Here is a 57,671-nt window from a genome sequence, read left to right as displayed (position 1 = left end):
CATGCTGGTGAACGTACTGGGTAAGAAACCACAAGATCTATTTGATGAGTTCGCGGGTAAGCACGATGAAACGTGGGGTACCGGTGACGTTAAATACCACCAAGGTTTCTCTGCAGACTTCGCAACTCCTGGTGGCGATGTTCACTTAGCGCTTGCGTTTAACCCATCTCACTTAGAAATCGTAAACCCAGTGGTTATCGGTTCAGTGCGTGCACGTCAAGACCGTTTGGGTGACAACCACGGCAGCAAAGTTCTTCCTATCACTATTCATGGTGACTCTGCGATTGCTGGCCAAGGTGTAGTGGCTGAAACGTTCAACATGTCTCTTGCTCGTGGTTTCTGCGTTGGCGGTACGGTTCGTATTGTTGTAAACAACCAGGTTGGCTTTACAACGTCTAACCCGCGTGACACTCGATCAACCATGTATTGTACTGACATCGCTAAGATGGTTCAGGCGCCGATTTTCCACGTTAACGCCGATGATCCAGAAGCGGTTGCTTTTGTTACTCGCATTGCATTGGATTACCGCAACGAGTTCAAACGTGATGTCGTGATTGATTTGGTTTGTTACCGTCGTCATGGTCACAACGAAGCGGATGAACCGAACGCGACTCAGCCGTTGATGTACCAAAAAATCAAAAAGCACCCAACTCCTCGTAAACTGTACGCCGATGTTCTGATTGATAAGAATGAGTCGGATATTGAAACTGCAACGCAGTTGGTGAACGAGTATCGTGATGCACTTGACCGCGGTGAAGTCGTGGTGAAAGAGTGGCGTCCGATGGCATTGCATTCTGTAGACTGGTCTCCTTACTTGGGACACGAGTGGGATATGCAATGGGAATCGACCTACGATAAGCAACGCCTTGTCGAGCTAGGTAATCGTTTATGTCAGTACCCGGAAAGCCACAAGCTGCAAAGCCGAGTAAACAAGCTGTACAACGATCGCTTAGCAATGATGACAGGTGAGAAGGCTATTGACTGGGGGATGGCTGAAACATTGGCTTACGCGACATTGGTAGACGATGGTAAGCGTATCCGTATTTCTGGTCAGGACTCAGGTCGTGGTACTTTCTTCCATCGTCACTCAGTTCTTCACAACCAATCAGATGCAAGCACTTACATCCCGCTAGCGAATATCCATGACAAGCAGGGGCCTTTCCAAGTTTTTGACTCTGTGTTGTCGGAAGAAGCTGTTCTTGCATTTGAGTACGGTTATGCAACAGCTGAACCTGGCGGTTTGACCATTTGGGAAGCGCAGTTTGGTGACTTCGCTAACGGCGCACAAGTGGTTATTGACCAATTCATTTCGTCTGGTGAGCAAAAGTGGGGACGTTTGTGCGGCCTGACGATGCTTCTGCCTCATGGTTACGAAGGCCAAGGTCCGGAGCACTCATCTGCTCGTCTAGAGCGTTACCTTCAATTGTGTGCTGAGCAAAACATGCAGGTCGTTGTTCCGTCAACGCCAGCTCAGGTGTACCACATGATTCGTCGTCAAGTAGTACGCCCAATGCGTCGACCATTGATTGTAATGTCTCCTAAATCATTGCTTCGTCATCCTCTTTGTACTTCGACTCTAGAAGACCTTGCAGAAGGTACGTTCCAAGCAGCGATCCCTGAAGTGGATAACTTGGAGCCAAGCAAAGTAAAACGCGTCGTGTTCTGTTCGGGTAAGGTGTATTTCGACCTTCTTGAGCAGCGTCGCAACAACGAGCAAGAAGACGTAGCAATCGTGCGTATTGAGCAGCTTTACCCATTCCCAATGGAAGAAGTACAAGCGGCTATTGCTCAATACACTAACGTTGAAGACTTCGTGTGGTGTCAGGAAGAGCCTCAGAACCAAGGTGCTTGGTACTGTAGTCAACATAACTTCCGTGCCGCTATTCCTGCAGGTGCAGATCTTAAATACGCAGGTCGCCCAGCTTCTGCTTCGCCAGCAGTTGGCTACATGTCGGTGCACTTGAAACAACAAAAAGCGTTGGTTGAAGACGCTCTGAACGTGAACTCAAAAACTTCGGACTAAGAACTAGAAGTTAAAGGAAGAAACAGATATGACAATTGAAATTCTGGTTCCAGATTTACCTGAATCAGTTGCTGATGCAACCGTGGCGACATGGCACAAACAACCAGGCGACACCGTAGAGCGTGATGAAGTTCTGGTTGATATTGAAACTGACAAAGTTGTACTAGAAGTGCCAGCTCCGGAAGCCGGTGTTTTAGAAGCCATTCTTGAAGTAGAAGGTGCAACGGTACTTTCAAAGCAACTTCTTGCTAAATTGAAAGCCGGCGCTGTTGCGGGCGAGCCAACCGCAGACAAAACAGAAGCAACGGAAGCTTCTCCAGATAAGCGTCACAAAGCGACACTGACTGAAGAAAGCAATGATGCACTTAGCCCTGCCGTTCGTCGTTTACTTGCGGAACATGGTCTAGAAGCACACCAAGTTAAAGGTACTGGTGTTGGCGGTCGTATTACTCGTGAAGATATCGAAGCGCATCTAGCAAACGCTAAAGCGGCTCCAAAAGCTGATGCTCCAGCAGTTGAAGCTCCAGCAACCGCTCGTAGTGAGAAGCGTGTGCCAATGACTCGCCTACGTAAGACGGTTGCAAACCGCCTGTTGGAAGCGAAAAATAGCACCGCAATGCTAACGACGTTTAACGAAGTGAACATGAAGCCAATCATGGATCTTCGTAAGCAATACAAAGACCAGTTCGAAGAGCGTCACGGTATTCGTCTTGGCTTCATGTCTTTCTATGTGAAAGCAGTGACTGAAGCACTAAAACGTTACCCAGAAGTAAATGCATCAATCGATGGTGATGACATCGTTTACCACAACTACTTTGACATTAGCATGGCGGTATCAACGCCACGAGGTCTAGTAACTCCAGTGCTAAAAGACTGCGACAAGCTTGGCTTTGCAGATGTTGAAAAAGGCATCAAAGAGCTAGCGATCAAAGGTCGTGATGGCAAGTTAACAGTAGATGAGTTGATGGGTGGTAACTTCACTATCACTAACGGTGGTGTGTTCGGTTCTCTAATGTCTACGCCTATCATCAACCCACCGCAATCGGCAATCCTTGGTATGCATAAAATCCAAGAACGCCCGATGGCTGTGAACGGTAAAGTTGAAATCCTACCGATGATGTACCTAGCGCTATCTTACGACCACCGTTTGATCGATGGCCGTGAGTCAGTTGGCTTCCTAGTAACGATTAAAGAGCTACTAGAAGATCCAGCGCGTCTCCTATTAGACGTTTAATATCGCTAAAACGTCTAGTTACCTAGGGTGGCTAGACGTTGAAAATTTCAATGGCTAGACTAGCTCAACGTCTGGCCTTCATTTGAATCACTCAGTGATTTACTTGAGAAGACCCTACAGACGTACAAGCAGCCAAGACTGCAGCGTTATGGAAATAATAAATCCCTCAAGGGAAAAACAAACGGAATATCGAAATGAATTTGCATGAATACCAAGCCAAACAGCTGTTTGCAGAATTCGGTTTGCCTGTGCCAGAAGGCTACGCATGTGATACACCACAAGAAGCGTTTGAAGCAGCAGGCCGTATCAGCACAGCAAAGAAAGTAGTCAAGTGTCAGGTTCACGCTGGTGGTCGCGGTAAAGCGGGTGGCGTAGAGCTTCACGACACTAAAGAAGGTGTAAAAGAGTTTGCGCAAAAGTGGCTAGGTAAAAATCTAGTAACTTACCAAACAGATGCAAATGGTCAGCCAGTTACAAAAATCCTTGTTGAAGAAGCGTCAAACATTGCCAACGAACTTTACTTAGGTGCGGTAGTTGACCGTGCTAGCCGTAAGATCGTTTTCATGGCTTCTACAGAAGGCGGTGTGGAAATCGAAAAAGTTGCGGAAGAAACTCCGGAGCTAATCCACAAAGCAGCCATCGATCCACTAGTCGGCCCTCAAGCTTACCAAGGTCGTGAGCTTGCGTTCAAACTTGGTCTTGAAGGTGACCAAATCAAACAATTCGTTAAGATCTTTATGGGTCTTGGCACTATGTTCTCTCAGTACGACCTTGCTCTACTAGAGATCAACCCGCTTGTGATTACTGCTGAAGGCAACCTGCTATGTCTTGACGGTAAGATCAACATCGACTCAAACGCACTTTACCGTCAGCCTAAGCTACGTGAAATGCACGATCCATCACAAGAAGATGAGCGTGAAGCGCACGCAGCTCAGTGGGAACTGAACTACGTAGCACTAGATGGCAACGTTGGCTGTATGGTTAACGGTGCTGGCCTAGCAATGGGTACGATGGATATCGTAAACCTACATGGCGGCAAACCAGCGAATTTCCTAGACGTAGGTGGCGGCGCAACTAAAGAACGCGTTGCTGAAGCATTCAAGATCATCCTATCTGATGACAATGTGAAAGCGGTACTCGTAAACATCTTCGGTGGTATCGTTCGTTGTGACATGATCGCAGAAGGTATTATCGGTGCAGTTAAAGAGGTAGGTGTAAACGTACCTGTTGTTGTTCGTCTAGAAGGTACTAACGCAGACCTAGGTCGCGAAGTGCTTGCTAATTCTGATGTTGATATCATTGCTGCTGAGTCGCTAACGGATGCTGCTCAGAAAGTTGTTGCTGCTGCGGAGGCTAAATAATGTCTGTATTAATTAACAAAGACACTAAAGTAATCTGTCAGGGTTTCACTGGTGGTCAAGGTACTTTCCACTCAGAGCAAGCTATCGCATACGGTACGCAAATGGTTGGTGGTGTGTCTCCAGGTAAAGGTGGCCAAACTCACCTAGGTCTACCTGTATTCAACACAGTACGCGAAGCAGTAGAAGCGACTGGTGCAACTGCAACAGTAATTTACGTTCCAGCACCTTTCTGTAAAGATGCAATCCTAGAAGCGATTGATGCGGGTATCGAGCTAATCGTAACCATCACTGAAGGTATTCCTACAACAGATATGATCGACGTGAAAGTGAAGCTAGAAGAAACTGGCGTTCGCATGATCGGTCCTAACTGTCCGGGTGTTATTACTCCAGATGAGTGTAAGATCGGTATCATGCCTGGTCACATCCACAAGAAAGGTAAAGTAGGTATCGTATCTCGCTCTGGTACTTTAACTTACGAAGCTGTTAAACAAACTACAGATGAAGGCTTCGGTCAGTCTACGTGTGTTGGTATCGGTGGTGACCCAATCCCAGGTTCAAACTTCATTGATATCCTAAAACTGTTCCAAGAAGACCCAGAAACTGAAGCGATCGTAATGATCGGTGAAATCGGTGGCACAGCAGAAGAAGAAGCGGCGGAGTTCATTAAAGAAAACGTAACTAAGCCAGTTGTTTCTTACATCGCTGGTGTAACTGCACCTCCAGGTAAACGTATGGGCCACGCTGGTGCGATTATCTCAGGTGGTAAAGGTACTGCAGAAGACAAATTTGCTGCACTAGAAGCGGCAGGCGTTAAGACAGTTAAGTCTCTAGCAGACATCGGTCAAGGTCTACGTGAAGTAACTGGTTGGTAATTTCTGACTCGTAAAATAAAAAAGCCTGGCATTGCCGGGCTTTTTTGTATCTGATCTTGTATTGATTTTGTATGTAACCAGCAATAGCACTGAGAATTCTTAATCACCAGATCCGTTTGCTTAACTTGTGCTTATAACTAAGCTTTCCGCTGAATCAGTTGGCTCAGCATAAACAAAGAAGTCGCACTGATCACCACTGACGGGCCTGCTGGTGTGTCGAAGTGCCAAGACAGACTCAGTCCCATTAGAACTGAAATCGCACCTATGATGGATGCGAAGAATGCCATTTGTTCTGGTGTAGAAGACAACTTACGCGCTGTTGCTGCTGGGATGATCAGTAGTGAAGTCATGATAAGGGCACCGACAAACTTCATACCTACCGCAATCACTACGCCCACCATCAGCATCAAGACCAGACGAATTAAATCTGTGTTCACACCTTCTACAGCGGCTAGCTCTTCGCTGACGGTACTTGATAATAACGGTCGCCAGAATATGTACAAACATGCACTAACGGCAATTACGCCGGCATAAATAAACATCAAATCTTCTGGTGATACAGCTAATAAATCACCAAATAGGTAACTCATTAGATCGACACGAACATTGTCCAAAAAGCTTACTGACACCAAACCGATAGACAAAGAGCTGTGAGCCAGAATTCCGAGTAGGGTATCTGTGGCCACCAGTTGCTGCCTTTGCAGTGTTACAAGGAGTACCGCTAATGCTAAACAGCAGACTAGCAGCGCAAGATAGAGGTTAACGTTCAGTAAGAACCCGAGAGCGAGCCCCATTAACGATGCATGGGCAAGAGTGTCACCGAAGTAGGCCATTTTGCGCCATACAACGAAAGACCCAAGTGGACCTGCGATGATTGCAATACCAATACCAGCGAGAATAGAAGGTAGAAGAAACTCAATCATGGTGATGATGTCCGTGGCTATGGTTAGAGCACGAGGTAGCGTCGCCCGATACTGGAGAGCCAGACAAATCGTGATGGTGATGCTCGTGGTCGTGATGATAAAACGCGAGTGATTCTCTCGCTGCGTTACCAAACAATGCTATGTAAGAAGGATGCTGAGTGATCGTTGCTGGTGATCCCGAACAACAAACGTGGTGGTGCAAACAAATTACATCGTCTGTTTTTGCCATGACCAAATGCAAATCATGAGATACCATAAACACAGCGCAATCGAAGCGGTGACGGATGCTTTCAATCAAATCGTATAGATCGATTTGTCCCTGAACATCAACACCTTGAGCTGGTTCATCAAGAACCAACAAGTCAGGGCGTTGTAGCAGCGCGCGGGCAAGTAGGACGCGTTGGTTTTCACCACCGGAAAGGCGGTGCATGTTGCTCTGAATTAAGTGCTCTGCACCAACTAGTCTTAATGCATCAAGGCATTCTTGTTTGCTGTACTTTCCTGCTAAATTTAAGAAACGGATAACGTTTAGCGGCAAAGAGTCGTTGAGTTTCAGTTTCTGAGGCACATAACCAATTTTTAGCTTTTTAGCTTTAACCAATTTTCCGCTAGTCGGCTTTTGAAGCCCTAAAATGACTTTAACTAACGTGGATTTTCCCGCTCCGTTGGGACCGATTAGGGTTGTGATTTTGCCCTTTTCTAATTCCATGCTGATGTTATCGAGAACTCTGCGATCATCGAACTCGACGCACAATCGTTCAAGACTGACTAATGAAGACATGAATGAAACTCATTTGCAAAACTATAATGTTATAATGTAACATTATCGCACTTTCTACGCCATATCCCAAGTAAAACTATGAAAAGAGCTTTAATTCTTGCTGTTTCAGCCATGTTAACCTTGCCAGCGCAGGCGATAACAGTACTTACAAGCATTAAACCGATCCAACTGATGGTGACTGAACTGACGGAAGGCGTCACTACTCCTGAAGTGCTAGTTCAGTCAAACGCATCACCACACGATTATTCGCTGCGACCTTCTGATGTAAAAAAAGTCGCGTCTGCGGATTTGGTGATTTGGTATGGTCATGATTTGGAACCGTTTCTTGAAAAAGTCGTATCAAATAGATCTAGTACACTGACGCTAAGCGAAATACCAAATCTAGCGCTTCGTGAGTTTGATAGAGAGCATTCGCATGATCACGACGGTCATAACCACGGTAGCCACGACCCGCACTTTTGGTTGGGTATTAAACCGGTTAAACAGGTCGCCCAAGCTGTTGTGAACAAATTGGCGGAAATCGATCCAGCTAATGCGAAAACGTACAGCAACAATCTTGTTCAATTTGAAGAACAGCTTGCGGCTAAAGATAAGGAAATAGAGCAGCAGTTAGCACCAGTGAAGAACCAAGGATACTTCGTTTTCCATGATGCGTACGGTTATTTTGAAGAGCGTTACCAGTTAAATAATCTAGGACACTTTACGGTGACTCCCGACCGAAAGCCGGGAGCCAAGACGCTAATTCAGATCAGAAAAAACCTAGGCTCAGGTAACGTGGCTTGTGTGTTTTCTGAGCCTCAATTTACACCAGCCGTTGTCGAGAGTGTGATGCGTGGCAGCGATGTCGACAAAGGCGAGCTTGACCCATTAGGCAGTACGATCAAGGTGGAGCCAGGCAGTTACTTTAACTTGTTAGGCAACATGGCTGACAGCTTTGAGCAATGTTTGGCTAAATAAGGGTAATTAGTTGTAGTTTTGCGGATGAAATGTCTCTTTTACGTGATCTAGCAGTAAGAATTACAACCTTTGGCAAGACGAACCTTTTCTATAAAAGGAATTGAGATATCATTATCAATAATTAGCGGCTCAAAATAACCCTACTCACAAGAGCTACGGAAGGCCTATAGGGAGTTGAGTTGATATAAATTGATATATAAGGTTTTCGTCTTGCTTCGCCAACTTGTCCTGATTTTCTGGGGACTCTTCATATCATCTCAAGCATTTGCGCTGAACAACGCAAATGCCATCTTTTACCCTTTGCCTACTCAGGTTAAGGGCACTTTTATTGCTGCGAAAAAATTGTTCTTGGGCGAGCAAGGTGGGCTATGGATTCATGATGTACATGGCCGCGTTCTTTTTTATGACGGCCAGAATGTTCTGCCAAAATCAGGCAGTTTTTTGCAAACGACTGCAAAGCAGCTTGCGTATCATCAAGGGTCATTCTGGACCTTTGTCGAAAATGAGGTTTATCAGACCTACCCAAACAAAGAAAGGCAGTTGGTCTTTAGCCTTAACCCCGGGGCGCAAATTAGAAAAATAGGTTCATCAGGTGATTATATTTGGGTCAGTGATGGCGCACATTTTTATACCTACAACATCAAAACCAATGAACTTGATTCATTTTCACTGCTTCAACTTTATCAACATAGCAATAATAGTTATGTGTACATCAATGATGCGATTCTGATCGAAACCAAATGGGCGTTGGCTACAACATCTGGTGTCTATCTCTCTGAAGGTAATAAATTTGATCATGTGATTTCGTCGGGCCAAAACTACATTGAAAAAGTGTACTACTCGCATACGAGACGCGAGATATTGGTCGGCACCTTAAAAGGCGCGTTGATCTTCAATATTTACGAGCCGAACAAAGAGATCGTCAAAATTGGCGGCTCCCACGTACTGACGTTTTCAGAGACCAATCAAGAGTATTGGGTTGGTACTGAGCACGGTTTGTATCTCTACTCGTTTTTAACTGGTGAAGTTACTGAAGTTGAGCCTGCGAGCTTCTTAGAGTTAGAGCTCGATAGCACTAAAATTTATTCCTTACTTAGCGACAACATGGGCGGAATGTGGATTGCGACCAACCAAGGTATTCGTTATTACTCTTTGTTCAGCAAAAAATTTGAGCGAGTCACTTTTAGTAGCTATGACTCGCAAACCTTATCTGGTCGCATCAGACAAACGGTAACAGGGCCAGATGGTGTGCTTTGGTTTGCCGATGACCGCAAACTGTATCGTTCTGGCGCGGAAGGGATTGTAAAAGTCTTAGAATTAGATTCTCAGATTAACGAATTTGCGTTCCAACGAGGCATGTTATGGCTTGCCACTTCAAAAGGCTTGGAGATATTCCAATTGGAGGGGCTGAAAAAGGTTAGCTTCCCTTATTTACAAGTGATGGCTGGGCATGCTGTTGAACATATTGCTCTCGACGACACAAACCGTTTGTGGGTATCCAGCGGTTACCAACTTTACAACGTTGATATCGACAAGCAATCCGTCAGAAACTTTGGTAGTGAATGGATCGTGAGTCAGTATTTACCAGCTAAAGTGACGCGCTTATATGATACCGAAGATAAGCTTTTTATTGGTACGGACCACGGCATTTATGAATACGATGATGAACGTATTCGTTTCAATCGTTTCTCGGAAAAATATGGCGAGTCGCTAGATATAGTGACAGCGGCGGATGGCTCTCAGTGGTTTGCCTCTTCCTATGGGTTGTTTAAAACAGTGGCTGGTGGCGAAGCCAAGCAAGTCTTGGAGATGAGTGTTGCGAATGCTCGTCCGGCGTGTTTGATTAGTGATGCGAAAGGTGTGTGGCTCGCATCTTCTGTTGGGGTGAGTTACTACCGATTGTCCGGTGAGTTAGTTAAACACTATTCATCTGCATCGGGCTTGATTAATAATGAGTTTATTCCTGGGATATGTAGCGTAGTGAAACGCACAGAAGATGGTGAACGTGAACTTGTTTTAGGCTCAAAATATGGATTAGTTAAAGCGGAGGCTTCAAAACTATTGGTGTCAAACCCGCCAGAATCCCGCTTTATTGTTAGCCAAGTGATGCTTGAAAACGATGTAATCCAAGTGGGGAGTTCCGACCTTGATGGGATTAAGCTGCCTTATGGTTCTTCGCTGAGTTTTCTCTTTGGCATCATGCCTAAACCGGATAGCCAGAACCTGTACTACCGCTTAAACGAAGACGATCGATGGCAGACCTTAGAAGGGGGACAGTTAACCTTAGAGCACCTTAACTCTGGGGAATATCACCTTCAAGTGAGTAACGAGTCACAGGTAACGGCGGGCGTTGTTGGCTTAGAGTCTCGTTTTGAAGTGCTCAAACCATGGTATCTATCCCAGCTTGCGATATTAGGCTTTTTCGTCTCAATTTCTACGCTTATCGGTCTTATCATGTACTGGCGATCACGATATGTTATGCAAGCAAACCGAGAGCTTGCTGCTCAGGTCACTCTAAAGACCAACCAGCTAAGGCATCAAAGCCGCGTATTATTGACGAGTAACCAACAGTTAAGAAAGCAAATTCAGGTTAGAAATCTATTAGTTGACCATGTTGCTCAGTCTATAAAAACCAGCGTCGATTATATCTCGTCAAAATTGCCAGTGGAGAGAGATTCCATCACACAGGATCACGTATCAAAAACTTACTGGCAGCTGAATGAGCTTAAAAGTGCTCCAGGTGATGCGAGTAACGGCAGTCAAAACTACAACCTAAGCCAAATTACGCAATCTGTGGTGGATGTGTGGCGAGACGATTTTGCCAAAGCGGGGATCTCTGTGGAGTTAGAGGATGAGAACAAGTCTAGCCGTATTGCTCTAGAGAGTTTCAATCTGGATGTTATCTTTAACAATATCTTTGCCAACATCATCAAGCGCTCTTTCCGAGGTCAAGCCGTTAAAGTGATGCTAGAAGAGGGACGGGACATTGTCTCACTCAGCTTTTTGGATTACGGAACGCAATTGCCAAATAAACTTTCTCTAAGTCGCCCTGCGAATAACAATGTGGACTTGAGTATCGACAATCTTTCGCAACTGGTTACGGTGAGTGGAGGGCACTTAGCGGTGTTCACTTCTGATGCGCAGAATAAAATTGAGATTACTTGGCCGATGGCAAAAGAGTTGAGCCATGTTGAGGAAGTTTTACCAGAATTTGTGCCAGAAAACATCGCCGAAGAAAAAGCCAGTCCAGAGAATGAGTGGCTACAAAAGGTTTATCAGTTAGTTGCTGAGCATTACCATGACCCTGATTTTGGTACTGCGACAGCGGCTAAGATGTTATTTATGTCTGAACGTAGTTTACAACGCCGCTTTAAGTCGGCCTCGTCAAGAACGTTAAAAGATTATTTAACGGAGGTACGGTTAGAAACTGCTTGTGAACAGTTACTCGCAGGTGAAAAAATCAGTGAAGTGGCTTTCAATTGCGGTTTCAATGATCCCTCTTACTTCAGCCAGAAGTTCAAGTTGCACTTTGGTTTACCTCCATCAAAGTTCGCGCTGGAACAAGACAGTCACGCAAATTAGCCTTCAATCTTTCGAACATCGTTAGTAGTTACAACACGGATGTTATCTAAGTCACCTCCTCTCGTTTAACGGCGTGATTCGTTCTGATACCGCAACTAAACCATTCTAGTCGCCTCGGGCTACGCAGCGTTCTGTTTTTTTGAGTTGTTCTGAGTAAGTAAAGCATCTGTACTTTCTTATGTAGTTCGCAGCAATAAAGAGCTGCAATGCCTTTGTGTGTTGTTAGGCAAGAGTTTTTTGCCTAATTTATGCGTTGTGATAGGTAAGTGAAACAGCAATGTACAACGTTGTAGCAATTTGTTTTCGCCAAACAGCACATATAAATAGGATATAGAAAGCTTAACTAAAGTGCTTCTAGTTACAGGAGGTTGGTTGTTAAAGGTTTAAATCGGGAGTAGAAAAGAAGTGAAAAAAAATATCGTGGTATAGCCGGGGGGACTATACCACGGGTGTCAATGACACCTTCGCTTGCTGCCGGAGTGACATGTTGCCATGCCACCTCTGGAATTCTTTTAAGAGGTTGCCCTCTCGATGGAATAACTATACGAGACCTCACTTATTTTTCTTATAAAAATAACGACAGGTTGATATGAGAAAAGCGACAATGTTGATTTTTTATTTTAAGTCATTAATTTTAAATCAGAATATTTATTCTGCTTAGGCGGTGTTAAGCTTTTGTTTCTTTTTTATGGTTTTCAAAATGTCGATTTTGACGAAAATGACGAGGTGAAACTTAACGGAGTTAACGTTCAAAACATGAAAGGCAATTATGGAATCTTTGATTTCACACAATGAATGGAAGGGTATAGAGGAGTATTATCGCAGCCTAAATACTCTTAAATAATAATATTTATCATTAGCAATACTCTTAAGGGCCACTATGAAATTATCAGAAATTAAACCTGGCGATACGGTGACAATTCGTTTGTTAGATGGTCTTTCATCAGATATTAGAAAAAAGCTTATGGTAATGGGGCTACTTCCGAACACAGAAGTTAAGGTGATCAGACGCGCGCCGATGGGAGACCCGCTACAAGTTGAGGTACGCGGTGTATCTGTTGCGTTAAGAGAAACCATTGCTCAAAAAATTGAAGTGGAGCGAGTGTAATGCAGTATCAAGTTCTTACTGTAGGTAACCCAAACAGCGGTAAAACTACTCTTTTTAATGGTTTGACTGGTGCCAAACAGCAAGTCGGTAACTGGGCTGGCGTGACTGTTGAGAAAAAAACGGGTCAATTTAAGCACGCGGGTGATGAGTTTTTACTGACGGACTTGCCGGGCATTTACTCTCTGGATAGCGGTAACGATAGTAACAGTATCGATGAATCCATCGCTTCTCGTGCGGTGTTGACGCACCCAGCTGATTTGATCATCAACGTGATTGATGCCACCAGCTTAGAGCGCAGTCTATATATGACGCTGCAACTTCGTGAGCTTGGTCGTCCGATGGTTGTTGTTCTCAACAAAATGGATGCGTTAAAGCGTGAACGTCAGATGATCAACATTGCTGAGTTAGAAAAGACGCTAGGTTGCCCAGTGATCAGTTTGTCTGCCACTAATAAAGCACAAGTTGCTGAGTTTAAAGAAAAACTCCACAAAGCCATAGTTCAGGGTGTTGCGCTAAAAGACCGCTCTTTGAATTACGGCGATAAGATGGAAGCAGCGATCGAGCATATTTCTTCTCTATTTAACGATCAAACCGTTTCTCATCGTGCATTAGCGATCCGTGCTCTAGAAAAAGACACGATGGTTCTCAATAGCCTGTCCGATCTTGATAGAAGCAAAGTACTGGAAGCGATTGCGACTTTAGATTTGGATATTGATTTACACGTTGCGGATACCAAATACACACATCTGCACGAACAATGTAAAAAAGTTCGCCGCAGTGAAGGCAAACTCAGCCGCAGTGTTACCGAAAAACTTGATCAGTTTATTTTGAACAAGTGGGTGGGGATTCCATTCTTCTTTGTTGTGATGTACCTAATGTTTATGTTCTCGATTAACATTGGTAGTGCATTTATCGATTTCTTTGATATCGGCGTTGGCGCACTTTTGGTTGATGGCGGTCATCACCTATTGGATGGTCATTTGCCAGTTTGGCTTGTGACGGTTATTGCCGATGGTATTGGTGGCGGTATCCAAACGGTAGCGACCTTTATTCCTGTCATTGCGTGTTTGTATTTGTTCCTCGCTGTGCTTGAGAGTTCGGGTTACATGGCTCGCGCTGCGTTTGTACTCGATAAAGTGATGCAGAAAATCGGCTTGCCGGGTAAAGCGTTTGTGCCGTTGGTTCTTGGTTTTGGTTGTAACGTGCCGTCAATCATGGCAACACGCACTCTAGACCAAGAACGTGAGCGTAAGTTAGCGGCATCGATGGCGCCATTTATGTCATGTGGTGCTCGTTTACCTGTATATGCACTGTTTGCGGCGGCGTTCTTTCCTGGTTCTGGTCAAAACATTGTCTTTGCACTTTATCTATTAGGTATTGTGGCTGCGATCTTCACCGGTCTTTTCTTAAAGCACACTCTTTACCCTGGCAGCAGCGATAGCTTAGTCATGGAAATGCCAGACTACGAATTGCCAACATTGCAAAACGTCGTGATCAAAACTTGGCAAAAGCTTAAGCGCTTCGTACTGGGTGCAGGTAAAACCATCGTTGTGGTTGTTGCTATCCTAAGTTTCCTAAACTCGTTAGGTACAGATGGCAGCTTTGGTAATGAAGACAGTGAAAACTCTGTACTTTCTAAAGCGGCACAAGTGGTAACGCCAGTGTTTGCGCCAATTGGCATTCAAGAAGATAACTGGCCAGCAACGGTTGGTATTATTACCGGTATTTTCGCCAAAGAGGCGGTCGTTGGTACGCTAAACAGTTTGTACACGTCGCCAAGTGACGGTGAAGAAGCAGAGTTCGATCTGATGGGTAGCCTAAAAGATGCGGTAATGAGTATTCCTGAGAACCTTGCAGGCTTGAGTTACTCTGATCCATTAGGCATCGAGGTGGGTGATCTAACAGATTCAAATGCAGTTGCAGAAGAACAAGAAGTGGATGCGTCTATCTTCGGTAATATTAAGTCTCAGTTTGTTTCTGGTCATGCAGCATTTGCTTACTTGATCTTCATCTTGTTGTACACACCATGTGTTGCTGCGATGGGGGCGTATGTTCGTGAATTTGGCCATAACTTCGCACGTTTTATTGCGGTATGGACGATGGGTTTAGCTTACCTATGTGCAACGTTCTACAATCAGTTGACGCATTTCTCTGAAAGCCCAATTACCAGCGGTGTCTGGATGGCAATTATTGTTTCAATCTTCATCGGAACTTATCGCGTATTTAAACGTATTGGTAAAAAACAACATGGTACATTAGAGGCGCAAGTCGCATGATTTTAAATGAGCTTTATCAATATATTGCAGACAAAGGGACGGTCTCACAGTCTGAGCTGGCTAAGCAGTTTGGAATGAGTGAAGATGGTGCGGATGCAATGTTAAGCGTGTGGATCAAGAAGGGTAAAATTAGCCGCATGGTTGATACCAATAAAGCTCGAGATGTGATGCGTGTTCGTTATGCCGTGACAAAACAAGACGAGTTGTCACTCACTGTTACTATGTAGTGGTTCATCAACCAAAGTTTACAAATAATAAAGCCGCGTCATTTCTGATGCGGCTTTTTCGTTTCTAATCAATAGCATTGTCGCTGGCAAGCAAATCTCATAGCGGCTGAATATTAATTAAGCTTTATGGAAGATCGAGCTTAGCGACAATACATTTCCAATACGTTTGAGAATCTCATCTTGTTCTTTTTCGCTGCGAAACTCGCCGCTTGTGTTTCCCCAAATCGGCCCTGGCCATGCAACGTCGTCCTTAAAGCGTGCGATATGATGAATGTGTAGCTGCGGCACCATGTTACCAAGTGCGCCAAGATTCAACTTGTCAGGGCGGAAAGTCGCTTCGAGCGCTTGGCTTACCGCTTGTGATTCAAGTAAAAACTGTTGCTGCTCTTTCATCGGTAAGTGGTGCAATTCTTTTAAGTTGGCACGTTTAGGAACTAAGATGACCCACGGCACTGCATTATCTTTATGTAGAAGTGCAACGCAAAGAGGGAAGTGGCCGATTACTGTGGTGTCTTTTGCCAATTGAGGGTGCAGTTCAAAACTCATTGTGGATATCCGATTCATTTCAATTTGAATTAGTATACGTCAGATAAAACAAAAGGTTGACGCTTTCACGTCAACCTTTGCAATCATTCAGCTTGTGCGACTTAAGTTATCAACTTAAAAGCGGCTTACATGCGCTCTAGCGTTTCGATACCTAGTAGCGATAAACCTTGCTTGATGGTTTTCGCTGTTAGGGCTGCCAGTTTTAGACGGCTTTGCTTAACGGCTTCATCTTCTGCTACTAGAATTGGGCATGCTTCGTAGAAGCTTGAGAATTGACCCGCTAGTTCAAATAGGTAGCTACACATGATGTGCGGTTGGCCTTCACGAGCAACAGATTGAACGGCTTCTTCAAATTGTAGAAGTTTAGCGATAAGCGCTTTTTCTTTTTCGTCAGTGATTTGGATATCACCTTGAAGTTCATCCATCGCTACACCAGCTTTAGCAAAGATAGAGGCAACGCGAGTGTATGCGTATTGCATGTACGGCGCTGTGTTACCTTCAAACGCTAGCATATTGTCCCAATCGAACACGTAGTCAGTAGTGCGGTGTTTAGATAGGTCAGAATATTTAACCGCTGCCATCGCCACTGTTTTAGAGATCTTCTCTTTCTCTTCAGCATCTAGCTCTGGGTTCTTAGATTCGATCAACTGTGCAGCACGAACTTCGGCTTCATCAAGAAGGTCCGCCAAACGAACTGTACCGCCCGCACGAGTCTTGAATGGTTTACCGTCTTTACCAAGCATCATGCCGAAAGCGTGGTGCTCAAGAGATACTGACTCAGGTACGTAGCCCGCTTTACGAACGATAGTCCAAGCTTGCATTAGGTGCTGGTGCTGGCGAGAGTCGATGAAGTAAAGTACGCGGTCTGCGCCTAGCTCTTCGTAACGGTATTTCGCACATGCGATGTCCGTTGTTGTGTATAGGAAGCCGCCGTCGCGTTTCTGAACGATAACGCCCATCGCTTCGCCGTCTTTGTTCTTGAATTCTTCTAGAAATACAACTTGCGCGCCATCATCTTCAACCGCAAGACCTTGTGCTTTTAGGTCTGCTACGATCTTAGGTAGCATGTCGTTGTACATGCTTTCGCCCATTACGTCATCACGAGTTAGAGATACGTTTAGACGATCGTAGTTGCGTTGGTTTTGGATCATGGTTACGTCAACCAGCTTCTTCCACATTTCTGCGCAGAATTCATCGCCGCTTTGCAGTTTCACTACGTAGTTACGTGCTTTCACCGCGAATTCTTCATCTTCGTCGTACAGCTTTTTGGATTCACGGTAGAAGCCTTCAAGGTCCGCCAGTTCCATAGAAACTTCGCCAGACTCTTGTTGTACACGCTCAAGGTTTGCGATAAGCATACCGAACTGAGTACCCCAGTCGCCGATGTGGTTCGCGCGGATCACTTTGTGACCTAGAAACTCAAGCGTACGTACTACCGCATCACCGATGATGGTTGAACGTAGGTGACCAACGTGCATTTCTTTTGCAACGTTTGGTGCTGAGTAGTCAGCGACGATAGTTTGAGCTTCTTCAGCTGCAACGCCAAGGCGTGAGTCAGCCAGTGCTGCGTCAGCTTGTTTCGCTAGGAACTCTTCGCTTAGGAAAATGTTGATGAAACCAGGGCCAGCGATTTCTGTTTTGCTCGCAATACCATCTAGGTCTAGAACATCCAGTACTTTCTGTGCAAATTCTCGAGGGTTAGTACCCAGTTTTTTAGCAACGCCCATTACGCCGTTTGCTTGGTAGTCACCAAATTGTGGCTTTGCTGATTGACGAACAGCAGCAGGGCTTCCTGCAGGTGCGCCAGCGGCTTCTAGAGCCTGAGATACTTTGTCATTAATAAGTGCTTGGATATTCACACGCGTTTCCTTCAATTCAAGGACGAAGAACTCGGCAAAATAGGCGCCGAGTTCTGTTGGAGTTCACAAAAATGGGGCTAATGATAACAACTTTATTGCTTTTCATACAGAGAGGATTTGGGGAAATTTTTACTTTTTCGATTGAATGGAAATGTCACTTTGTTTGCGTTTACTATTGCGCTCAGAGTAAAGAGATAAATCGCCCCAAAAGAGAGCCACAATGACTATTCAACTTGTTGAAAAACGCCTTACGCCTGAACTAATGCTCCAAGACTTAGATGTCTTCATGGGCAAGATTGAAGAGCTTGCAACCCTGTTAAAACTGGATCTGAGCTTTGCTCAAGCTGACCATATTGCATTGCGTATTAATGACCCTGAAACGGCAAAAGCTGCGCATGAGGCATGGAATCAATACGGCAAGGTGATTTCACAAGCGAAAATCAACGGTCGTCCAATTATCGTCATCGAATTCGACACAGCACTCGAAAGCCGCGGTTGGAAGATTGAGTGTCTGGAATTGCCATACCCAGCCGAAGGGAAAACCTATCCAACCGAAAGTTGGGAGCACGTGGAGTTTGTGATCCCATCTCATGCGGAAACCGCAGACGAGTTTTTGGCGGACTTGAAACACACTTACCCAGCGTTTGGCGCGCGTTTTGATGAGTTAGAAGAATTGGGTGTGAAGATCAAACTATCGAGCCCGAAAGGGGAAGGTGAACGCTTGAACAACCCAACCGTGGCGTTTAAGTACCAAGGCATTTGTATCAAGCTACATCCGCATTCGCTCAAGCGTATAGTGGAGTCTGAGCAGGCTGAATAAGCAAGTTTTGAACGACTAGAAAGAAGAAAGGGTTGCAAATGAGGAACCCTTTCTTTCATTCAAATGCGATGAACTTAAAGAATCACCGTCTTATTCCCATAAACAAAAACGTGGTCGTTAATTACCTTATTCAGAGCTTTACTCAAAACATTCTTCTCAACATCGCGGCCTGCTTGAGCCATATCTTGTGCGCTGAATGTGTGATCGACTGGAATAACATCCTGCTTGATGATCGGGCCTTCATCTAGGTCGTTTGTCACGAAGTGGGCTGTTGCGCCAATAATTTTTACGCCACGGTCGTAAGCTTGCTGATAAGGCTTAGCACCGATGAAAGCAGGCAAGAAACTGTGGTGAATGTTGATGATCTTATGGCGGTATTTTTCAACAAACGTTGGCGTGAGAACGCGCATGTATTTCGCTAGCACCAAGTAATCTGCATCGTATTGATCGATCACCTCTAGCATCTTTTGCTCGTGTTCTTCACGGCTTAGATCTTCGTGCGTCACATAGTGGTAAGGGATATCAAAACGTTCAGTGAGGCCTTGCAACTTATCGTAGTTACCCACCACGGCGGCGATTTCTACATCTAAACTGCCATCGTAATTTTTCATCAGAATATCACCTAAACAGTGTGCTTCTTTCGTTACGAGAATCACGATGCGTTTACGGCGAGAGCCAATGAGAGTACGTTTTGCACCTTGCGGTAGAGCTTGGTCTAAATCGGCAAGAAACGTTTGGTCGTTGAAGTACCCCTCCAACTCCGTTCGCATGAAAAAGTGCCCACTGGTGTTATCAACAAATTCGTTATTATGAACGATGTTTAGCTGATGTTTGTAACAGATATTCGTAATTTTAGAGATCAAACCCGGTGCGTCAGAACAATGGGTCAACAGTGTTTTCTTTTCCATAAATCAGATACTTCCATGCATTATTTTCTAGCGTACGAAATATGTGTTTTCCCCAAAAGGGTCAACCGTACTGCAATGTGACTTCATAAATAATCTATTCTTGCCATGGTTTCAACAAATTATCAGTGTTGGGCCGTAAGCTGGCCATCTTACGGGCTGATGTCTCTCTCAAACGTCTGATATACTCACGACAATTTTTCTAACCAGATGCCAGGTATGATCGCAAAAACATTTTCCTCTGATGGCGCTTTAGGTAAAGCGATTCCGGGTTTTCAGGCTCGTCAGCCACAAATAGACATGGCTGAAGCCGTCAGTAGTGCGATCAAAGAACAAAGTCAGTTGGTGGTAGAGGCCGGAACTGGTACCGGTAAAACATTTGCTTATCTTGTCCCAGCGCTGTTGAGTGGCAAGAAAGTCATCATCAGTACTGGCTCGAAAAACTTGCAAGAGCAGTTGTACCATCGTGACCTACCGCTGATGGTCAATGCGCTCGGTTTTTATGGTCAAGTGGCGTTATTGAAAGGGCGTTCCAACTATTTATGTTTGGATCGCTTAAGTCGCCAGATGGTAGAAAGCCACACCAACGAATCCGACCCAACATTGTTGACCCAATTGGTGAAGGTGAGGTCTTGGTCCTCAGAGACAAAAACCGGTGACTTAGGTGATTGTGAAGATTTGCCTGAAGACAGCATGATCATCCCAACGATTACCTCGACAAACGATAACTGTTTGGGAAAAGAGTGTCCCAGTTATACCGATTGCTTTGTCTTGAAAGCTCGTAAACGTGCAATGGATTCTGACATCGTCGTGGTGAACCATCACTTGTTTCTCGCGGATTTAGCCATCAAAGAGACAGGTTTTGGTGAGTTGATCCCAGAAGCCGATGTCTTTATTTTTGACGAAGCTCATCAGCTACCAGACATTGCCAGTGAATATTTCGGACAATCGGTATCGAGTCGCCAAATTCATGATCTCGCCAAAGACATTGAAATCGCGTATCGCACCGAAGCAAAGGACATGCGTCAGCTGCAAAAAGTGGGGGATAAACTGCTTCAAAGCGCGATGGATATGCGCATCGTTTTGGGTGAGCCGGGTTTTCGTGGCAACTGGCGAGAAGCGATGCAGTCTGAATCCATTAAGCGCGAATTGGTTCGTTTAACTGACAGCCTAGATCTGGCGATTGATGTGCTCAAATTAGCACTTGGTCGCAGCCAATTGTTGGATACGGCTTTTGAGCGTGCGAACTTGATCAAAGGTCGAATCGATCGTGTGTGTGATGTTGACATCACCGGCTACTCTTACTGGTACGATACGTCACCGCGTCATTTTACTCTGCATATTACTCCGTTATCGGTGGCAGATAAGTTCCATGAACAAATTGAAATCAAGCAAGGTGCGTGGATCTTCACCTCAGCAACGCTTGCGGTTTCTGGTGACTTTAAGCACTTTACCGATCGTCTTGGCTTAAAACCTAAACAACAGTTTTCGCTGCCATCGCCATTTGATTATGAAAAGCAGGCTCGCCTTTGTGTGCCTCGTTATCTTCCTGAGCCAAACAGCCCAGGCTTAGCGGACAAATTGGTGAGAATGTTAGCGCCAGTCATTGAAGAAAATGACGGTCGTTGTTTCTTCTTATGTACTTCTCACAGCATGATGCGTGAGTTGGGAGAGAAGTTCCGTGAGGTGTTGGATCTTCCGGTTCTTATGCAAGGTGAAATGAGCAAGCAAAAGACTCTTGCAGAGTTTATGGAGCTGGGTAACGCTTTGCTTGTGGCGACGGGGGCATTTTGGGAAGGGATCGATGTTAGAGGTGACGCACTGAGCTGTGTTATCATCGATAAATTGCCGTTTACTGCCCCGGATGATCCGCTGCTAAAAGCCCGAATTGAAGATTGTCGATTGCGTGGTGGTGAGCCTTTTGCTGAAGTGCAAATCCCCGATGCGGTGATCACTTTAAAGCAGGGCGTAGGGCGTTTGATTCGAGATCAGAAAGATCATGGTGCATTGATCATTTGTGACAATCGCCTTGTCACCCGTGACTATGGCGGCACGTTCCTTGGAAGCTTGCCACCGATCCCAAGAACACGAGATTTAGAACGTATCAAAGCGTTTCTTAAAGCAGAATAATTAGTCGCAGCCTGTGCTGTGATGTAACCAAATAAAATAGAGTTTTAGAGAGTTAAATGAGCGCAAAAATTCTTGCTATCGATACCGCAACTGAAAACTGTTCAGTTGCACTACTGGTTAATGACCAAGTGATTTCACGCAGCGAAGTGGCACCTCGTGACCACACGAAAAAAGTGTTGCCAATGGTTGACGAAGTGCTGAAAGAAGCGGGTCTAACTCTACAAGACTTGGATGCACTAGCGTTTGGCCGTGGCCCTGGCAGCTTTACTGGTGTTCGTATCGGTATTGGCATCGCTCAAGGCCTAGCATTTGGAGCAGAACTGCCGATGATTGGCGTTTCAACATTGGCTGCGATGGCACAAGCAAGCTACCGCCTGCATGGTGCAACTGATGTCGCTGTAGCGATTGATGCGCGCATGAGCGAAGTTTACTGGGCACGTTATTCTCGCCAAGAAAACGGCGAATGGATGGGTGTTGATGAAGAATGTGTGATTCCACCAGCTCGTTTGGCGGAAGAAGCACAAGCTGACTCTAAAACGTGGACAACAGCTGGTACAGGTTGGTCTGCATATCAAGAAGAACTGGCGGGCCTGCCGTTTAACACTGCAGACAGTGAGGTATTGTACCCTGACTCACAAGACATTGTGATTTTAGCTAAGCAAGAACTAGAAAAAGGCAATACGGTTCCTGTTGAAGAATCTAGCCCGGTTTACCTGCGTGATAACGTGACTTGGAAGAAGCTTCCAGGCCGCGAATAATTAGGAAAAAAATAAAGACGGGGCGGTAGCCCTGTCTTTTTATGGAGCGTTATGGCGTCGATTAATGGTTTACCTCCTTCACTGATACCCGGTACCAACCGTACCAATAAAGTGGGTAAAAAAGGGCAGGTAAAGAAAGCTCAAAATAAGCAGTCCGTTGGTCAACCTTCAAAGGTGGCAAACGCAGTCGCGCATTCCATAAAACAAGTTGATGAGTCCCAAATTCATCGTGCTCAAGTACAATATGATTTGCCGGAAGGTAATGCTCGCAAAGCCATGGAGCAGTACATGGATGTCATGAATCGAGCAAAAAAAGAGGAACTGGCTCAACTACTGGGTGTCGATATCTATGTATGAATTTCCTCGAATTGGTATTAGTAGATTAAATGGTGGTTTATGAAGGTTTTTGGACGGTTGTTTTTGGTTTTGGTTGCCGCTTTAGGCTTGTCTGCATGCAGCTCTCTTCCTGAAGAGTTGAACGCTAGTACGGAGCAAGTCGTTACCGACTATAAGGCCTTTGCTGAGTCTCAAGGAGAGCTCACGAATGATGTTCGCCTTGGCGGTATCATTGCGAAAGTGGACAACTTCAAAGACAAAACACGCCTAGAGATCGTCAATCTACCTATCAATAAATCTGGCAAACCTGATATTGACCAAGAGCCTACGGGTCGTTTCGCCGTGTATTTTGATGGCTACTTAGAACCTGTTGCATTTAGCCAAGGCCGTTTGGTGACGATTGTGGGCAAAGGGGCCGGTGAAGAAGAAGGCAAAATCGGAGAGCATGAGTACGTGTTCCCATTAGTAAAAGGGCAGGGGTATCGCCTGTGGAAGATTGAAGAACGAGTGAGAATGTATGACTCTCCTACGTATTTCTATCCATGTTATTCCATCAACTGCCGCATGCTGCGTAATGATTTTCCACAAGATGGTAAAGTAATCAAACAGGTGAAATAAACCAGATGCATGAGCGCCGATTTACTCTCCCAACGGGAGAAATGGCTGCCCTTGAAATAGGTAATGAAAAAACGGCTGACTTGTCAGTCGTTTTTCTTCATGGGTGGCTAGATAATGCCGGAAGCTTCAAAGCGTTGATGGAGCAAATTCATCAATTGAACCCGAAGCTGCATTTGTTAGCTGTCGACCATTTTGGCCACGGCTTATCCAGTCACAAATCCCGCGACAATTATTACCCTTTTCATGATTACATTGCCGATATGTATCAGTTATTGGACGAATTATCGCCAAACAGACTCATGTTAGTGGGGCATTCTCTTGGTGCTTTAATCGCAAGTTGCTATAGTGCAGCGTTTCCTGAACAGGTCGAAGCATTAGTGCAGATTGAAGGTACGGGCCCTTTAACGGAATCTCCTTCAAATAGTTTACAGCGTCTTCGCAATGGTGTGTTAAGTCGAATCCGACAGCAAAACAAACCAGAGCGTGCGTTGGCATCTTTCGATCTGGCGTTAAAATTGCGCATGCAAGCCAACCAATTGAGTGCTGATCAGCTTTTGCCCATTGTGGAGCGAGGGACTGAGTATCGCGACAATAAATGGTACTGGCGACATGATGCCAAGTTAAAGTGTGATTCACTTTACCGCATGGCTCGCGAGCATGCGAATTCGATCACCAGTCAAATACGTTGTCCTCATCTGATCGTATTAGGCGATCAAGGATTTCAGCATTTACCATCTAACCAAGTTGATTGGGGAGAGAATCCACCGCAAGTGGTTTCTGTCGCAGGTGGTCATCACTGCCATTTAGAGCAAATACTCGAAGTCGCAAAGCGAATTCTTGGTGTAGTTAACAAAATTTAAACAAGTGTTTGAGAGTTGCGTGCTCAAGCACGTTCGCTGTGCTGTAATAGCCCTCAAAATAAAAAGGACGCTATTTTTTAGCCAGTTATAAACGAGGAGTAACATCGTGGATAAACCATGGCTTTCACGTTATCCAAGTGACGTACCTGAAACCATCAATCCAGAGCAATATGAGTCTTTGGTAGAAATGTTCGAGCAGTCTGTACAAAAGTATGCAGACCAGCCAGCATTCATGAACATGGGCTCGGTAATGACCTTCCGCAAGTTGGAAGAGCGTAGCCGCGCATTTGCCGCTTACCTGCAAAACGAACTGAAATTGCAAAAGGGTGACCGTGTTGCTCTGATGATGCCAAACCTACTGCAATACCCAGTAGCGTTGTTTGGTATTTTGCGTGCAGGCTGTATCGCTGTAAACGTAAACCCTCTCTACACTCCTCGTGAACTTGAACACCAATTGAACGACTCTGGTGCCACGACGATTGTGATTGTGTCTAACTTTGCCAATACACTAGAGCAAATCGTAGATAACACACCTGTGAAACACGTGGTGCTAACTAGCCTTGGCCAAATGCTGCCACGTGCGAAAGGTACGATTGTCGATTTCGTGGTGAAATACGTAAAAGGTATGGTTCCTAAGTACGATCTACCGGGCGCAATTTCAATGCGTAAAGCGCTGCGCAAAGGTCGTCGTCTGCAATACGTGAAGCCGTTTATGTCTGGTGATGATATTGCATTTCTGCAATACACTGGTGGTACTACGGGTGTCGCAAAAGGTGCAATCCTAACGCATCGCAACATGATTGCGAACGTGCTTCAGGCGAAAGGGGCTTACGGTCCAGTGCTTTCTCCAGGTCGTGAATTAGTGGTAACCGCATTGCCGCTTTACCACGTGTTTGCACTGACAGTGAACTGTTTGCTGTTTATCGAAATGGGTGGTCGTAACTTACTGATTACCAACCCGCGTGATATTCCTGGCTTTGTAAAAGAGCTGCAAAAGTACCAATTCACAGCGATCACAGGTGTGAATACCTTATTCAATGCGCTAGTGAACAATGAAGATTTCCATGAGTTGGACTTCAGTAATCTTCGCTTGGCTGTTGGTGGTGGTATGGCAGTTCAACGTGCTGTTGCTGAGAAATGGCTGAAGACCACAGGCTGCTACCTGCTTGAAGGTTATGGACTTACTGAGTGTTCACCGTTAGTTGCGGCTTACCCGCATGACCTGGTTGAGTACAACGGTTCTATCGGTCTGCCAGTTCCTTCGACAGAAGTTCGTATGGTTGATGAAGAAGGCAATGTACTGCCAAATACTGGTACAGGTGAGCTACAAGTTCGCGGCCCTCAAGTAATGCAAGGTTACTGGCAACGTCCGGAAGCAACCAAAGACACCATTAACGAAGACGGTTGGCTATCAACGGGTGACATCGTTAAGTTTGATGATGAAGGCTTCCTGCATATTGTTGACCGTAAGAAAGACATGATATTGGTTTCTGGCTTCAACGTTTACCCGAATGAAATCGAAGACGTTGTCGCTCTGCACGGCAAAGTGCTTGAAGTGGCTGCTATTGGTCAACCGCATGAAGTGTCTGGTGAGTTGGTGAAGATCTACGTTGTAAAACGTGACCCGAGCTTAACCAAAGAAGAAGTGATTGCACACTGTCGTCAGCATCTAACGGGCTACAAGGTTCCAAAACTGGTTGAGTTTCGTGAAGACTTACCGAAGACCAACGTAGGTAAGATCTTACGTCGTGTACTTCGTGAAGAGAACGACGCAGAACTGGCAAAGAAAAGCGCGTAAGCCGATTTCGTTGAGTCGCCAGAATTAAAAAATGATAGAATGCCAGCGTTTTGCTGGCATTTTTTATAGCGAGAAGCATGTGAATTATCAGATTATTACTAAAAACAAAGACCTAGAAAAAGTTTGTGCTCAAGCAAGAGACGCAGATGTCGTAATGCTGGATACCGAGTTCGTACGTATCAGGACTTTTTATCCGCAACTAGGTTTGATTCAGCTTTTCGACGGCAAGCACTTGTCCCTTATCGATCCGACAGAATTAACTGACATGACATCTTTCATCGAACTATTGAAAGATGCATCGGTACTTAAAGTGCTTCACGCCTGTGGCGAAGATTTAGAAGTATTCCAAAATGCATTTGGTTGTACGCCATTTCCAATGGTCGATACACAGTTAATGGCGGCGTTTCTTGGCCACGGGCTGTCAACAGGTTTTGCAACGCTGGTGGAAGAATACTTAGGTGTTGCGTTGGACAAGAGTGAATCTCGCACCGACTGGATGGCTCGCCCTCTCACGCAAAAGCAACTTGATTATGCAGCGGCAGACGTTCACTACTTGTTGCCACTTTACGAAAAATTGCTCGATAAAGTCACTGAAGCTGGTTGGTGGGAAGCGGTGCAGCAAGAGAGCGACTTGTTGGTTTCCAAACGCATTCGCGAAACCAACGAAGAAAATGCGTACCTTGATATTAAAGGAGCGTGGCAACTTAAACCGTCAGAGTTAGCTGTGTTAAAGCCGCTAGCGACTTGGCGTTATCGTGAAGCAATCAAGCGCGACTTGGCACTAAACTTCATTTTCAAAGAAGGTGATTTGCTAACGGTTGCTCGTTTAGGTTTAACAAGCTTTAAAAAGATGGAAGCGGAAGGGATGGATAGCCGCGCGGTCAATCGTCACGGTACTAAAATTGCGGCCATCGTGAAAAAGGCTAAGCAAACGCCACCAGAAGAATACCCAGCTAAAATTGATCGCCTGATGGATTACCCTGGCTATAAGCAAGTTTTCAAAAACATGAAAGATGTCGTGAAAAGTGCTGCGCAAAAATCAGGGTTAGCGACCGAGTTTTTAGCATCGAAAAAGCAGATTAACCAGCTCATCAGTTGGGTGTGGAAGAAGGATCGTGATCCTGCTCGCTTGCCTGATGTTATGCAAGGTTGGCGTCTAGAGTTATTGGGCGAAAAAATGAATAAGGCGTTGAAATAAGTGCAAACTAAAAAGGTTGACCAAATGGTCAACCTTTTTTTGACACGTACATTGTTGTGCGCCGCATATTGCGTTGAGAATAAAGCCTTACTTTTCGTCGTCAGGCAGTTTCACGTTGAGCTCAAGTACAGAAATGTCGTCATCCTTATGCTCAAAGGTTAAATCAACCATGTTCGGGTCAATGTCTACGTATTTACTGATCACCTTCAGAATGTCTTCTTTAAGCTGAGGTAAGTACGAAGGCGCAGGGTCATTTTGGCTGCGGCGTTCAGCCACGATGATTTGTAAGCGCTCTTTCGCCAGACTTGCAGACGTTTTTTTCTGCGGGCGGAAAAATTCTAATAATGACATGTCTAGCCTCCGAACAGTCGTTTAAAGAGTCCTTTCTTCTCCTCAGTAAGGAAACGAAATTCAACTTGATTGCCTAGTAAGCGATCAACAGTGTCAGAGTACGCCATGCCCGCATCGGTGTTTTCGTCGAATGTGACCGGCACACCTTTGTTTGATGCGTTAAGTACCGCTTGGCTTTCAGGAATCACGCCCAATAGTGGGATGTGTAGGATTTCTTCTACGTCTTCCACACTCAACATTTCACCTTGGTTTACACGCGTAGGGTTGTAACGTGTCAGTAGAAGGTGTTGCTTCACTGGCTCTAGCCCTTGCTCAGCGCGTAGAGACTTAGAATCTAGGATACCTAGAATGCGGTCTGAGTCGCGTACTGAAGATACTTCAGGGTTAGTCGTTACAATCGCTTCATCTGCGTAGTACAACGCCATGAGCGCGCCTTGCTCGATACCTGCTGGTGAGTCACAGATGATGAAATCAAAGCCCATTTCATCTAGCTCAGTGAAAACTCGTTGCACGCCGTCTTTCGTTAGCGCATCTTTGTCACGAGTTTGGGATGCTGGAAGAATGAAAAGATTATCTGTGCGCTTATCTTTGATTAGTGCTTGGTTTAATGTCGCTTCGCCGTTAATGACGTTCACAAAGTCATAAACTACACGGCGCTCACAACCCATGATTAGGTCGAGGTTACGCAAGCCGATATCGAAATCGATCACCGCGGTCTTATTCCCTTTCAGAGCAAGACCAGAGGCGATGGCTGCGCTTGAAGTGGTTTTACCAACGCCACCTTTACCAGACGTTACTACAATAATGCGTGCCATTTTTTTTCCTTTTTAGACTAAATCGCGAGTACTTCTAAATGTAATGATTCTTCGGCTTTACTGATCATCACTTTCTTTTGCCAGTACTCACTCTCAATTTGATCGCTTAACCAGTAATCGCCCGCAATGGAGACCAGTTCAGCTTGTAAATCGTGGCAAATAATACGCGCTTCCTGCTGACCACTTGCGCCTGCAATAGCACGGCCGCGCAAGGTGCCATGAATATGAATAGAGCCATCTGCAATCACTTCTGCGCCAGCGCTTACGTGCGCCAGTACGACTAAATCACCGTCTTTTGCGTAAATTTGCTGACCAGAACGAACTGGCGTACGCACAACTTTAGTCGGTGCCATTTTCGCTGGAGCTTGGCTAGGTGATTTACTTGCAGACATGATGGCGAAGCCAGCTTCTGAGGCAAGGTTTTGTACACGTTTGTCTTTACTGCCCGTTATACCGACTGGAATAAACCCAGCATCTGCGATGCCTTGTTTAAGCGCAGGGAAATCAATGTCGCCTTGTACTTTTGCTATATTGATTACCAAAGGCGCGGATGCGAAGAAAGAAGGTGCTTGAGAAACTTTTTCTTGCAAAAATTCGACAGTATTTGCGATCTCATTGTCAGAAAGGTGTAAAACTGACAAAGTAAAACTGCTACCTTTAAGGTCTGGTGAATGGGTCATCGTGGACTTCTTGCCTCTGTTGAAAGAGCGTTGCCTTAAACTAGGTCTGTCATGTTATATTTCATCCTTTGACGCAGCAAGTTCTCTAGCAGGCAAATAGGCGAATTAATCTCAAATTTGCAATTAAGTTTGCGAGAATTTTACGTTTTCAACTCAATCCGCATTCAAAGCGGGTAAATCAGCATAAAAGGCGTGTCATGCTTTGTTCTATTTATAAAAGCTCGAAAAAAGAAGGTACTTATCTCTATATCCCGAAAAAGGATGATTTTTCACAGGTTCCTGACACCTTAATGCAGATGTTCGGTAAGCCTATTCCTGTCATGACGATTAAACTTGATGGTCGTAAATTGGCACAAGTAGATATCGAAAAAGTGAAGGCTTCATTACAAAATGATGGCTTCTTTCTGCAGGTTCCTCCACCGCCGGAAAACCTATTAGAAAAGTACAAAGAACAAAAAGCTCAGCAAAAGAACGAACAGTAACTCGGTTTCTTTCTGAGACTTCTGCCTTGCTCAAGGAGGGCAATATGAAAAAAATACTGGCTACAATGCTTAGCGTTGGCGTATGTACCTCAGCCTTTGCAAGTAGCGAGGGTTTTGAAGAATACTTAGATAAATTGCGTGCAGAAGCGCGTAACCAAGGTATCTCAGAGCAGGTAATCAGTGCCGCTTTCGCAAATGTTGAATACAAGCCGAGAGCAGTAACAGCAGACCGCAACCAACCAGAGAAAAAACTGACGTTGGATGAATACATTCCTCGTGCAGTCCCTGAGTGGAAAGTAAAGCAAGCCAAAGCACTATACAAAGAGCACTATGCGGAGCTTAAGCGCATAGGCGATCAATACGGCGTGCAACCTCGCTTTATTGTTGCGCTCTGGGGTGTAGAAAGTAACTTTGGCAAGTTTACAGGTAACTTCCGCGTAATTGATGCGTTGTCAACGATGGCATTTGAAGGTCGTCGTGAAGAATTTTTCCGCAAAGAGACCATGGCGGCGCTGCAAATCCTTGATCAAGGCCATATCGAGCTAGATAATTTTAAAGGTTCTTGGGCTGGTGCTATGGGACAGTGTCAATTTATGCCAAGCTCTTTCCTACGTTTTGCCGCCGATGGTAACGGAGACGGAAAAAAAGACATCTGGCAATCAAAAGCGGATGTGTTTGCATCTACTGCTAACTACTTGAGCGAGTCTGGCTGGGACGATAAGTTTACTTGGGGGCGCCAAGTGAAAGTGCCGAAAGGGATTGATCGTAGCCTAGAAGGACGCGGGGCAGAAAAAGGCAAATATCTTCAGGAATGGAGTAAACTTGGCATCACGAAGTACGATGGCAGTCCGTTACCTAAATTGAATGAAGATATCCAAGCATGGCTTATCATGCCTGACGATGAAAACGGTCGTACTTATCTGGTTTACAATAACTATAACGTACTGATGAAGTGGAACCGCTCTTACTACTTCGCGCTTGCCGTCAGCCATCTTGCTGATCGCATTTCATTCTAGTTCGTTAGTAAATACTGTTTTATAAGGGCTCTTCGGAGCCCTTTGTTTTTCCCACATTCTTATCGAGGTACTGCGTGTTATCTGAACGTGCTGCGCAAATGGTGATCTTTTCTGCATTGATCAAACATAAAAACTTTACTGCGGCGGCGAAAAGCCTTGGAGTGTCAGTATCTCACGTCAGCAAACAGCTTAGTCAGTTAGAGGAATCTCTTGGTATCAAGCTTGTTCAACGCACCACGCGTAGTTTTACGCCTACCGAAGCGGGAAAAACGTTTTATCATCATTGTGAACAAGTGGTGCAGGCGGTGAGTAGTGCGACGTTAGAAATGGAAAGCCAAAGGGATGAAGTGGCTGGGCTGGTTCGCCTCGGGTTATCTCAATCATTTGGAACGCTGCACATCATTCCTGCGATTCAAGAGCTGCGTGAGTTGTATCCACAGCTTCAAGTGGAAGTGCATTTGTTTGACTACAAGGTCGATATGCTGGCGGAAGGGCTCGATCTGTGGGTAACAAACAATGAGCACCTACCAGAGGGCTACATTGCGCAGCGTTTGACGGACTGCCAGTTTGTGGTGGCAGCATCGCCGGATTATTTGCTTAAGTATGATACTCCGACTGAACCGAACGACTTGTCTTTGCACAACTGCTTGATCTATCGCAGTTGGGAGCGTGATTACACAGGATGGGCATTTACCAAGGGACAACAAGAGCTCAACGTAAAAGTCTCCGGCAATTACTCTGTCGATTTAGCAGAAGCCGTACGTGACGCCGCGATTGCTGGATGGGGGATTGCGTATCTCGCAACGTACTTGCTTGGTGATGAGTTCAGAACGGGTAAGTTGATTCAACTATTGCCAGACTGGAAAGCGAGCCAATCGATGCCATTTTATGCGGTGTACCCAAGTCGTCAGCACATGCCGAAAAAAATATCAGCCGTTATCAACTTTATTAAACAGAAAATTGGCAACCCGTGTCACTGGGATCAGCGCCTCGCACCTTACATCTCTATTCCCAAGTAGATTCATTAATAACGTTCAAGAGGTGTTTGTAGTCGATTTTCTCTAAGCAAAACATTTTTCGACTATTCAGTGGTTGCATAAGGTGATTTGTCTCACAAAATTTTTCCAAATCTAGAAACATCTTTTCCATATGGAAACAATAAAAGCAGGCAAACGTTTATCTATAATAAATTCAATTAGTTATTTTTGTGGTTAATTATTGTTCGCTTGAACTTTTCACACTGTTAACATCCTCAACTTGCGCCATTTTGAGTCCGCTATACAATCCGGTGCCTTCCATATCCCCCTTCTGTCGGATTCATTTTATGAACTCAATTATTGGTATCGTAGCCATACTATTCGTAGCATGGCTACTTTCTACAAATAGAAAAAATATAAAGCTGAGAACGGTGGCGTTTGCGTTTGCTTTACAGGTGCTGTTTGCATTGTTGGTTTTATATGTACCAGCAGGACGAGATGCGCTGAATTCAGTAAGCAGCGTCGTGTCGAATTTGATCAACTACGGTCAAGAAGGCATCGCGTTTTTATTTGGTAATTTGGCGACAGGGGGCTTCACCTTTGCGATCAATGTACTGGGTATCATCGTTTTCTTCTCCTCTCTTATCTCCGGTCTTTATCACATTGGTGTGATGCCAAAAGTTATCAACTTCATTGGTGGTGGTATTCAAAAGCTTCTTGGCATTGGTCGTGCTGAGTCTTTGTCTGCAACGGCGAACATTTTTGTCGGCACTATCGAAGCGCCACTTATGGTGAAACCCTACCTAAAGCACATGACTGATTCGCAGTTCTTTGCGGTAATGACAGGTGGTTTGGCATCAGTAGCTGGTGGTACGTTGGTAGGTTATGCCTCGTTGGGTGTTGATCTTAACTACCTTATCGCTGCTGCCTTTATGTCTGCGCCCGCAGGCTTGTTGATGGCGAAAATTCTCATGCCAGAAGATGTGAACAAAGCACCAGATATCGACATTAGCCAAGTGGAAATTCCACGCGCAACTAACGTGGTTGAAGCGTTAGCCGATGGCGCAATGGCGGGTGTTCGTATCGCTGTGTCTGTAGGTGGTACGTTGTTAGCGTTCATCAGCGTAATCGCGTTGCTGAACGGGATGCTAGGTTGGGTTGGAGACCTTATTGGTACGCCACTAAGCTTTGAGCTTATCTTAGGCTACGTATTTGCACCTGTCGCATGGTTGTTAGGTGTGCCATGGGAAGAGGCGATTACGGCGGGCTCGCTTATCGGTAACAAGATCGTGGTGAACGAGTTTGTTGCTTTCATCCAACTAGCAGAAGTGAAATCTCAGCTAAGTGCTCACTCTCAAGCTATCGTGACTTTCGCACTGTGTGGTTTTGCAAACATCTCTAGTATGGCAATGCTGATCGGCGGATTGGGTTCCTTGGTACCAGAGAAGCGTGCATTTGTTTCTAAGCATGGTTTCCGCGCGATTATTGCCGGCGTTATGGCGAACTTGATGAGTGCTTCTATTGCGGGTGTGATTTTAAGTCTGTAATTGAAATAGATATCTAAAATTAGCAAAAAGGCTCCTTGCGGAGCCTTTTTCGTATCTCAAGATTGATGTTATTGTTCAGTATGGAACTGCTCGCAAGCCAACATCGTGTTCTCAATCAAGCTTGCTACGGTCATTGGGCCAACACCACCAGGAACCGGAGTAATGAAACTCGCGCTTTCGCGTGCTTTGTCGTATTCCACATCGCCCACTAGCTTGCCTGAATCAAGACGGTTAATGCCTACATCGACAACCACTGCGCCTTTTTTAATCCACTCGCCAGGGATGAAGTTTGGCTTACCTACCGCGACCACAACAACGTCAGCTTGACGTACGTGGCTTTCTAGATCTTTGGTAAAACGGTGACATGTCGTTGTTGTACAACCAGCAAGCAGCAGCTCAAGCGTCATTGGACGACCAACAATGTTTGATGCGCCAACCACAACTGCATGTTTACCACGAAGCTCGATGTTGTAACGGTCGAGTAGGGTAATGATGCCTTTAGGCGTACAAGAGCGAAGCTTAGGAATACGCTGCGCAAGACGACCAACGTTGTAAGGGTGGAAGCCATCCACGTCTTTTTCTGGATGAATACGTTCTAGAACGTGTGTGGTATCAATACCAGCAGGAAGTGGCAACTGAACTAAAATGCCGTCAATTTCGTTGTCGTTGTTCAACTCATTGATAAGAGCAAGCAGCTCCTCTTCAGATGTTGAAGCCGGAAGGTCAAACGACTTGGATACAAAGCCAACTTCTTCACAAGCGCGGCGTTTGCTGCCCACGTAAACTTGAGATGCTGGGTCTTCACCCACTAGAACAACTGCTAGGCCAGGAGCGCGTAAACCTGCTGCGACGCGAGCTTTAACACGTGCTGCAACTTCAGATCGAACAGTTTGGGAAATGAGAGTTCCGTCTATATTTTGAGCAGTCATGACTTTCCTTATAAATTAAGAAGGCAAATTATCTGCGGCGCATTGTCGCAGAAATTCTAATTAACATCCATACGCAAACGTTTGCCTTGTGGTGTTTTTGAACATTAAGCGTTTTGATGGACTTTTTTTAAGCATTCAGATCAGAATGTTATGAAAACCCGTTGATTTACCCGTTTGAACTCGTATAATCCTGTCCCTGTAGCGCGCCCTTAGCTCAGCTGGATAGAGCACGTCCCTTCTAAGGATGTGGTCATTGGTTCGAATCCAATAGGGCGTGCCATTTATTCTAAAAGCCCCGATAACTCTTTGAGTTGTCGGGGCTTTGTCGATCTTGTCTTAAACTTATTAACTTAGCTCTCTTACACTAGCTTTATTTTTGATGCTCCAATTCATGAAAAAACTAATTTTTACTGCATTGATTGTTACTCTTTTAAGTGGATGTGTTACACGCAAAGTTCGTGTTTTACCCCAAGCAACAAATATCACCCCAATTACTGATATTGCAATTAAAAACCTTAATTGCAGAATGGTTGACTCTTACACGATCGAGGATGTTCATCCAAACAATGTGGATCGTATGCTTAAGAATCAAACTTACGCTTCTGGCGGAAACCGATACCATATTGCAACCGTTTTAGATACTAGCCGTGGACGCCCATCTAGTGTTGTTGCAGAGCTTTATGATTGTCAGGTTGCCAACATCAGCTCAGAAGCTGAGAAAGTTAAACTACTACCGGGTGCAAATGAAGTTCAACCCATCTCGTTTGCTGAAGTCGAAAACAATGAATGCAAAGTGATTGGAAACAAAGTTGTATCAGAAAGCCAGAAGGGCTCTCTTTTTGATGAGTTGTCTAACCAAGTCTACATGGCGGGTGGCAATCGATATCATGTGACTAATATTATTGAGTCTGAAGGACAAACTCCAACATCTGTTTCTGCTGATATCTATCGTTGTAAGCATCGTTCAGTTGCCTTCAACTAACAAAAAAGCGCTGGTTAACCAGCGCTTTTGCATTTACTAAGGGCATTACATCTTTTTAAAGATGATGGAGGTGTTGATGCCGCCAAAGGCGAAGTTGTTACTCATCAAATATTTCACGTCCAGCTCTCGGCCTTGTCCGGCAATGTAGTCTAAATCGCCACATTGCTCGTCGAGGTTTTCTAGGTTGAGCGTTGGGTTGAACCAGCCTGTGTGCATCATTTCTAAACCTAGCCACGCTTCAATCGCGCCACAGGCGCCTAGTGTGTGGCCAAAGTAGCTCTTGAGTGAACTGATTGGCACTTTGCCCAGAGCATTCGCTGTTGCGTTGCTTTCTGCAATATCACCGCGGTCGGTGGCAGTGCCGTGAGCAGATACATAATCGATCTTCTCAGCAGGAATCCCTGCGTTTTGCATAGCCATTTCCATACAGATTTGCATGGTTTCCATCTGTGGTTGAGTGACGTGTGCGGCATCACAGTTGCTGGCAAAACCGATGATTTCTGCATAGATTTTCGCGCCACGAGCGATGGCGTGCTCGTACTCTTCCAGAACCAGCGTTCCCGCTCCTTCACCAATCACCAAACCATCGCGATCGGAGTCATAAGGTCTTGGTGTGCTTTTCGGGGCTTCATTCTTCAGACTGGTGGCAAAAAGGGTATCGAAGACAGCGGATTCCGTTGGGCACAATTCTTCAGCGCCACCAGCAACCATGACCGTTTGGTAGCCGTGTTTGATCGCTTCGTAGGCGTAGCCGATTGCTTGGCTGCCGGAGGTACATGCACTGCTGGTTGGGATCACTCGGCCTTTCAAACCGAAAAATAGACCAACGTTCACTGCCGTGGTATGCGGCATCATCTGCACGTAAGTCGTTGCGGTGATCGCTTTAGTGGTTTTCTCATTCAGCATGACACCAAATGCGCCGATTGCGTCAGTACTGCCTGTTGATGAGCCGTATGCGATACCCGTTTGGCCGTTGGTGAGTACGTCGTTACCAATCAAACCTGCTTGGCTCAGTGCGTTTTCTGTTGCGACGGTCGCCAATTTAGAAACACGCCCCATGCCGCGTACTTGCTTGCGCTTGTAGTGCTTTGGCAGTTCAAAATCTAAAATTGGTGCCGCGAGCTTGGTGTTCAAACCATCATACTGTTCGTAAGAAGGCATGTATTGCGTCGCGTTCTGGCAGTCACGCAGTTTTGGCTCGACAGATTGCCAATCGTTACCAAACGCAGTCACACCCGACATTCCGGTTACAACAACTCGACGGCTCATACTAGGCCTCCGTTTACCGAAATGACTTGGCGAGTTACATAGCCTGCGATGTCAGACATAAGGTAACTGACTAAACCAGCGACTTCTTCTGGTTCTCCCATGCGGCGCAAAGGAATTTGCGGCATCGCGTGTTCTTTTACGTGTTCGTCTACCATGCCTGTGTCGATAAGTCCCGGTGCAACGCAGTTAACGGTGATTTTGCGTTTTGCCAGCTCAAGTGCGAGTGATTTTGTTGCACCAATTACGCCCGCTTTTGCTGCGCTGTAGTTGGTTTGACCACGGTTACCCATCAGGCCAGATACTGATGCAAGGGTAACAATTCGACCACCTTTACGCTTTTGCACCATTGGCATAACACAAGGGTGAAGAACGTTGTAGAAGCTATCTAGGTTGGTATGAATCACACCATCCCATTCTTCTTCGGTCATCGCAGGGAAAGCGGTATCTTTTGTGATGCCAGCGTTGTTTACGACGCCATAGTAAGCGCCGTGTTCGGCAATATCGGCTTCTAGCTTCTCACGACAATCTGCGCGGTCACTGATGTCGAATTGGATAAGACGACCGTTACCACCATGCTGTTCGATGGTGTCTAGGGTATCTTGCGCGCCTTGTTGATCGCCCATGTAATGGACAATGATTTGGAAACCATCTTTGGCTAATTGAACGGCAATGGCTTTACCGATGCCTTTGCTGGCACCTGTAACGAGGACTTGTCGGGTCATTGTTGACTCCTGATTTTCATTTCTTGTAATTTTTCTTCTGATGGAACGTAAACGTTCAATTGGCAAGTCGCTACAACAGTTCCTTGTAGCTCAATACGGGCAGAAAATACCGCCATACCGTTATCTTCCATGACTTTTTCGGCATACACATCGAGCATTTGTCCGCGAGAAAACGCATCGCATTCAGACGTGTATCGACGGCTACCAAGTAAAAAGCCAATCGGTGGCGCTTGTTCTTTCATTAATGCGTGGTAACCAGACCACGCTGCGACAGATTGCGCCATAAACTCAATGCCAACGTAAGCAGGCACGGTTTGAGAGGCCGAGTCGAAGAACGGGTTGTGTTCTGCGATATCAACCTGGCAGTGAATCGTATCTTGTTGAACATCTATAGCACGATCAACCAAGATCATTGGTTTGTCGTGTGGCAAAAGTTGTTCGATGGGAGGAAGTTTAGTCATGATCGTAACCAAAAATAAGACTAATATTGTTGCCACCAAAAGCAAAAGAGTTGCTGAGAATCGCTTTGTTGCCAAGTTTGGTTGGCGTCTCAACTAACGATATATGGATATCGTCTGCCTTGGTTTCGCAGTGTTGCATTGGCAAGTCAAGGTTGTACTTGAGAATATGCCAAGCGATAGCGGCTTCCGTTGCACTTGCTGCACCTAATGTGTGTCCGGTAAGTGGCTTTGTAGAGCTCACAGGGACGGAGTCACCAAAGCAGCGGTGAATGGCTTTGCTTTCCATCGCATCGTTTAACGGCGTTGCTGTGCCATGCGCGTTGATGTAACCAATGTCTTGTGCTGTTAGTCCTGCATTGGCCAACGCTTTTTTCATCGCTTCTTCTGCGCCTAACCCTTCTGGATGTGGTGCGGAAATGTGGTGCGCGTCTGAGCTATCGCCAGCTCCGAGAAGGGCAACAGGCGCGGGTGTTTTGCTTAGCAACATTAATGCTGCGGCTTCGCCGATATTGATGCCGTTGCGATGTTGGTCAAATGGTTTGCAAAGAGTATCGGATAGGGCTTCTAAACCGTTAAAACCGTTTAGCGTTAGGCGACAAATGGTATCCACGCCACCCACAATGACGGCATCAACAATGCCCGAGCGAATCAGGCGTTGCGCGGTTAAAAAGACACGACCACTAGAAGAACAGGCGGTTGAAACTGAGTAATGTGGGCCGCTCAAATCAAAGTAGGCGGCAATAAAATCGCTGCAGTTGCCAAGCTCTTGTTTGGCGTAATGGTAGTCGGCAGGAAACTCGCCGTTTGCCAGCTTATCTCCAAACGCGATTTCGCCATCTGAAATGCCAGATGTGCTGGTGCCGATCACGACCGCGATACGGTCACGGCCATATACAGCAATGGCGTTATGAACGTCGCTTTCGATTTGCTGCAAAGCCGAAAGTGCGAGGCGGTTGTTTCTTGTATCAAACCGGCTGAAAGCTGGTGGTAATTGCGGTAACGGCTGTGCAATTCGACCGATTACTGTTTGTCGGCCTGAATTCAAAATGTCTTGGTCAACCACCATGTTGGATGGTTTCGCTCCCGATAAACACTGGTGGATGATGGCGTCATCTTGTCCCATTGCGGAGTGGAAACCACAGGCCTGAATATACAAAGGTTGAGGAGAGCGATTAGGCATATTGTTGTTCTAAATTGTTCTTAATTAATCTGATGTTGCAGTGTCTGAATAGAAATTGAAAACTGATGCTTGAGGTGGTGAAAATCAATCTTACCCTCTAATTTGTTAGAAGAACTGTATTGAATCTCAATGATCTTTTCACCGTCGCTATCAAAGATGGCGCGAGAATTATTTTTATCAATCATTTGCCACCTTACCTCATTTAACGATCCTTCCCAAGCTGAACTCGGCCAGAGCGTGATCATCAGGTTAAATAATACCTGTTCTGGCTGCGGTAGCGTACCTTGCAAACCGTTGAGTACTTCGGTTTGGATTTGTTCTCCATCGTAAGACAACGAGAGCACTCGCGTCCCCCAAGATGAGAAGCCTGCCAGTACCACTTCGTTGCTAGTCACTTGCAGTTGCACCGGAAGTTGCTCAGATGTGGGTTTGCCGTCAATTACCCAAGAGGCCGTAATCAATTGGCTGGCCGTCAACTGATAGCCCAAGCTGGCTGGAGTCGGTAAGTTAACTTGGGTGTTCTCAGCAATATCGACTTGAGGCGTCGATTGGTGAGGTACCAAGCTGCATGCACTTAAAAACAGACTCAGTACGATTAACGTCGCGCAGCGAAAAGCATGGTTAAAAATCATGACGTCGTTTCCTCTGTTTTAATCGCAATCGGAGAGAGCAGCCAAGCAACAAAAATACCACTTAACACCGTAATGCCGAAACTGTGAATCGCGTGAGTTTGGCTTAGTGACAGCAACCCAAATGACAGCATAGTGGTTATTGCCGAAAGGGTGATCGCCAATAGTGTGCTCACGCTGCGGGCTTTCTCGGCAAAGAACAGAGTGTAATCGATTCCGATACCAAGAATGAGCACCAAGCCAAGCAAGTTGAACAGGTTTAATGTTGTTCCCATCGCGACAGCAGTTGCCAGACCGCACGCACAAGCAATCAATGATGGCAGTAAAACTCGCCAACTGTGTTGCAGACCGTACCGCTTGATTAACACCAGAAAGATCATAGTACTGGCGGCTGCCAACAGCTCCATGATTTTGATTCGGTATTCACCAAATAGGGCGGAAATTTCTTCTGCTTTGTTTAGGTAGACAACGTCAGGCTGCGATTTGGCAAAAGACTTAACAACGGCGGAGTCTTGCAATTGGTTTAACACCACTACCGTTGCCGATTTTCCTTTAATTTTACCCAAATGGAGAAAACGCACAGGCGCTGATACTGGGTTTTGCAAGTACTGATCAACCGTGACAGGGATAAAGTCGGCGTCCATTTTAGGCTTTTTACTTAAGCTCAGTCCGGAAGCTAGTGGGCTGGATTGTGTTGCGTAAAGATCGCGAATCAATTGATAGTCTTGTTGCTGACGCTCTACCGAGCTCAAGTAGCGACTCAGACTCTGGTAGCTTTCGATGGTGCTGTCCGCTTTCCACGCTTCTAATGTTGGCGTCAAAGACTCCAGCTTTTTCATTAGGTTTTCGTCATCGTCGGCGGTAACGACCAGCATTTGCTGTGAAGATTGCATGCCACTGAGCGTCGTAATCAAGGTTTCTTGCTGCTTGAGATCTTTCGGCATCGTTTGCAGCAGACGAATGTCGTCATCGTAGTTCAATTGCAGCAAGAAAAAGCCACTCGCAACCACACATAACATCGGCAATCCGACTTTAATTCGAGGGTGATTCCAAAGCGTTAACCATTTCTCCAACAATGATTGTCCCGGTAAAGTCGAAATGGTGCTCGATGGGTTACGAGCCAGTATCGGATACCAAGCCACCACAGTGATGTAAGCGGCAATCAGACCAATGGATGAAAACAGCGCAAGCTGCTGCAAACCAGGAAACGGTGCCACCAACATGCCCAAATAGCCGATCAAACTGGTGATTAAGCCAAGTGTGATCGCTATGAAAATGTGCTTTAATCCTTGCTCGCTATCCCATTCATTTCCCGCCGCAAGACGTTCGGTTAGGTAGTGGAATGCGTAGTCGATAGACACACCGATTAAACTTGCGCCAAACACTAAGCTGAACAGATGGATTTTTCCAAAAATCCACGTCGTAACGGACAACGCAACGAGCAAACCAATGGTGATGGAAAGCAGTGCCAGAGACAGAGGCATCACACTACGAAAGACCAACACGAACAATGCAATGATACCGAGCAGAGAAAACACACCGATGGTGCTGATCTCCGATTTTGCACTTTGCGTACCAAAGTCGGCGTAAAATAGAACGCCAGTATGTGCGACTTCAGCGCCATATTTCTGCGCGACGCTTTGTTCTAGCGATTGAATATCAGGGACTGCAAGCTGCCCCGTTAGGCTATAAGGCGAGTCTTTTAGCTCGGCAGTAATAAGCAAGTATTGAGCACCGTCTTTTTCGACGGACAGATAGCCGTTATCCAATCGGAAAGAGGACGATTGCTGGGTAACTTGGCTTAAATAATCACGAAATAGCAAGAAAGGGTCACTTTGTAACTCTTGCCCGGTCACTCCAGAAAACGGGTTGTACAGCGACTGAATCACACGCTGCACTTGCTGTTCTGGATTTTGGCTTAAACGTTCTCGTTGTTCAGGCGTCAGCAATTGGAAGCGGTGCTTAAAGTAGTAACTCGCCCAAGCTTGCTGTTCTTGAGGTGAGATTTTCCCTACCACATCGCGAAAATGATTACTTTGGCGTAACCCCTTATCAAATTCAGCGGCCGCTGCAAAAAGGGCATTTTTGTCCGGCGCTGTGATCACGAAAATGACTTTGTCGCTCATACTTGCCGAGACCGACTCAAAGGCTTGCTCAGCCACCGGGTTTTGTTGGTTCTTCGGCAGCAGTTTTAAAATGTTGGTCTCAATCGGAGATTCTGCACTCCAAACCCATTGTTTGAGTAGCAACGCGCCCGCTAAAACAACGAGATTGAGCCAAACCAGAGCAAAGGTGTGAGTGCCGAGACTGAGTTTAGAAACGGAATTGAGCGTCTTCGGCATCCGTGAGTTCCTGAGGTAGAGAGGTCTGGTTCGTAAACGTGATTTCGGTCTTATCGCCACGCAGCTCTTGTAGGGTTAGGCGATCAATGTGCGTTTTACCGGAAAGAGTGATGGATTGAAACACCGCATTTAATGGCGACTGCTTGGGCACTAAAACGAGCTGCCATTGATTGTTCTCAACTGAAAAATCGAGTGTGAATTGTTCTTGCAGTGCAGAAGTATCCCCGTGGAACACGGATAAAAACACGTGGCTAAAGTAGAACGCCATTGGGTTTTCTTGTGCAGAGATCGTTTTCGGAGCTTGGTCGGCAAAAGTCTGACGAAGTTTGTTTTCCGTCAATACCAAATTGACTGCGAAAGGTTCTGTTTGTTGCCACAACAAGCCATGTGTTTTGCTCAGTGTGAACTGACCTTTAGAGGTTAAAGGTTGACTAAACATTTCCAGATGACGCTGCTGCGTAAAATTTCCGCGTACGATTTCATGCTGAGACAACTGCTGTTGAAGCGATGCCAAATCCGTTACATTTACTGTCGGTGTTGCCAGTGCTGAAACAGAAAATATTAGCAAAAAAGAGAGTAACCACTTTTGCATTAGTTCAGGCTCCCATGGTTGTGCCATCGCTCTACTTTATCTAAAAAGACTGCTGGAGAAACAAAGCACATCTCTTGCTTTTCAATGGATACGGCTACTTGCGTTGTATGCGCTTTGCACATACGTTGATTCGTTTCGGCGTCGTAAATCACGTAATCCACACGTAAGCGGTTTTCCCACTCAGTGAGTTGCGCGGTAATACGAATGGTGTGATTAAACGGAATCGCCTTCACGTATTTAACGCGCGTGTCGATGATCGGCCACATGTACCCAGAGTCTTGCATATCGCGATAGCTGTATTGGATCTTCTCCATCAGCACACGACGCGCTTCTTCAAAATACCGAAAGAAGTTGCCGTGATATATCACGCCCATCGGGTCAGCATCTTGGAATGAGGTGACCATAGTCACCTCCGCTTCTAATGGGTAGAGAACCTGCTCTTGCATTATACCTCCGCGTAGAGTGGCCAATGACGTTGCTGAATGCGTTCAATGAAATGGCGCAAATCTTGTTCCAATGGGCGATCTTCAGTCACAAATTCAAACTCGCTCAGTACGGCGTCACGAATTACTCGCAAACTCTGACTCATGTGGTGTTCGTCCAATTCGTTATGACGACGACGAATCTCAACCGCTTGAACGCTTGCTAGGAGAGAAGCCGCAGCAACTTGCTCTGTTAACTCAAGTACGCGTAGGCAATCACGAGCCGCAATGGTGCCCATGCTCACTTTGTCTTGGTTGTGACATTCGGTTGAGCGAGAAAAAACGCTCGCTGGCATGGTGTTTTTCAACGCTTCTGCCGTCCAAGCTGAGATACCAATCTGAACCGCTTTAAAGCCGTGGTTGATCGGTTTACGTTCGCCTTCTGCACCGGTTAAGTTAAACGGCAGGCCGTTATTGAACTTGTAATCCATCAATTGCGCCATCTGACGATCCAGCAAATCAGCTAAGTTGGCAATGTTCACTTTCAACGTATCCATCGCCATTGCGATATGACCACCGTAGAAGTGACCGCCGTGCAGAACGCGCTCGTTGTCGCCATCGATAATTGGATTGTCGTTGGCACTATTTAGTTCATTCTCGATCAATTGACGTAGCCAAGGCAGTGAGTCTTGCACCATGCCAATTACGTGTGGCGCGCAACGCAGCGAGTAGCGATCTTGCAGTCGGTCGCTATTGCGTGGCGGACGTTCAGCATTAAGATCATCACGCAGCCAAGCCGCAACTTGCTGTTGACCAGGGTGAGGTTTTACCGCAAACAGCGCTTCATCAAAGTGGAAGTCATTACCTTGCATACCCACAGAGACCATCGCGGTAATCTTGGTGCATAGCTGAGCTAGGTATTCTGCGCGTTTGTAGGCAAGACAGGCGAGGGCAGTCATCACGGATGTACCGTTCATTAACGCCAAACCTTCTTTTGGTTTTAGGCGAATTGGCTCAATGTCCAGCTCTGCAAATACTTCTTGTGTTGGTCGCACATCGCCTTTGTAAAGCACTTCACGCTCGCCAATTAAGGTCGCCGCTAGGTAAGACAGAGGCGTTAAATCGCCGCTTGCGCCCACCGAGCCTTCTTGTGGAATACGCGGCGCAATATCGTGATTGATAAGCGTAACGATTTGGTTCAACAGATCGTGAGACACGCCAGATACGCCTTGCGACAATGAACACAAACGGGTCGCCAACACCGCGCGAGCTTGCTCATGAGAAAGGATTTGACCTAAGCCACAGCCATGGAAGCGCGTAAGGTGCAACGGAAGTTCATCCACAAGAGCGGGTGGAATCGCCACAGTACATGAATCTCCGTAACCCGTAGTCACGCCGTAAATAACGCCTTCTTCTTTCAGTAATCGTTCCAGAAACGCCACGCCACGATCAATTTTCGCGGTAAATTCTGGCGAGGTGTTCATGTTTGCCTTTGCACCTTGAGCAATGGCAACGACATCTTCGATGGTTAAAGATTGGGCACCAAAAGTGATGTTGTGATTATTGTTGTTTGTCATGTGGCTGATTACTTAAAGTCCAGAAGTTAAAAAAGTTGTACCACTGTAACGGCGCTTGCAGTGTGTGGTGTTCTAATCTGTGTGCGTACTGTTGAACCACGTGTTCTAGTGCCTGCTGACGCTCCTTGCGCGGTAGCGTGATTTGGTCACTAAAGTGTTCAAAGTACACATTAAAATGCGGAGTGTTCGCTTCGTCGTCGCGTAGACCGAAGAGTAGGTAAACCGGCGCTTTTAATACCGAGGCAAGCATGAATGGGCCTTGCGGGAATGGTGCAGGTTTACCAAGAAAATCTGCCCAAACGACACGATTTTCTTTGCTGGTAGATGTGCGATCACCAACGATCACCACCCATTCGCCTTGCTCGATTTTTTGTTGAAGCAGAATCGCGGTGTCTGGTCCCATTGAGCTGACTTGAATCAGATTCAGTTCCGAATTTGGGTTTACCGCCTTCATTACCGCATTAAATTGTTCAGCGTGTTGGGTAAATACCAAGGCATTGATTTTGACATGAGAGTGTCGACGACCAAGCGCGCGGCAGAGTTCGATATTGCCAAGGTGCGAGCCTAAAATGAGCACGCCTTGTTTTTTCTGCGCCATCTCTTTGAAATGATGCTGGCCGTGAATGGTTAGGTTGTCGACATTAAAGTCACCTTGCCATGCTGCTAGTTTGTCGAGCATGGTTCGCCCAAAAGAAAGCAGGTGATGATAGCTGTCCAACTGTTTTGGTAGTGCGATGTTCTGCTGCGCTGCGTAGCGCTGCAAGTTTTGCAGGTAAATCTCAGACGCTTCGCGGGCAGATTTACCCGTGAAGTGGTAGTAGCGCATGACTAACTTTAAAATCAGGTCGAACGCTTTTCTACCGAACAAGCGGTAAACCGCGAGCAAGGTTTTGATGCCTAAAATCGTGCCTTGTTCTTTTCGTTTCGACCAGTGGGCATTGCTGTCGTCTGTATGACGGCGCTTTCTGGCGAGTAGCGAAGGAATGCGCGGCAACATGCCAAAAAATAGGCGAGTGTGCATCCAGCTTATCTTGACGTTATCCCACAATGCGTCGAAGTGGGAAATGCCACCTTCAGGGTAGATCACGCGCGTTGGAACAAAATCAATATCGACGCCTTCCCAGTACATTCGCACCAGAATTTCGATATCAAAATCCATGCGTTTGCCGATGTTGTACTTGTTCAACACGGCGACCGTTTTCACCACTGGGTAGGCGCGGAAGCCGCACATGCTGTCTTTGATAGACAGTGACAAGGTTTCTATCCACACCCAAATGTGCGTAGCGTAGCGACCATACAGACGGGCTTTAGGTACGCTCTCGTCGTATATCGGTTGGCCAGAAATCAGGTTATCTGGTTTTGTTTCGCTGGCGCTGAGCAATTTGGGTAGTGCTTCTAGGTCGTGTTGACCGTCTGCGTCGATTTGAATGGTGTGCGTAAAACCAAGTTGGTGAGCTTGATGTAGGCCAGCCATCACCGCGCCACCTTTGCCTTGGTTTTCACTCAAACTAATCAGTTTTATTAGTCCTTGCTCACTCAACGCTGAAAGCGCTTGTTTGGTGTCTTCATTGCTGCCGTCGTCCACGACCAGCACTGGCAAAGCGAAAGAGGATAACGATGCCACCACGTCTGCAATTGTGCTGCCGTGGTTGTAGCAAGGAATTAAAAAGCAGGGACGGTAATCACTCACGTGACTCACCCAGTTTCATTTTTCCTGACGAGTGAGTCACCAAGGTTTCACCGCTTTTCGATGTGTACTTAAAGGTCAATTTCTCACGCTCATTGTCCCAAGAGAGTGAGAGGCAAACGTCGGCGTTTGGCAGAATCGGCTCTTGAAATTTGATGACTTCCATTCCTTTAAATACCTTGGGAGTATTCAAATGTTGAACGGCGTAGAACAGCGCCCAATCAATTTGAGTGACGCCGGGTAAAAGAGGGAAGTGACTGAAATGACCTTGGAAATCTAAGATGTCAGCATCCACACGCAGCGATAGCTCCGCGGTGTGGTCGCTCACTTCAATATTCTGAATAGTTGGTTTTCTTTTTTCCATGTTACTAGCTTTATTGGAATAGTTTTTCAATTTCAGCAACTTGGCGTTTGCCTTGGCTGTTCAATGGAATTTCGTCGACCACTCTGAATTTTCTCGGGATAGCGATCGGCTCTAGCCAATTGCGCAGAGCCTTGCGAAGCTCAAGCCAAAATTTGCCTTTACCAAGTTCATTAAGCACATCGCTGCCTTTATCGTTAAGTACGATGATCGAGACTAACGTGAGGCGACCAGATTCTTCCATTGGGATCACCACGCTTTCTTGAACCCACGGTAGTTGCTCTAAACGTTTTTCCACTTCGACAAGGGAAATACGCTTTTCTTCGACTTTGACGATTCGGTCAGTGCGTCCACGCAATTCAAAAGAAATACTATCATGGAAATAGCATTCATCCGCAGTCTGGTACCAAGTGTTTTCATCAATGTGTGGCGAGCGGAGCTTTAAACAATTTTCATGGTTAAGCTTTGCTTCAACACCTGGGAATAACGTCCAAGGAGTGCTGGCTACGTGCTGCTGACGGTAAGCGATGCCGCCGGTTTCTGTGCTGCCAAAAACTTCAATAGGAAGTGACCCAAACAACAGCTGGCTGTGTTGCGCGGCTTGGTTTGGCAAGGGGCCTCCAGAAGAGAATACGCACCGAATTGCAACCGGATTATGCTCTTCACTGAGTCGTTTTAGTAACGCAGGGCTGCTTACTAGCGTGGTGTCAGCATCGGCGTGATGGACAATTTGCTCTGGGAACTCAAGGTTGTGTGCTGAAAATGGACGTGCAGAGCACAAAGGCCACAATACGCGGAACAGCAAGCCGTAAATGTGTTGATGAGAGACGGTGCTTTCAACGCGTGTGTTGGCAACCGTGTCGCCCCATAGGTTGTCTAGAATAGACACTTCGATATCGAGCTGTTTCAGCGTTTTTGCAATGGCTTTTGGTTTGCCGCTTGAACCAGAAGTGAATAGCGTCACTGGTATTTTTGCCAGATTCAATTCACGCCAAACATAAGGGTGGTCTACCTGTTGCTCGTGAATCAAGGTGATGTCTACCAATGATTGAGCTTTTACTAGGAGTGAACTCACCTGTTCTGGAACAGAGACATCGGCATCATGCAACAATAAATCGTAGTGCTCGCTGAGTTCTTTGAGTGCTTCTGGTTGATAGTTACCAGGCAATACAATGGATTTTCCTGCGTGACAACAAGCAAAAAAGCCAACGGCAAATAGGTAGCTGTTGCCAAAACACAACGCAATGTTTTGCGTTGGCTGGCTTTCTAACTGCTGAGCAAGCGTTGCGACGTGCTTCTGGAAATCACCCCAAGTGATAACTGAGTCGCGATAGTAAGAGACAGGGGATTGCTCATACCTCTTTGTGCTGAACAAGGTCGCCAGTGAGGTAAAGCTCGAATACGTTGTATTCATACGATTAGTGTTCCTTTCGAACAAATTGACGCACGATCCATTCTCCGGCGAACAAGCTACCAGCAAGTAAGTAGCTAATCAGACCGTTATACAGCGTCCATATTTTTACTGGCAGGAAACAGGTATAGAGGGCAAAAACGGCATTCAGTACAAAAAAAACGCACCAAACCATTGTCACTTTGCGAGTGTAAGCAACGCCGCTTGGCGGTAGTTCTGGTTCTTGTAAACGCGCGAGCCTTTCAATGATCGATTGAGGCTGTTTGAGACTAAATGCGAACACGCACAACATGCATACGTTCACAACCACAGGGTAAAACTTAAGCCACCCGTGTTGTTTAAACACCATGCCAAGCGCAACAAGAAGAATACCGACAGCGCCCGTGGTGAGCGCTAGGAATTTAAACTCTTTAAGTGGGGTCTTATTTGCGACGAATAAACGCAAAAGCAACGCAGCAATTAACAAGCCCCCGACTAAGTTCAAGCCAAATTTATCTATACCGAAGTAAACGGCGAAGGGGTAGGCAAACAGTACAATTGCAGACAGACCAGTCAGCAATTGGCGCATTAACTTTCCTTCAATAGCTCAGTGACTGCGTTAACGACATCGTCAACGGTTCTTACTGTACTAAATTCAGCAGGTTTGATTTTTTTACCAGTGACATTCTGTAGGTGCACGACCAAATCAACCGCGTCAATGCTATCTAGATCGAGATCTTGATATAAGTGCGCGTCAGGTTGGATGTCGTCTGCGTCGATTTCGAACAGCTCAACAAGCGCATCTTTAACTTGTTCAAATACTTGATCTTTATTTACATCAGTCATGAATATACCTACAACTTATTCATTGGTTTGAGAAGAAACGTATTTCGCTAGGTTTGCTACAGAAGCAAAGTGTTCGCGCGTATTTGAGTCGTCAGCATCGATGACGATGTTGTATTGCTTTTTAATTGCTAATCCAAGCTCAAGTGCGTCGATAGAGTCTAAGCCAAGTCCATCACCAAAAAGTGGCGCATCCGTTTCAATATCGTCTACGGTTAAATCTTCAAGGTTCAAAGCATTAATAATAAGTTGCTTAATATCGTTGTGTAACTGTTCCACTGGGACCTGCTTATCAATAAAAGTTTTCTGGAAAAATGTTGTCAGCTAAGTGCTGTTGTAAGCGTCGAGCCGCTATCGTTGGTGACGTAGTTTGCTTTATAAAGGGCTCAATCTCAACTTTATCCTTAACTTCAATTTTGAAAAAGGGCTTTGTTGTTGGCACCTGATACCATTTTTTCTCTTTTGTGAGAAAGCTCGGTGTCACCGTAATATGTACGACTCTTAAATCTCGTTCTGTTCTTACCGCAATTTGTGCCGCGCCACGTTGCAACTTAGGTTTTACGCCTGGTGTTGTTCTTGTGCCTTCAGGAAATATAAGCAACACGTTGCCTTTATTAAATCGTTCTTCACAAAGTGCTAATAAATCATCTGGCGCTTCGTTTGGAATATATCCGGCCGCTTTTACGATATGCTTCATAAAAGGATTCGACCAAATTGCGGACTTTACTAAACAATCACAGCGATTTAATTGTGAGGCGATTAAAACGTAATCAATTAAACTCGGATGATTGGCAACAATTAAACAATTTCGATCTTGTTGAAGAAGGTCTGCGCCAATAATTTCATAATCAATCGCCCCGCTGAACTTCATTAATTTACAGAATGTGTTGAAAGAATATTGAATCGCGCCTTGAACTTTATATTCACGTTCAGTTTGGTCAGAGACAAAAATACGAATAGTTGGAATCACGATAAAGCTCAGCGCTAAACCACCCAAACCAAATACCGAAAAACAGAAACCCGTGGCGAGCACGCGCCAATACTGATTTAAGCGATTCATTGTTTGCGCCATTCCCAAGATTGCTGTGGGGCATGGATGGTCCACTGAGTTTTGTCTGACAAGTAGTGCTGCAAAAACGCTAAGCCTTGTGGCAAAAGGTGGCCTTGTGTTTCTACGCTGTGGCTGCTGCGCAACGTAAAATCATCACCGTTTGATAACACCAAACCTAAGCCAAAGCCCGGATATTGCTGCTGTTCAAATTCGGTGTAGGAGTCAGGTAAAGGTTCATCAAAGTCGACAAGCAGAACTTTCTTATCTGGATTGTCTGCTAAAAATAGCCACGCTTCTAATATCGCGCTTTGGAATGTATTTTCCGATGCCGCAATCGAAGTGAGAGGGATTGGCTGCTTGGTTGCGATGGTCGCTAAACCTGCCGCGGTATTGTGCACTGATTGAGAGAACGCCATTGGAGAGGCTTCTTCGCCACTGATGATGTCTGCAACCAGCGCGACACTGCGATGCAGTTCGCCATGACGGCTAGAAAACACCAGATAGTCGGCCTGATGTTGCTTTAATAATTCGATGGCCGTTTGCACAGCAAGTTTACTTAATGGACTCATTCTTCTGCGTATCATTGCAGGAATATCCGCCACATTTACTTTGCCATCTTGTGGCCAATTTCCGCTTGCAGCCCATTCTTTCCATTCATCAGGTTGAGATAAACCCAGTGAATTCGCTGTCCACGCATCAATATTGAACGAAATTTTGATCTTCGAGTTTGGCATATTTGGTTAAATTGTTTATTTTACAGCTCGATACAATTTGGGCTTCACCCGAATTCATAATAAAAAGGAAATTCTTATGTCGCGCTTTAAGCTGTACATCTCATTATTATTAACTTTGCTTCTTGTCGGTTGTGGACGTGTACAACCTGTATTGAGTGTGGAGGATACTCCAGTTGCGTATGATCTTCAAAATAAACAAGTAAAAATGGCGATTGTGCAATCCGCAACTAACCGTGGTTGGACGATTGAAGAAGTTAGTCCGGGTGTATTAATTGCGAAAATTCACGTTCGTACACACTCTGCTGAAGTAAAAATTCCATACAACAACAAATATTATTCAATTATTTATCTCAACTCAGTAAATCTCAAAGCAAGTGATGGCAAAATTCACCGCAATTACAATCGTTGGGTAAACAATTTAAATGTTGATATTCAGCGAGCACTTGCGTTGTTGGGCACTCAGTCTCAGCAATAAAAATTATTAAATGCAGTTAGGTTTTTTCGTGTTAAATCAAAATAATGATCCTTTTAATGCTTTTGAAGCAAAAACAGAAGCTCAAAAATTATCTTTTGCCCCTATCGTTTTCCATACCGCGAGAACGCTCAGAGATTTGGGTATTTTAACGGCGCTCGATAGCGCTGGTTCAAAAGGCATGAGCGCCATTGATATTGCCGAAAAAACAGGCGTGTCAGAATATGGTGTCAAAGTGCTGCTAGACATGGCGATAAGTGCGCACATTGTTTTGTGGGAAAAACCTAACTACTCACTGGCCAACCTCGGGTTCTACTTGTTGTACGATGGCATGACCCAAGCAAACATGGATTTCACGGCCGACGTTTGTTATGCCGCGATGATGCACCTGACTGAAGCAATCAAAGACGGCAAACCTGCTGGATTGAAAGAGCTGGGCGATTGGGAAACCATCTATCAAGGGTTGTCGACTTTACCTGAGCAAGCTAAGCAGAGCTGGTTTAAGTTTGATCACTTCTATTCGGATCGTTCTTTCCCATTGCTGCTTAAAGAAGTGTTTGCCAATGAGCCAAAACATATTGTCGATATCGGTGGCAATACGGGTAAATGGGCAATGCAGTGCTGCAACTACGATAAAGATGTGCATGTGACCATTGTTGATTTGCCGCAGCAATTGGAAGTAGCGATGTCTAACGTGGCAGAGAATCAGCTCAGCGAGCGCGTGCATCCGTATCCTGCCAATATGCTTGATAAAGCCCAAACATTGCCTGATCATGCCGATATTTGGTGGATGAGCCAGTTCTTAGATTGTTTCTCTCCAATTGAAATTTTAAATATTTTGAAGAAAGTGAAGGCGCAGTTGAGCACGGGCGACACCGTTTACGTTCTCGAACTGTTTTGGGATGCGCAGAAATACGCGGGCGCGTCATACAGCTTAAATGCCACCTCGCTTTACTTTACCTGCCTAGCCAATGGTAATAGCCGTTTCTACCGTAGTGATGATTTCCTAGAAATTGTTGAAGCAGCAGGTCTCTCTGTTGTGGAAAGAACGGACAACATTGGCCTCGGACATACCTTATTAAAACTCCAAGCAAGCTAGTATAAAGAATGAAAACAGAGCACAAGCAAGTTGTCGTCGTTGGCGCAGGTCCTTCGGGTTCCACCGTTTCTGCGTTGCTAAAATCCCGTGGTATTGATGTTGTCGTGATCGAAAAAGCGACGTTCCCTCGTTTCTCAATTGGCGAAAGCTTACTTCCAGCTTGTATGGAGGTGGTTGAACTTGCCGGAATGACAGAGGCGGTGAAGCAGCATGGCTTCCAATTCAAAGATGGTGCGGCGTTCCGTCGTAATGGGGTCTACACCCACTTTGATTTCACTGACAAATTTACCGCAGGACCAGGCACCACATTTCAGGTTCAACGCGCCAGCTTTGATAAAGTGCTCGCTGACAGAGCCGCAGAACAGGGCGTCGACATTCGTTATCAGCATGAGCTGGTTAGCTTGGCGTTTGAAGGCAAAAAATCGCGCTTAGAAGTGGTTGGGCCCGATAAGCAGGCGTACCAAATCGAAGCCGATTTTGTTTTGGATGCGAGTGGTTTTGGCCGAGTGCTGCCGCGTTTGCTGGATCTGGAAGAACCTTCTTGCCTTCCACCAAGAAAAGCGATCTTTACGCATATCGAAGATCATATTTCACCACAAGAGCCAGAGTACGACCGCAACAAAATTCTGATTTCAGTCCATCCTGAAAATCACGACGTATGGTACTGGCTAATTCCATTCTCGAATGGTACGTGTTCGTTTGGTGTGGTGGGTGAGCCTGAGTTTTTCGAGCAATACCCAGAAGATAAGCTTGCAGCTTTGCAGCAGTTGGCTAATGAAGAGCCGGGTTTGGCGTCTTTATTGCGAAACGCGAAGTACCCAAATCCCGCAGGTGAGTTGGGTGGCTATTCAGCGAACGTCAAACGCTTAGCCACAGAACACTACGCGCTGCTTGGTAACGCGGGCGAATTTTTGGATCCGGTATTCTCATCGGGTGTCACTATCGCGATGAAGTCGGCTCAATTTGCTGCTGATTGCGTTGTGCGTCAATTGAACGGCGAAGTGGTTGATTGGCAAGAAGAGTACTCAGAACGTTTGATGGTTGGTGTCAACACGTTCCGTACTTATGTGGAAGGATGGTACAACGGCACGCTTCAAGACGTGATTTTCTACCAAGATCCAAATCCACGCATTAAACAGATGATCAGTGCAATATTGGCTGGTTACGCGTGGGATACCGAGAACCCATACGTCAAGCAAAGTGAACAACGCTTGTCGACGCTGGCTGAGTTAGTACGTGGCGAAGGTTTTTAAATTACTCAGAAAAAACCATTAAAAACATCTCATTAGCCCCATCTGTGATTCATAGGTGGGGCTTTTTATAATCTTGATTTTAATAAGGTCATTCTTTTTTTTGGTGGGTTATTGAACATTGATATTGCCCTAAGGGTGATTTTAGTCACGTAAATGTTTGTTGTAGCTGATATTTCTATAAAACTTGTAGGAAATGGATTACATTTTGGGAGTGTTCCCTCAACTTGGTTATGTCGTGAAAAAGGTATCTAAGCGACTGTATAGATTAGTAAAGTTTAAAAAACGGCAGCCACTCAAAGCTGTATTGTTTTCCTTTACTTCCATGTTGAAGGGCAGGCAGCAGCGCCTCATTAAAAAGCTTCCTTTTTATTCCCAACGTTCCCATCGATGTATTTTTTCTCCCGAGCCATTTCAAGAGCCTTCTGAGCATGTTTTGGCATGGGGACAGCGAGTTAGTCCTGCATTCAAAAGCAAAGTGGTCGAAATTTGCTCTGAGCTAGAAATCAACCCGAATCATCTAATGGCTTGTATGGCCTTTGAGACGGCTGAAACGTTCAGCCCTAGCATTAGAAACGGCTCTGGGAGTGGTGCGACAGGTCTGATTCAGTTCATGCCCGCAACCGCGAAAAACTTGGGGACGAGCACTAAGCATCTCGCCATGATGAGCGCCGTTGAACAGCTCGATTATGTGAAAGCTTACTTTTGGCCTTATCGACACCGAATGTCATCGTTGGAAGATGTTTACATGGCGATTCTCCATCCCGCGGCAATCGGGAAGTCACCCTCACACGTGCTGTTCAAACAAGGTTCGATCGCTTACCGACAAAATGCAGGCATCGATCGTCACAACAAAGGGAACATTACGTTGAGTGATGTTTCTTATAAAGTTAGACAGAAGCTGGCGAAAGGTTTGCAGCCTAACTTTATGGGTTAGCGTCGCCATCGTTGGTGTCGGTGGTTGTTTCTGACTCTGTCTCTCGGCTCACTTTAACTTGCACAATCCGGTGATGTTTGACGTTTAACACCTCAAACTGCCAGCCCTCATAGTCGACCAGCTCTCCTGCATGTGGAAGGCGTCCTAGCCACCAAGTTAAAAAGCCATTGAGGGTTTGAAAACCTTCACTATCTTCGCCTTCAATTGTGGTCAATCCCAGTTTGTATTTGAGTTCGTTGAGAGGAATCAGCGCATCCATCAGCCAACTGCCATCTTTTTGCTGCTTCGCCCAGATTTGTTCTGGTGCCATTCCTAATTCGCCAGCGATGGACTTGAGCAAATCGTATAAGGTGACTAAGCCTTGCACGTCGCCATATTCATCAACAATAAATACCATCTCTGCGCTGGTTTGTTGCATGTAGTTCAGCAGAGGCAAGCCTTTCATCGACTCCGGTACAAAGCGCGGATGTTTGAGCAATTTACCGAGTCTCGAAACAGACAGGTGGTCGTACTCATCAAGCAATACTTTTGAGGAGATGGTGCCGATGATGTTATCTAAACCGCCTTTGCACACTGGCCAAACTGAGTGTTGAGTTTGACGTAGGTGTTTGAGAATCTCATCCAGCGGCAAGTTGGTGTCCAAAAAATGGATGTCGCAGCGCGGCGTCATTAAAGACAGGGCTAAACGATCATTGAGGTGCAGTAGCTTGCGGATCATCAGTTGTTCTTGCGGTTCGATGGCTCCTGATTCCGAACCTTCATTGACGACGGCAAAGATGTCTTCTTCAGTGACGATTTCGCCTTGGTTTTCGTTTTGGCGCAGAAGTTTAAGTAACGCGTCTGTCGACACAGTAAGTAAGAACACAAAAGGTCTGGCAAGTTTGGCTAACCAATGAATCGGATAGGCGACCACAATTGCGATGCTTTCCGCGTTGTTTTGTGCAAAACGTTTTGGCACGAGCTCACCGATGATGATCGCGAAGTAAGTGATCAAAATAACAACGCTGGTGGTCGCAAGAATGGTGGCGACTTCGCGCTCTAGCCCTTGGGCAACGAGCCAGTGTTCAAAAGGAATGGACAGCGTCGCTTCACCAAAAATGCCACTGAGTAGACCGATGGCAGTAATGCCGATTTGGATAGTCGAAAGAAACTGGGTAGGGTTGTTTTTTAGTTCTAAAGCGAGCGTAGCAGGTGCGTTGTCTTCGGCCATCATTTTTAATCGGCCGCTTTTCGCCGCGACTAACGCGATCTCAGACATAGCGAAAATGCCGTTTAGTGCGATCAATCCAACAAGCAATAAAATGTCCATGGAGCCTTCCAGTAATGCACACGTTAGCAGCATAACGAGATTCTCTCGCGAGAAACGTGAGGTTGTGAATAATTCAACGCGTCATGCCAACAGAATGTCTTATTAAAAGGATAGAGTTCATTTGTTGAATGTGGTTTTCGCGTCCAGACGAATGATTCTGTTACTTGACTGGGATTCTGATAAACTACGCGCCCATTTCCTCTTTAGAGACGTTTCTATGCCATTTTCTAAGCTTGGTTTAAGCGCACCAATTACGGATGCCGTAACGGCGCTGGGTTACGAAAAACCGACTTCTATCCAACAAAAAGCGATTCCAATTGTGCTGCGTGGCAGCAACTTGATCGCGGCTGCGCAAACAGGCACGGGTAAAACCGCCAGCTTTGTGTTGCCAATCTTAGAAAAGCTCAGCCAAGGTGAGACGCAACGTAAAAAACGCGCTCGTGCCATCATTCTTACGCCAACGCGCGAACTGGCTCTGCAAGTGCATCAAAGTATTGAAGCGTACGGGAAGAACTTGCCACTGCGCTCAATGGCGATGTTTGGTGGCGTGGAATATGCGCCGCAGAAGCAAGCGCTGATTGAAGGCGTAGATATTGTGGTGAGCACTCCAGGACGTCTGATTGATTTATACGGCCAGCGTGCGCTCCATTTTGATGAAGTGGAAATGTTGGTACTGGACGAAGCCGATAAGATGCTTGATATGGGCTTTATCGACTCGATCGATAAGATCATCGATTGCATGCCAGAAGATGTTCAAAGCTTGCTGTTCTCGGCTACGTTGTCGAACCCAGTTCGTGATTTGGCCAAAAACGCGATTGTTGATCCTGAAGAGATTACGATTGCAAAACACAGCGCATCTAAGTCGAACATCAAGCAGTGGATCACCACCGTCGATAAAGACATGAAGTCATCGCTTTTGAGCCACATGCTGAATGAAAACGACTGGTCGCAAGTGCTGATCTTTATTGAAACAAAACACGGCGCGGCTAAATTGGTTAGCCAGCTTGAGAAGCGCGGCATTGTGGCTGAAGCGTTCCACAGTGGTCGTAATCAGCGTGTTCGTCAGGAACTGATTGAGAAGTTCAAGGCGGGTGAAATTCAATATCTGGTTGCAACTGGTGTTGCCGCGCGTGGTATTGATATCGACAACTTACCAGTAGTGATTAACTACGATTTGCCATTCCCTGCGGATGAGTACGTACACCGCATCGGGCGTACTGGCCGTGCTGGCGCGCAAGGTGAAGCGATCTCTTTGGTATCGAAGGATGATTTCAAAAATCTGTGCATGATTGAAAGCCGTCTGGGCCACTTGCTTGAGCGTGTTGAAATCGAAGGTTTTGCTCCAAGAAAGCCCGTGCCGATTTCGATTTTGAATTACGTACCTAAGAATAAGCGTAAACCGCAAGACAATCGTCCGCGTCGTGAGAATTCTGAACCGCGTGACGCAAAATAGTCTGCTAATACATTGAAAGCAAAGCCGCATTCGTGCGGCTTTTTTGCGTTTAGAACCGCCGAAAACACGATGGATTTTGTCTGGTTTGTCGATCGTGATGAGGAAAAAAGTTAAATCGTGTCATACGCTTAACACTCAAAATGCAAATAACTGCGTAAATGTTTTGTCAAATTTCTGTCCTCATATTTGCAGAAGGGCAGGAATAGGCGCAGACTTTCGCGCTTGCTAATGAATGCATAAATGAGGCACGAATGAAAACAGGTGATAAGCAATTCGCTGTTATTGGTCTTGGCCGATTTGGTTTGGCGGTATGTAAAGAATTACAAGATTCTGGGTCACAAGTCTTAGCGGTCGACATCAATGAAGATCGAGTGAAAGAAGCTGCAGGTTTTGTGAGTCAGGCCATTGTGGCAAATTGTACTCATGAAGAAACGGTCGCAGAGCTCAAGCTTGATGATTACGACATGGTGATGATTGCTATTGGTGCGGACGTGAATGCCAGCATTCTTGCTACCCTGATAGCAAAAGAGGCGGGTGTAAAATCGGTATGGGTAAAAGCTAACGACCGATTCCAAGCTCGCGTTCTGCAAAAAATTGGTGCAGACCACATCATCATGCCAGAGCGCGATATGGGCATTCGTGTGGCGCGCAAAATGCTGGATAAACGCGTACTCGAATTTCATCCATTGGGTAGCGGATTAGCGATGACAGAGTTTGTTGTTGGCTCGCGTTTGATGGGTAAAACGTTAAGCGATTTGGCGCTGTGCAAGGTCGAAGGCGTGCAAGTGTTGGGCTTTAAACGTGGCCCTGAAATCATCAAAGCGCCTGATATGAGTACCACGCTTGAAATCGGCGATCTCATTATTGTGGTTGGCCCGCAAGACAAGTTGGCAAACAAGCTGAAATCATTATGACGCAATTTCATCAGCGAGGTTTTTTT

General features: G+C 45.7%; 55 protein-coding genes and 1 tRNA gene (1 of these 56 running past the window's edge). 29 read left to right on the top strand and 27 right to left on the bottom strand.

Annotated elements, in window-relative coordinates; all coding sequences use genetic code 11:
• From sucA to sucD, 4 genes are all read left to right on the top strand, one after another.
• A protein-coding gene (gene sucA, locus UF05_RS02280) for a 2-oxoglutarate dehydrogenase E1 component (protein ID WP_005496076.1) crosses the window boundary here: on the top strand, positions 1 to 2,023 show its 3' portion. 803 nt of this gene lie to the left of the window's left edge; the window shows 2,023 of its 2,826 coding nt (coding positions 804-2,826); its start codon lies beyond the left edge, outside the window; it ends in the stop codon at positions 2,021 to 2,023.
• Positions 2,024 to 2,051: 28 nt separating this feature from the next.
• The gene (odhB, locus tag UF05_RS02275) at positions 2,052 to 3,257 is read left to right on the top strand and encodes a 2-oxoglutarate dehydrogenase complex dihydrolipoyllysine-residue succinyltransferase (protein WP_005455502.1); all 1,206 of its coding nucleotides are present in this window, start codon (positions 2,052 to 2,054) and stop codon (positions 3,255 to 3,257) included.
• Positions 3,258 to 3,451: 194 nt separating this feature from the next.
• Positions 3,452 to 4,618 carry an ADP-forming succinate--CoA ligase subunit beta gene (gene sucC / locus UF05_RS02270; protein WP_005496074.1) on the top strand — a complete coding sequence of 389 codons (1,167 nt, stop codon included), beginning with the start codon at positions 3,452 to 3,454 and terminating at the stop codon, positions 4,616 to 4,618.
• The gene (sucD, locus tag UF05_RS02265; protein WP_020840251.1) at positions 4,618 to 5,490 is read left to right on the top strand and encodes a succinate--CoA ligase subunit alpha; all 873 of its coding nucleotides are present in this window, start codon (positions 4,618 to 4,620) and stop codon (positions 5,488 to 5,490) included. The genes sucC and sucD overlap by 1 nt, the downstream gene beginning before the upstream one ends.
• Positions 5,491 to 5,627: 137 nt before the next feature.
• On the opposite strand, the gene znuB is transcribed toward sucD, so the two are convergent.
• Positions 5,628 to 6,413: a zinc ABC transporter permease subunit ZnuB gene (znuB, locus tag UF05_RS02260; protein WP_005455500.1), complete on the bottom strand. Its 786-nt coding sequence runs from the start codon at positions 6,411 to 6,413 to the stop codon at positions 5,628 to 5,630.
• The gene (znuC, locus tag UF05_RS02255) at positions 6,406 to 7,194 is read right to left on the bottom strand and encodes a zinc ABC transporter ATP-binding protein ZnuC (protein WP_025794906.1); all 789 of its coding nucleotides are present in this window, start codon (positions 7,192 to 7,194) and stop codon (positions 6,406 to 6,408) included. The genes znuB and znuC overlap by 8 nt, the downstream gene beginning before the upstream one ends.
• 78 nt (positions 7,195 to 7,272) lie before the next feature.
• On the opposite strand from znuC, the gene znuA reads away from it, so the two are divergent.
• The 5 genes from znuA to UF05_RS02230 all read left to right on the top strand — a co-directional run bounded on the left by znuA (position 7,273) and on the right by UF05_RS02230 (position 15,344).
• The gene (gene znuA, locus UF05_RS02250) at positions 7,273 to 8,151 is read left to right on the top strand and encodes a zinc ABC transporter substrate-binding protein ZnuA (protein ID WP_045546192.1); all 879 of its coding nucleotides are present in this window, start codon (positions 7,273 to 7,275) and stop codon (positions 8,149 to 8,151) included.
• A 210-nt stretch (positions 8,152 to 8,361) separates the two neighbouring features.
• Complete coding sequence (locus UF05_RS02245; RefSeq protein WP_045546191.1) at positions 8,362 to 11,733, top strand: AraC family transcriptional regulator; 3,372 nt, start codon at positions 8,362 to 8,364, stop codon at positions 11,731 to 11,733.
• Positions 11,734 to 12,613: 880 nt separating this feature from the next.
• Complete coding sequence (locus UF05_RS02240) at positions 12,614 to 12,841, top strand: FeoA family protein (RefSeq protein ID WP_005455496.1); 228 nt, start codon at positions 12,614 to 12,616, stop codon at positions 12,839 to 12,841.
• The gene (feoB, locus tag UF05_RS02235) at positions 12,841 to 15,117 is read left to right on the top strand and encodes a Fe(2+) transporter permease subunit FeoB (RefSeq protein WP_045546190.1); all 2,277 of its coding nucleotides are present in this window, start codon (positions 12,841 to 12,843) and stop codon (positions 15,115 to 15,117) included. Before UF05_RS02240 ends, feoB begins: the two co-directional genes overlap by 1 nt.
• Positions 15,114 to 15,344 (top strand): FeoC-like transcriptional regulator, encoded by a 231-nt coding sequence (locus UF05_RS02230; RefSeq protein WP_045546189.1) that lies wholly within the window; start codon positions 15,114 to 15,116, stop codon positions 15,342 to 15,344. Before feoB ends, UF05_RS02230 begins: the two co-directional genes overlap by 4 nt.
• A 117-nt stretch (positions 15,345 to 15,461) precedes the next feature.
• Here the strand turns inward: UF05_RS02230 and UF05_RS02225 are convergent, their stop codons facing one another.
• A complete protein-coding gene (locus UF05_RS02225) occupies positions 15,462 to 15,890 on the bottom strand; it encodes an HIT family protein (RefSeq protein WP_021449627.1) in 429 nt (142 codons plus the stop codon).
• A 125-nt stretch (positions 15,891 to 16,015) separates the two neighbouring features.
• Positions 16,016 to 17,749: an arginine--tRNA ligase gene (gene argS, locus UF05_RS02220; protein ID WP_005455463.1), complete on the bottom strand. Its 1,734-nt coding sequence runs from the start codon at positions 17,747 to 17,749 to the stop codon at positions 16,016 to 16,018.
• Between the two features lie 220 nt (positions 17,750 to 17,969).
• Here argS and UF05_RS02215 point away from each other — a divergent pair, with 220 nt between their 5' ends.
• Positions 17,970 to 18,569 (top strand): VOC family protein, encoded by a 600-nt coding sequence (locus tag UF05_RS02215; RefSeq protein ID WP_023624131.1) that lies wholly within the window; start codon positions 17,970 to 17,972, stop codon positions 18,567 to 18,569.
• A gap of 74 nt (positions 18,570 to 18,643) precedes the next feature.
• On the opposite strand, the gene purU is transcribed toward UF05_RS02215, so the two are convergent.
• Entirely contained in the window at positions 18,644 to 19,477 is an 834-nt protein-coding gene (gene purU / locus UF05_RS02210) for a formyltetrahydrofolate deformylase (protein ID WP_005478783.1), read from the bottom strand.
• 216 nt (positions 19,478 to 19,693) lie between these two features.
• Between purU and UF05_RS02205 the strand changes: the two genes are divergently transcribed.
• The 7 genes from UF05_RS02205 to rnd all read left to right on the top strand — a co-directional run bounded on the left by UF05_RS02205 (position 19,694) and on the right by rnd (position 27,172).
• Positions 19,694 to 21,604, top strand: a complete 1,911-nt coding sequence (locus UF05_RS02205) for an ATP-dependent DNA helicase (protein WP_017448734.1) — start codon at positions 19,694 to 19,696, stop codon at positions 21,602 to 21,604.
• Positions 21,605 to 21,660: 56 nt separating this feature from the next.
• Positions 21,661 to 22,362 carry a tRNA (adenosine(37)-N6)-threonylcarbamoyltransferase complex dimerization subunit type 1 TsaB gene (gene tsaB, locus UF05_RS02200; RefSeq protein WP_015296403.1) on the top strand — a complete coding sequence of 234 codons (702 nt, stop codon included), beginning with the start codon at positions 21,661 to 21,663 and terminating at the stop codon, positions 22,360 to 22,362.
• 51 nt (positions 22,363 to 22,413) lie between these two features.
• Positions 22,414 to 22,719 (top strand): hypothetical protein, encoded by a 306-nt coding sequence (locus UF05_RS02195; RefSeq protein WP_005478797.1) that lies wholly within the window; start codon positions 22,414 to 22,416, stop codon positions 22,717 to 22,719.
• Positions 22,720 to 22,758: 39 nt separating this feature from the next.
• Positions 22,759 to 23,316, top strand: a complete 558-nt coding sequence (locus UF05_RS02190) for a Slp family lipoprotein (protein ID WP_005478780.1) — start codon at positions 22,759 to 22,761, stop codon at positions 23,314 to 23,316.
• 5 nt (positions 23,317 to 23,321) lie between these two features.
• Positions 23,322 to 24,176 (top strand): alpha/beta fold hydrolase, encoded by an 855-nt coding sequence (locus UF05_RS02185; protein ID WP_005478778.1) that lies wholly within the window; start codon positions 23,322 to 23,324, stop codon positions 24,174 to 24,176.
• Between the two features lie 106 nt (positions 24,177 to 24,282).
• Complete coding sequence (fadD, locus tag UF05_RS02180; protein ID WP_005455511.1) at positions 24,283 to 25,974, top strand: long-chain-fatty-acid--CoA ligase FadD; 1,692 nt, start codon at positions 24,283 to 24,285, stop codon at positions 25,972 to 25,974.
• Between the two features lie 79 nt (positions 25,975 to 26,053).
• Positions 26,054 to 27,172 (top strand): ribonuclease D, encoded by a 1,119-nt coding sequence (gene rnd / locus UF05_RS02175; protein ID WP_031791944.1) that lies wholly within the window; start codon positions 26,054 to 26,056, stop codon positions 27,170 to 27,172.
• A gap of 87 nt (positions 27,173 to 27,259) precedes the next feature.
• On the opposite strand, the gene minE is transcribed toward rnd, so the two are convergent.
• The 3 genes from minE to minC are packed head-to-tail and all read right to left on the bottom strand — an operon-like array spanning position 27,260 to position 29,018.
• On the bottom strand, positions 27,260 to 27,523 hold the full coding sequence (gene minE / locus UF05_RS02170; RefSeq protein ID WP_005458079.1) for a cell division topological specificity factor MinE: 264 nt from the start codon (positions 27,521 to 27,523) through the stop codon (positions 27,260 to 27,262).
• Between the two features lie 2 nt (positions 27,524 to 27,525).
• Positions 27,526 to 28,338 carry a septum site-determining protein MinD gene (minD, locus tag UF05_RS02165; RefSeq protein WP_005458081.1) on the bottom strand — a complete coding sequence of 271 codons (813 nt, stop codon included), beginning with the start codon at positions 28,336 to 28,338 and terminating at the stop codon, positions 27,526 to 27,528.
• Between the two features lie 17 nt (positions 28,339 to 28,355).
• Positions 28,356 to 29,018 carry a septum site-determining protein MinC gene (minC, locus tag UF05_RS02160; protein ID WP_011105734.1) on the bottom strand — a complete coding sequence of 221 codons (663 nt, stop codon included), beginning with the start codon at positions 29,016 to 29,018 and terminating at the stop codon, positions 28,356 to 28,358.
• 197 nt (positions 29,019 to 29,215) lie between these two features.
• Here minC and UF05_RS02155 point away from each other — a divergent pair, with 197 nt between their 5' ends.
• The 4 genes from UF05_RS02155 to UF05_RS02140 all read left to right on the top strand — a co-directional run bounded on the left by UF05_RS02155 (position 29,216) and on the right by UF05_RS02140 (position 33,040).
• Positions 29,216 to 29,500 (top strand): YcgL domain-containing protein, encoded by a 285-nt coding sequence (locus tag UF05_RS02155; RefSeq protein WP_005460544.1) that lies wholly within the window; start codon positions 29,216 to 29,218, stop codon positions 29,498 to 29,500.
• A gap of 44 nt (positions 29,501 to 29,544) precedes the next feature.
• Positions 29,545 to 30,516 carry a lytic murein transglycosylase gene (locus UF05_RS02150; RefSeq protein WP_025555610.1) on the top strand — a complete coding sequence of 324 codons (972 nt, stop codon included), beginning with the start codon at positions 29,545 to 29,547 and terminating at the stop codon, positions 30,514 to 30,516.
• 74 nt (positions 30,517 to 30,590) lie between these two features.
• Positions 30,591 to 31,535: a LysR family transcriptional regulator gene (locus tag UF05_RS02145; RefSeq protein ID WP_005460577.1), complete on the top strand. Its 945-nt coding sequence runs from the start codon at positions 30,591 to 30,593 to the stop codon at positions 31,533 to 31,535.
• Between the two features lie 305 nt (positions 31,536 to 31,840).
• Positions 31,841 to 33,040, top strand: a complete 1,200-nt coding sequence (locus UF05_RS02140; RefSeq protein WP_005479028.1) for a NupC/NupG family nucleoside CNT transporter — start codon at positions 31,841 to 31,843, stop codon at positions 33,038 to 33,040.
• A gap of 68 nt (positions 33,041 to 33,108) precedes the next feature.
• Here UF05_RS02140 and folD read toward each other — a convergent pair whose 3' ends face one another.
• Positions 33,109 to 33,969, bottom strand: coding sequence for a bifunctional methylenetetrahydrofolate dehydrogenase/methenyltetrahydrofolate cyclohydrolase FolD (folD, locus tag UF05_RS02135; protein WP_045546188.1), 861 nt, complete (start codon positions 33,967 to 33,969; stop codon positions 33,109 to 33,111).
• A gap of 203 nt (positions 33,970 to 34,172) precedes the next feature.
• Here folD and UF05_RS02130 point away from each other — a divergent pair.
• Both UF05_RS02130 and UF05_RS02125 read left to right on the top strand, forming a co-directional pair.
• Positions 34,173 to 34,249, top strand: a tRNA-Arg gene (locus UF05_RS02130).
• A gap of 111 nt (positions 34,250 to 34,360) precedes the next feature.
• On the top strand, positions 34,361 to 34,951 hold the full coding sequence (locus UF05_RS02125) for a membrane lipoprotein lipid attachment site-containing protein (RefSeq protein WP_023624128.1): 591 nt from the start codon (positions 34,361 to 34,363) through the stop codon (positions 34,949 to 34,951).
• Between the two features lie 45 nt (positions 34,952 to 34,996).
• On the opposite strand, the gene UF05_RS02120 is transcribed toward UF05_RS02125, so the two are convergent.
• The 17 genes from UF05_RS02120 to UF05_RS02040 are packed head-to-tail and all read right to left on the bottom strand — an operon-like array spanning position 34,997 to position 50,211.
• Positions 34,997 to 36,220, bottom strand: coding sequence for a beta-ketoacyl-ACP synthase (locus tag UF05_RS02120; RefSeq protein WP_045546187.1), 1,224 nt, complete (start codon positions 36,218 to 36,220; stop codon positions 34,997 to 34,999).
• Entirely contained in the window at positions 36,217 to 36,942 is a 726-nt protein-coding gene (gene fabG, locus UF05_RS02115; RefSeq protein ID WP_015296414.1) for a 3-oxoacyl-ACP reductase FabG, read from the bottom strand. The genes UF05_RS02120 and fabG overlap by 4 nt, the downstream gene beginning before the upstream one ends.
• A complete protein-coding gene (locus UF05_RS02110; protein ID WP_025622760.1) occupies positions 36,939 to 37,403 on the bottom strand; it encodes a hotdog family protein in 465 nt (154 codons plus the stop codon). The genes fabG and UF05_RS02110 overlap by 4 nt, the downstream gene beginning before the upstream one ends.
• Entirely contained in the window at positions 37,396 to 38,583 is a 1,188-nt protein-coding gene (locus tag UF05_RS02105) for a beta-ketoacyl-[acyl-carrier-protein] synthase family protein (protein WP_043037139.1), read from the bottom strand. The genes UF05_RS02110 and UF05_RS02105 overlap by 8 nt, the downstream gene beginning before the upstream one ends.
• 20 nt (positions 38,584 to 38,603) lie before the next feature.
• Positions 38,604 to 39,215 (bottom strand): DUF3261 domain-containing protein, encoded by a 612-nt coding sequence (locus tag UF05_RS02100; RefSeq protein ID WP_005460563.1) that lies wholly within the window; start codon positions 39,213 to 39,215, stop codon positions 38,604 to 38,606.
• The gene (locus UF05_RS02095; RefSeq protein WP_045546186.1) at positions 39,212 to 41,554 is read right to left on the bottom strand and encodes an MMPL family transporter; all 2,343 of its coding nucleotides are present in this window, start codon (positions 41,552 to 41,554) and stop codon (positions 39,212 to 39,214) included. Before UF05_RS02095 ends, UF05_RS02100 begins: the two co-directional genes overlap by 4 nt.
• On the bottom strand, positions 41,526 to 42,146 hold the full coding sequence (locus UF05_RS02090) for a LolA family protein (RefSeq protein WP_045546185.1): 621 nt from the start codon (positions 42,144 to 42,146) through the stop codon (positions 41,526 to 41,528). Before UF05_RS02090 ends, UF05_RS02095 begins: the two co-directional genes overlap by 29 nt.
• Complete coding sequence (locus tag UF05_RS02085) at positions 42,146 to 42,592, bottom strand: acyl-CoA thioesterase (RefSeq protein ID WP_005460557.1); 447 nt, start codon at positions 42,590 to 42,592, stop codon at positions 42,146 to 42,148. Before UF05_RS02085 ends, UF05_RS02090 begins: the two co-directional genes overlap by 1 nt.
• Positions 42,592 to 44,145 carry an HAL/PAL/TAL family ammonia-lyase gene (locus tag UF05_RS02080; RefSeq protein WP_031818097.1) on the bottom strand — a complete coding sequence of 518 codons (1,554 nt, stop codon included), beginning with the start codon at positions 44,143 to 44,145 and terminating at the stop codon, positions 42,592 to 42,594. Before UF05_RS02080 ends, UF05_RS02085 begins: the two co-directional genes overlap by 1 nt.
• Entirely contained in the window at positions 44,129 to 45,835 is a 1,707-nt protein-coding gene (locus UF05_RS02075) for a glycosyltransferase family 2 protein (protein WP_029828403.1), read from the bottom strand. Before UF05_RS02075 ends, UF05_RS02080 begins: the two co-directional genes overlap by 17 nt.
• A complete protein-coding gene (locus UF05_RS02070; RefSeq protein ID WP_025504203.1) occupies positions 45,828 to 46,196 on the bottom strand; it encodes an ApeI family dehydratase in 369 nt (122 codons plus the stop codon). The genes UF05_RS02075 and UF05_RS02070 overlap by 8 nt, the downstream gene beginning before the upstream one ends.
• Before the next feature lie 10 nt (positions 46,197 to 46,206).
• On the bottom strand, positions 46,207 to 47,607 hold the full coding sequence (locus UF05_RS02065; RefSeq protein WP_045546184.1) for an AMP-binding protein: 1,401 nt from the start codon (positions 47,605 to 47,607) through the stop codon (positions 46,207 to 46,209).
• A gap of 4 nt (positions 47,608 to 47,611) precedes the next feature.
• Positions 47,612 to 48,172: a hypothetical protein gene (locus tag UF05_RS02060; protein ID WP_025520452.1), complete on the bottom strand. Its 561-nt coding sequence runs from the start codon at positions 48,170 to 48,172 to the stop codon at positions 47,612 to 47,614.
• Positions 48,172 to 48,429, bottom strand: a complete 258-nt coding sequence (locus UF05_RS02055) for an acyl carrier protein (protein ID WP_005460583.1) — start codon at positions 48,427 to 48,429, stop codon at positions 48,172 to 48,174. Before UF05_RS02055 ends, UF05_RS02060 begins: the two co-directional genes overlap by 1 nt.
• 15 nt (positions 48,430 to 48,444) lie before the next feature.
• The gene (locus UF05_RS02050; RefSeq protein WP_005457487.1) at positions 48,445 to 48,705 is read right to left on the bottom strand and encodes a phosphopantetheine-binding protein; all 261 of its coding nucleotides are present in this window, start codon (positions 48,703 to 48,705) and stop codon (positions 48,445 to 48,447) included.
• 13 nt (positions 48,706 to 48,718) lie between these two features.
• Entirely contained in the window at positions 48,719 to 49,486 is a 768-nt protein-coding gene (locus UF05_RS02045; RefSeq protein WP_025498686.1) for a lysophospholipid acyltransferase family protein, read from the bottom strand.
• Positions 49,483 to 50,211 (bottom strand): beta-ketoacyl synthase chain length factor, encoded by a 729-nt coding sequence (locus tag UF05_RS02040; protein ID WP_045546183.1) that lies wholly within the window; start codon positions 50,209 to 50,211, stop codon positions 49,483 to 49,485. Before UF05_RS02040 ends, UF05_RS02045 begins: the two co-directional genes overlap by 4 nt.
• A gap of 76 nt (positions 50,212 to 50,287) precedes the next feature.
• Between UF05_RS02040 and UF05_RS02035 the strand changes: the two genes are divergently transcribed.
• The 4 genes from UF05_RS02035 (at position 50,288) to UF05_RS02020 (ending at position 53,969) form a co-directional block, all read left to right on the top strand.
• Positions 50,288 to 50,686, top strand: coding sequence for a lipoprotein (locus UF05_RS02035; protein ID WP_005460588.1), 399 nt, complete (start codon positions 50,288 to 50,290; stop codon positions 50,684 to 50,686).
• A gap of 10 nt (positions 50,687 to 50,696) precedes the next feature.
• Entirely contained in the window at positions 50,697 to 51,782 is a 1,086-nt protein-coding gene (locus tag UF05_RS02030) for a methyltransferase (RefSeq protein WP_079750099.1), read from the top strand.
• 8 nt (positions 51,783 to 51,790) lie between these two features.
• The gene (locus UF05_RS02025) at positions 51,791 to 53,035 is read left to right on the top strand and encodes an NAD(P)/FAD-dependent oxidoreductase (RefSeq protein WP_025794831.1); all 1,245 of its coding nucleotides are present in this window, start codon (positions 51,791 to 51,793) and stop codon (positions 53,033 to 53,035) included.
• 193 nt (positions 53,036 to 53,228) lie between these two features.
• Positions 53,229 to 53,969: a hypothetical protein gene (locus UF05_RS02020; RefSeq protein WP_025794830.1), complete on the top strand. Its 741-nt coding sequence runs from the start codon at positions 53,229 to 53,231 to the stop codon at positions 53,967 to 53,969.
• On the opposite strand, the gene UF05_RS02015 is transcribed toward UF05_RS02020, so the two are convergent.
• Positions 53,959 to 55,311, bottom strand: coding sequence for a hemolysin family protein (locus UF05_RS02015; protein ID WP_045546182.1), 1,353 nt, complete (start codon positions 55,309 to 55,311; stop codon positions 53,959 to 53,961). The genes UF05_RS02020 and UF05_RS02015 overlap by 11 nt on opposite strands.
• Positions 55,312 to 55,495: 184 nt before the next feature.
• Here UF05_RS02015 and UF05_RS02010 point away from each other — a divergent pair, with 184 nt between their 5' ends.
• Together UF05_RS02010 and UF05_RS02005 are read left to right on the top strand one after the other, a co-directional pair.
• On the top strand, positions 55,496 to 56,731 hold the full coding sequence (locus UF05_RS02010) for a DEAD/DEAH box helicase (RefSeq protein WP_025631398.1): 1,236 nt from the start codon (positions 55,496 to 55,498) through the stop codon (positions 56,729 to 56,731).
• 251 nt (positions 56,732 to 56,982) lie between these two features.
• A complete protein-coding gene (locus UF05_RS02005) occupies positions 56,983 to 57,645 on the top strand; it encodes a potassium channel family protein (RefSeq protein ID WP_005460581.1) in 663 nt (220 codons plus the stop codon).
• Positions 57,646 to 57,671: the final 26 nt, after the last annotated feature.

The organism is Vibrio sp. S457-15, assembly GCF_000960545.1.
Taxonomy (GTDB): Bacteria; Pseudomonadota; Gammaproteobacteria; order Enterobacterales; family Vibrionaceae; genus Vibrio; species Vibrio parahaemolyticus.
Note: the sequence above shows the minus strand (reverse complement) of the source record. Positions and strands in the feature narration are given on the sequence as shown.

Bases quoted from the DNA above. Each gene is read 5' to 3' on its own strand.
- fabG (WP_015296414.1), bottom strand. From the start codon at position 36,942: ATGACCCGACAAGTCCTCGTTACAGGTGCCAGCAAAGGCATCGGTAAA.
- UF05_RS02095 (WP_045546186.1), bottom strand. From the start codon at position 41,554: ATGCCGAAGACGCTCAATTCCGTTTCTAAACTCAGTCTCGGCACTCAC.
- UF05_RS02225 (WP_021449627.1), bottom strand. From the start codon at position 15,890: ATGAGTTTTGAACTGCACCCTCAATTGGCAAAAGACACCACAGTAATC.
- sucD (WP_020840251.1), top strand. From the start codon at position 4,618: ATGTCTGTATTAATTAACAAAGACACTAAAGTAATCTGTCAGGGTTTC.
- UF05_RS02035 (WP_005460588.1), top strand. From the start codon at position 50,288: ATGTCGCGCTTTAAGCTGTACATCTCATTATTATTAACTTTGCTTCTT.
- UF05_RS02025 (WP_025794831.1), top strand. From the start codon at position 51,791: ATGAAAACAGAGCACAAGCAAGTTGTCGTCGTTGGCGCAGGTCCTTCG.
- UF05_RS02150 (WP_025555610.1), top strand. From the start codon at position 29,545: ATGAAAAAAATACTGGCTACAATGCTTAGCGTTGGCGTATGTACCTCA.
- UF05_RS02020 (WP_025794830.1), top strand. From the start codon at position 53,229: ATGGATTACATTTTGGGAGTGTTCCCTCAACTTGGTTATGTCGTGAAA.
- UF05_RS02015 (WP_045546182.1), bottom strand. From the start codon at position 55,311: ATGCTGCTAACGTGTGCATTACTGGAAGGCTCCATGGACATTTTATTG.
- UF05_RS02085 (WP_005460557.1), bottom strand. From the start codon at position 42,592: ATGCAAGAGCAGGTTCTCTACCCATTAGAAGCGGAGGTGACTATGGTC.
- UF05_RS02040 (WP_045546183.1), bottom strand. From the start codon at position 50,211: ATGCCAAACTCGAAGATCAAAATTTCGTTCAATATTGATGCGTGGACA.
- UF05_RS02005 (WP_005460581.1), top strand. From the start codon at position 56,983: ATGAAAACAGGTGATAAGCAATTCGCTGTTATTGGTCTTGGCCGATTT.
- UF05_RS02045 (WP_025498686.1), bottom strand. From the start codon at position 49,486: ATGAATCGCTTAAATCAGTATTGGCGCGTGCTCGCCACGGGTTTCTGT.
- UF05_RS02070 (WP_025504203.1), bottom strand. From the start codon at position 46,196: ATGGAAAAAAGAAAACCAACTATTCAGAATATTGAAGTGAGCGACCAC.
- UF05_RS02190 (WP_005478780.1), top strand. From the start codon at position 22,759: ATGAAGGTTTTTGGACGGTTGTTTTTGGTTTTGGTTGCCGCTTTAGGC.
- UF05_RS02065 (WP_045546184.1), bottom strand. From the start codon at position 47,607: ATGAATACAACGTATTCGAGCTTTACCTCACTGGCGACCTTGTTCAGC.
- feoB (WP_045546190.1), top strand. From the start codon at position 12,841: ATGCAGTATCAAGTTCTTACTGTAGGTAACCCAAACAGCGGTAAAACT.
- minC (WP_011105734.1), bottom strand. From the start codon at position 29,018: ATGACCCATTCACCAGACCTTAAAGGTAGCAGTTTTACTTTGTCAGTT.
- purU (WP_005478783.1), bottom strand. From the start codon at position 19,477: ATGGAAAAGAAAACACTGTTGACCCATTGTTCTGACGCACCGGGTTTG.
- UF05_RS02185 (WP_005478778.1), top strand. From the start codon at position 23,322: ATGCATGAGCGCCGATTTACTCTCCCAACGGGAGAAATGGCTGCCCTT.
- UF05_RS02215 (WP_023624131.1), top strand. From the start codon at position 17,970: ATGACTATTCAACTTGTTGAAAAACGCCTTACGCCTGAACTAATGCTC.
- odhB (WP_005455502.1), top strand. From the start codon at position 2,052: ATGACAATTGAAATTCTGGTTCCAGATTTACCTGAATCAGTTGCTGAT.
- UF05_RS02055 (WP_005460583.1), bottom strand. From the start codon at position 48,429: ATGACTGATGTAAATAAAGATCAAGTATTTGAACAAGTTAAAGATGCG.
- sucC (WP_005496074.1), top strand. From the start codon at position 3,452: ATGAATTTGCATGAATACCAAGCCAAACAGCTGTTTGCAGAATTCGGT.
- UF05_RS02030 (WP_079750099.1), top strand. From the start codon at position 50,697: ATGCAGTTAGGTTTTTTCGTGTTAAATCAAAATAATGATCCTTTTAAT.
- UF05_RS02155 (WP_005460544.1), top strand. From the start codon at position 29,216: ATGCTTTGTTCTATTTATAAAAGCTCGAAAAAAGAAGGTACTTATCTC.
- UF05_RS02090 (WP_045546185.1), bottom strand. From the start codon at position 42,146: ATGCAAAAGTGGTTACTCTCTTTTTTGCTAATATTTTCTGTTTCAGCA.
- folD (WP_045546188.1), bottom strand. From the start codon at position 33,969: ATGACTGCTCAAAATATAGACGGAACTCTCATTTCCCAAACTGTTCGA.
- znuC (WP_025794906.1), bottom strand. From the start codon at position 7,194: ATGTCTTCATTAGTCAGTCTTGAACGATTGTGCGTCGAGTTCGATGAT.
- UF05_RS02140 (WP_005479028.1), top strand. From the start codon at position 31,841: ATGAACTCAATTATTGGTATCGTAGCCATACTATTCGTAGCATGGCTA.
- minE (WP_005458079.1), bottom strand. From the start codon at position 27,523: ATGTCATTATTAGAATTTTTCCGCCCGCAGAAAAAAACGTCTGCAAGT.
- UF05_RS02120 (WP_045546187.1), bottom strand. From the start codon at position 36,220: ATGAGCCGTCGAGTTGTTGTAACCGGAATGTCGGGTGTGACTGCGTTT.
- UF05_RS02230 (WP_045546189.1), top strand. From the start codon at position 15,114: ATGATTTTAAATGAGCTTTATCAATATATTGCAGACAAAGGGACGGTC.
- UF05_RS02125 (WP_023624128.1), top strand. From the start codon at position 34,361: ATGAAAAAACTAATTTTTACTGCATTGATTGTTACTCTTTTAAGTGGA.
- znuB (WP_005455500.1), bottom strand. From the start codon at position 6,413: ATGATTGAGTTTCTTCTACCTTCTATTCTCGCTGGTATTGGTATTGCA.
- minD (WP_005458081.1), bottom strand. From the start codon at position 28,338: ATGGCACGCATTATTGTAGTAACGTCTGGTAAAGGTGGCGTTGGTAAA.
- UF05_RS02110 (WP_025622760.1), bottom strand. From the start codon at position 37,403: ATGACTAAACTTCCTCCCATCGAACAACTTTTGCCACACGACAAACCA.
- UF05_RS02105 (WP_043037139.1), bottom strand. From the start codon at position 38,583: ATGCCTAATCGCTCTCCTCAACCTTTGTATATTCAGGCCTGTGGTTTC.
- tsaB (WP_015296403.1), top strand. From the start codon at position 21,661: ATGAGCGCAAAAATTCTTGCTATCGATACCGCAACTGAAAACTGTTCA.
- UF05_RS02205 (WP_017448734.1), top strand. From the start codon at position 19,694: ATGATCGCAAAAACATTTTCCTCTGATGGCGCTTTAGGTAAAGCGATT.
- UF05_RS02195 (WP_005478797.1), top strand. From the start codon at position 22,414: ATGGCGTCGATTAATGGTTTACCTCCTTCACTGATACCCGGTACCAAC.
- UF05_RS02240 (WP_005455496.1), top strand. From the start codon at position 12,614: ATGAAATTATCAGAAATTAAACCTGGCGATACGGTGACAATTCGTTTG.
- UF05_RS02060 (WP_025520452.1), bottom strand. From the start codon at position 48,172: ATGCGCCAATTGCTGACTGGTCTGTCTGCAATTGTACTGTTTGCCTAC.
- UF05_RS02100 (WP_005460563.1), bottom strand. From the start codon at position 39,215: ATGATTTTTAACCATGCTTTTCGCTGCGCGACGTTAATCGTACTGAGT.
- UF05_RS02080 (WP_031818097.1), bottom strand. From the start codon at position 44,145: ATGACAAACAACAATAATCACAACATCACTTTTGGTGCCCAATCTTTA.
- znuA (WP_045546192.1), top strand. From the start codon at position 7,273: ATGAAAAGAGCTTTAATTCTTGCTGTTTCAGCCATGTTAACCTTGCCA.
- UF05_RS02010 (WP_025631398.1), top strand. From the start codon at position 55,496: ATGCCATTTTCTAAGCTTGGTTTAAGCGCACCAATTACGGATGCCGTA.